This window comes from Amycolatopsis sp. cmx-4-83, assembly GCF_046548815.1.
Lineage (GTDB): Bacteria > Actinomycetota > Actinomycetes > Mycobacteriales > Pseudonocardiaceae > Amycolatopsis > Amycolatopsis pretoriensis_A.
In genome coordinates this window covers 110912-166650 of the sequence record NZ_JAEBEF010000007.1, presented here as the reverse complement: position 1 = coordinate 166650, position 55739 = coordinate 110912, and the positions used below count along the sequence as shown (strand labels likewise).

Genomic DNA, 55739 nt, shown 5'->3' with positions numbered 1-55739 from the left:
GCGACGCCGGTCGCCACCGCCATCGCGGCCTGCTGCACGGTCGCCGCCGCCGCGCCGCCGCCGTAGTGGATGCGGCTGAAGAACTTGAGCTCGGGGATGCCGAGTTCCCGCGCCACCGCGATCTCCGCGTTGCCGTCCATGGTGAACGACACCAGTCCGTCCACATCGGACGGCGAGAGCCCGGCGTCGGCGAGTGCGTGTGAGATGCATTCGGCCGCCAGCCGCAGTTCGCTGCGCCCGGAGTCCTTCGAGAACTCGGTCGCGCCGATCCCGGCGATGGCCGCCTTGCCCGAGAGCGTCACGGGAGGGTCACCTCCACGGTGCCGGCGACGTGCTCGCCGAGTGAGTCCACACCGGACACCGACACGACGACGTCGTTGCCGTCGGCGGACACCACCCGGCCGGTGAAGGTCAAGGTGTCGTAGGCGTAGCAGGGCACCCCGAGCCGGATCTTGACCGAGCGGATGAGCGCCTCCGGCCCGGCCCAGTCCGAGACGAACCGCTGCACCAGGCCGGTGTCGGTGAGGATGTTGAGGAAGATGTCCTTCGAGCCGCGCGCCACCGCCGCGTCCCGGTCGTGGTGCACGTCCTGGAAGTCGCGGGTGGCCAGCGCCGTGCTGACGACGAACGTCGGTGTCGCCTCGATCGTCAGCGGCGGCAGTTCCGTTCCTTCGGCGACGGTCATCGGGCCACCTTCCACGCGGGCAGGGTCAGGTCGTCGTCGACCCGGACGAACGCGGCCACCACCGGCAGTCCGATGTGGACTTCGGCTGGCGCGGCGTCGACCAGCTCCGCCATCACCCGGACCCCTTCTTCCAGTTCCACCAGTGCCACGACGAACGGAAGGTCCTTGCCCGGCACCGGCGGGTGGTGGTGCACGACGTAGGAGAACACCGTCCCGCGGCCGCTCGCGACGACGTAGTCCGGCTTGGCGTCGAGCGCGCCGTCCGGCGGCATCGGGCCCGGCGGGTGCCGCAACGTCTCGCCCCAGCGCTGGATGCGCAGTTCGCCCTGGCGAAGACCGTCCCAGAAGAACTCGGTGTCCTTGCTGATCACCGGCCGCAGCACCGGTGCCGCCGGCGGTCTCGGCGCGGGCGGCCGGAACTTGAGGACGCGGAACATCATCTCCGCGACGGCTTCGCCCTCGACGTACCAGGTCATCCGCGTGGTGACGAACCAGCCTTCGCCGAGCGCGGTCTTCTTCGGCCCGACGACGTCTTCCAGTTTCGTCCGCGCTTCCACCTGCTCGCCCGGCCGCAGGTAGCGGTGGTACGTCTGCTCGGAATTCGTCGCGACGACGGACGTGAACCCGGATTCGTCCAGCAACTCCATCATCAGGCCGAGCGGGTCGTCGCTGCCGCGCGGGACGTTCAGCCCGCCCATCGTCCACACCTGCGCCATCGCGGGCGGCGCGACCAGTCCCTTGTGGACGCTCCGCGCGGCGAACTCCGGATCGGTGTAGACCGGGTTGGCGTCCCCGATCGCCTCGACCCAGTTGTTCACCATGGCCTGGTTGACCGGGTCCCGCGCCAGGCGCGGCGCGCACTCCCCGCGGGCGGCGATTTCCCGGGCGGTTTCTTCGATGGTCATCGCGGCACCCTCGGCAGGCCCAGGCCGATCGACGCGATCAGCTCCCGTTGGATTTCGCTGACCCCGCCGCCGAACGTCAGCACGATGTTGCGCTTGGCGGAGACGTCCAGCCAGCCGGCCAGCTCGGCGGTGTCCGGGTCGGCCGGATCGCCGTGGCGGGCGACGAGTTCTTCGAGGTTCCGGCCGATGCGCTGGATCACCTCGGAGCTGAACACCTTGGTCGCCGACGCGTCGCCGACCACGACCGGCGCGGTCGCCGAGGACACGGCGACCTGCCAGTTCAGCAGTTCGTTCACCCGCGTCACCGCCATCGCTTCGGCCAGCACGGCCCGCACGTCGGCGAGGTCGAGCAGACCGCGGGCGGCGGCCCAGGCGCGCACGCGGTCGTACATCCCGCCGATGCGCCCGGCCGGCCCGAGCATCACGCGCTCGTGGTTGAGCTGCGTGGTGATCAGCCGCCAGCCCTCGTTCTCCTTGCCCACCAGCCGGTTCACCGGCACGCGAACGTCCGAATAGTACGTCGCGTTGACGTGGTGGGCGCCGTCGCAGGTGATGATCGGCGTCCACGAGTAGCCCGGATCTCTGGTGTCCGTGATGAGGATCGAGATGCCCTTGTGGCGGGGCGCGTCGGGCGCGGTCCGGACGGCGAGCCAGACGTAGTCGGCGTCGTGCCCGCCGGTGGTGAAGATCTTCTGGCCGTTGACGACGTACTCGTCGCCGTCGCGCACCGCCGTCGTCCGCAGCGCCGCGAGGTCGGTGCCGGCTTCCGGTTCGGTGTAGCCGATCGCGAAGTGGATCTCCCCGGCGAGGATCTTGGGCAGGAAGAAGGACTTCTGCTCGTCGGTGCCGAACTGCTGCAGCGTCGGCCCGACGGTCTGCAGTGTCACCGACGGCAGCTGGACGTCGGCGCGCGCGGCCTCGTCGACGAACAGGTGCTGCTCGATCTCGCCGAAGCCCTGCCCGCCGTACTCCTTCGGCCAGCCGACGCCGAGCCGGCCGTCGCGGCCCATCCGGCGGACGATCTCGCGGAACACCGGTCCGTGCCGCTCCCGCCGCATTTCCCGGCGTTCTTCCGGGCTGATCAGCCCGGCGAAGTACGCCCGGAGCTCCGCGCGCAGGTCCTTCTGCGCCGCGGTCAGTTCGACGTGCATCCCGCTCACCCCGCCACTCGTTCGCCGAGCCTGCCGAGCCGGTGCGCGGCGCCGCCGAGCGCCCGGCCGAGATCCTTGACCGCCGATGAATACCGGTGCAGCGGGTAGGTTTCGTCGACGCCGACACCGCCGTGCAGGTGGTGGCAGGTCGCGAGGGCCTTCGGGGCCTCCTCGGCGAGCCAGTAGGCGGCGATGTCCAGTTCGGCGTCCGCGTCGAGGCCGGCGGCCAGCCGCCACACCGCGGACGTCACGGCGAGGTGCACGGTCCGCGCGGCGACGTAGACGTCGGCGATCTGGCCCGCCACCGCCTGGAAGGCCGCCAGCGGACGGCCGAACTGGGCGCGTTCGCCGACGTGCTTGACGGTGAGCGCGAGGGCGCCGGCCACCAGCCCGTCGCCGAGCGCGAGCGCGCCGGCCAGCGCGAACCGGTGCAGCGCCGCGACCGCGCCCCGGTCGAAGAGCAGGTCGGCCTCTTCGACGGCGACCTCGTCGAGCCGCAGGGTGCACTCCGGCGTCCCGGCCGAGTTCCGCGTGGGGACGAGCGTGACGCCGTCGGCGCGCGGGTCGACCAGGTAGACGGCGGTGCCGTGCGGAGTGGTCACCGGCGTGAGGATCCGGGTGGCTTCGGCGGCGTACGGGACGGCCGTCTTCACGCCGTCGAGCAGCCACTTCCCGTTGGCCGCGCGCGCGGAGGCGGCGGGGTCGGCGGTCAGTGGCGCGGACGGCTCGTGCAGCGCGGCGGTGAGCAGCCCTTCCCCGGCCGCGACCGGCGGCAGGAACTCCGCGCGCTGGGCGGGCGTCCCGAGCGTCTCGACCGGCAGGACGCCCAGCGCGAGCGCGGCGTACGCGGGCACCGGCGCGGCGGCCCGGCCGACCTCGGTCAGGACCTGCGAGACCTCGGCGACGCCCAGGCCGTCGCCCTCGAGATCGGGGGGCAGCGCGAGCGCCAGCAAGCCCGATCCGGCGAGGGCGCGCCAGGGATCGTCTTCGGCGCCGAGCACTTTCGCGGCCAGCGCGGCGATCTCGCTCTGCGTGTCGTCAAGGGTGAAGTCCACGCCCGACCTCCGGCTCGGCGCAATACTGGAACATGTTCTAGTCTTAACCGGAAAGGACCGGCGCGGCAACCCCCGGAGGTGCAGCGGCATGGCGGCGACGCGGCGGCTGGTCACCGTGCCGCCCACGGCGGGCGTGCCCGACCCGGTTCCCCTCGAGCTGCCCGGCCGTGGGCGGACGGTGGTCACCGACGTCGGCCCGCGGGACGCGCCCGCGCTCGTCTTGCTGCACTCCGTGGCCTGCACCGGCCTGCTGACCTGGTATCCGGCACTGGCCGGGCTGGCGCGCGACCACCGCGTGGTCGTGTTCGACCAGCGGTGGCACGGCCGGGGCATCCGCTCGCCGGAGTTCCGGCTCGCCGACTGCGCCGGGGACGTGACCGCGGTCGCGGACGCGCTCGGCATCGGCCGGTTCGCGCTCGCGGGGTACTCGATGGGCGGACTGGTCGCACAGCTGGTCGCCCGCACCGAGCCAGAACGTGTTACCGGTTTGGTGCTGTGCTCGACCGCGAGCACCTTCCGCCGCGGGCTCCGGCAGCGCGTCGCGCTCGACGTCTTCGGCCGGACGGTGCGGCAGCTGCGCGAGCGCGTGAAGCTGCCGGTCGCGCCCGCCGCCCCGCTGCGGCGCGTCGAGGACCACCGGTGGGGGCTGCGGGAGTTCCGCTCGACCAAGCCGTGGGAGATCGCCGTCGCCGTCGACGAGATCGGCCGGTTCGACTCGACGCCGTGGCTCCACACCTTGCGGCTGCCCACGGCGGTCGTCGTGACCGGCCGGGACCGGTTCATCGCGCCCCACCACCAGCGGTCGCTCGCCCGCCGGATCCCGGGCGCGGCCACCTACGAAGTCGCGGCCGGGCACGCCGCGTGCGTCCTGGCCGCCGACCGGTGGGTGCCCGCCCTGCTCGCCGCCGTCCACTCCCTCTGAGGAAGGAACCACGATGGGACGCTTCAGCCTGCCGGAGCAGAAACCCGACGGCCTGGACTCGCCGGTGACGGCGAAGGTCATGAAGTACGGCGCGAAGGCGCAGGTCGCGGTCTTCAAGCTGACCGGCGGCCGGATCGGCAGCACCTGGCGGGTCGGGGCCGGGTTCCGCAAGCCGGTGCCGACGCTGCTGCTGGAGCACCGCGGCCGCAAGTCCGGGCGCCGGTTCACCACCCCGCTGCTCTACCTGCGGTCCGGCGGGGACGTCGTCATCGTCGCCTCGCAGGGGGGGCTGCCGCGGCACCCGCAGTGGTACTTCAACCTGCGGGCGGCCCCCGAGACGCGCATTCACCTGAAGGGACGCCGGGACGTCCCGGTGACGGCCCGCGTCGCGGCGCCGGCCGAACGCGCCGAGCTGTGGCCGCGCCTGGTCGAGCTCTATGCGGACTTCGCGAAGTACCAGGCGTGGACCGACCGGGAGATCCCGGTCGTGGTGCTCAGCCCGCGGCCTTGAGCAGCTGGTCGAGGGCCTCCGGCAGCGCGTCGGCGAGCGGCCAGAGGTCCTTGACCAGCTCGCGCGCGCCCAGCAGGCCGACGTGCACCTTGCCCGCGTTGGACAGCACGGTGACGTTCAGGCCCGCGCCGTGGAAGACCGGGCCGAGCGGGTAGAGGCCGGTGATCCGCGCGCCGAGGAAGTACAGCGGCATCGGCGGGCCGGGCACGTTGGAGACGACCAGGTTGTGCACCACCGGGTGCTTCTCGGCCAGGCGCAGCGCCGAGTACGCGCGCACGGCGAGGCCGAACGCCGTCGCGGCCGAGAACTGCGCCCAGTCCTGCAGCATGTCGGCGTCGATGTCGTAGTGGTGGTCCTTCGAGAGCCGGTTGGCCTCGGCGAGGAAGAACACCCGCGCGGCCGGGTCGGGCAGGTGCGTCGGGAGCGAGGCGAAGAACGCGGAAACCTTGTTGCTGCCGTGGTCGCGCTCGGTCCGGTCGTGCACCGAGACCGGGACGGTCGCGACCAGCGGGTCGTCCGGCAGCTCACCGCGCGCTTCGAGGAACTCGCGCAGCGCGCCGGCGACGAGCGCGAGCACGACGTCGTTCACCGTGACCCCGAAGGCGTTCTTGACGTTCTTGACGTCGTCGAGGTCCAGCTGGGCGAACGCGACGCTGCGGTGCCCGGTGATCGTGCCGTTCAGCGACGTCCGCGGCGCGGTGAAGGGGATCGGCATCCCCTTGCCCCGCAGGGCTTTCCCGAGCCACCGCGGCACCAGCTCCAGCAGGTCGGGCAGCAGCCGGACCACTTCGGCGGGCCGTCGCACGACGTTCCCGGCGCCCTCGCGGAGCAGGTCCAGCGGCGAGGGCGCGGCCGGGTTGCGCGGCTGCTCGATCGCCGGGGCGGGCGCGTCGGGCTCCAGGCCGGCGAGGTGGGTGATCAGGCTGGCGCCGCTCACGCCGTCGACGCTGGCGTGGTGCATCTTCAGCAGCACGGCGATCTGCCCGTCGGCCAGTCCTTCGATGACGTGGAGCTGCCACAGCGGCTGCGCGCGGTCGAGCTGCTGCCCGGCGATGTGCGCGCACAGCTCGGCCAGCTCGGCGCGGTCGCCGGGGGCCGGGACGCCGATGCGGTGCACGTGGTGGTCGAGGTCGAAGTCGTCGTCCTCGATCCACACGGGATGGCTCAGGTTCCAGAGGGGATTGTGCAGTTTGCGGCGGAACGCCGGGATCAGCGCGACGCGTTCTTCGAGCCGCGCCTTGAGTTTCGCGAAGCTGTAGCCGCCGGGGACGGTCGAGCCGTCGAGGGTGAGCAGCCCGCAGACGTGCAGGACCTGGGACGGCGTCTCGAGGTACAGGAAGCTCGCGTCGAGGCCGCTCAGTCTCTGCATGGCGCCAGGGTAAGCCACTTCCGGTGAGCGGCGCGTCACCCTACTCACCGGTATCATCGCGCTGGTGCAGCCGAACTTCCTGATCCGCCGCGCGGTCCAGCTCGGTCTGACGGCGAACGCGCTCCGCCCCCTGCGGGCCCGCTCGACGACGATCCCGGTGTTCTTCGCCGGGTGGCTGACCGCCGAGCTGGCGCCCCAGCTCCTGGCCCTGACCGCGGCCGACACCGCGCTCCACCTGGCCCGCCACGGCGCCCGCGACCGCTCGACGCAGGCGGGCCTGGCCATGGCCGCCGCGTCCGCCGCCGGCCTGGGCGCGCTGATCCGCACGGGCCACGGCGCCCGCGAAGAGATCGAAGGCGCGTTGACCTCGGCGCTCGGCGAGGACTACGCGGCCGAGCTGGGCCGCTCCGACCTCGGCCTCCCGTGGAGCGAGCTGGCGCTGCCGTTCCGGATGGGCGCCCCGGACGTCCGCGTGGACCGCAACATCGCGTACGCCCCGGGCGGCAAGCGGTTCCTGCTCGACGTGTACCGGCCCGCCGAGCCGGTGTCCGGCGCCCCGGTGCTGCTGCAGGTCCACGGCGGCGCGTGGGTGATCGGCAACAAGGAGGAGCAGGGCCGCCCCCTGATGCGCTACCTGGCCCGCCGCGGCTGGGTGTGCGTGGCGATCAACTACCCGCTCTCCCCCACCCACCGCTGGCCGGCGCACATCGTGGCGGCGAAGCAGTCGCTGGCGTGGATCCGTTCACAGATAGCGTCGTACGGCGGCGACCCCCGTTTCGTCGCGGTGACCGGCGGTTCGGCGGGCGGTCACCTGTCGGCGTTGCTGGCACTGTCGCAGAACGACCCGGCGCTGCAGCCGGAGTTCGAGGACGCGGACACGAGCATCCAGGCCTGCGTCCCGCACTACGGCGTGTACGACTTCGCGGCGACGTCGGGTTCGCGGGCGAGTCAGTACCGGCTGGAGAGCCTGCTCGCGAGGCGCGTGTTCGCCCCCGACCGCGACCCGGTCAACCACCTGGACGACTACATCGCGGCCTCACCGATGGACCGGGTGAGTTCGGAGGCGCCGCCGTTCTTCGTGATCCACGGCCGCGACGATTCGCTGGTCCCGGTCCGCGAGGCCCGCGAGTTCGTCCGGCGGCTGCGGGAGAAGTCCCGGCAGCCGGTGGCGTACGCGGAGCTGGCGGGGGCGCAGCACGCGTTCGACGTGTTCACGTCGGTGCGGAGCGCGCACGTGGTCCGCGGGGTGGCCCGGTTCCTGGACCACACGTACAACACCTGGAAGGCGGCGAACCGGTAAAGTTCCGTCAGCAAAGAGCAGCAGGCGAGGGGTGTCGGCCGATGCGAGGAGAAACAAATTTCGGTCATCTGACTACCATCGATCGAAAGCTCGCCCGTCTTGGCATCTCCGCAGACAACTTTGTCGTCAACGAGCCGAACGCATCGATGGTCAAAGCCCGGCAATTCGTCGAACGAATGACTCAGCTCCTGTGGCAGCGAACCGATCTGGGCGCCGGTGACAGGCCTCTCCATCAGCGCATCACCGTCTTGGAGGACAAAGGCGTGCTCGACAGTGAGATCAGCGCGCTGTGCCACAAGGTGCGCTTGGGAGGAAACAGAGCCGTCCACGAGTTCGATGAGTCCCGCGCCGAGGCCTTCGACCTGGTTCGCGTGTGCCACAAACTCGGCGACTGGCTCGAATCGACGCTGAACGCGGACTATCAGCCGAAACCCTACACACCGCCGTCGCCTCAGGAACTGGGGTACGCCAAGGTCGATAAGGCGGGCGCATATTGCCTGGCCGACCTCACGTTCCCAGCGCGTCGACCCCATTTGGTCTTCTCGTTCGGCGGTAGCTACCCGCCTGCCGGACGGTCATGGCGGTACACCGAGCAGCGACTTCGGGAACTGCAAGACGAAGGCCGCATCGCTGTAAGCCAGTCGGGGCGTCCGGCGCTCAAGCGATACTTTCACGAGACATACCCCAGCTGATTTCGTCAAAGCGGGTCACGAGGGCACTCACCGGAGTCACCGCCACTGCAAGCGATCAGTAGGCCAGGTCCACCGGGCTTGCCGCGGGCGGGCCGTCCAGGCGCCAGTCCGTTCCCGCGCGGGTGAAGCGGTACCAGCGGGCGTCCTGGCCGTAGCGCAGCTGCACCTCCCCCTGCGTGAGGCGGTTGCGCCAGATCTTCGGGCGGCCGGGGAGGCCCGCGTCTCCCAGGATGGCTTGGGCTTCGGCCAGGGGACCCGGGCCGGGTTGCCATGTGTCGCGCAGGGCGGCCAGGCCGCCGCGGCCGGCTTCGCGCCAGGCTTCGGCCCAGCGGGTCAGGTCTCGGGGTGGGACGCCCGCCGCCGCGGCGAGGGTGGTGATTTCCGGGGCGGTGCGGGTGGCCGCGCGGCGGGCCAGATCCTCTTCGAACGTCAGCTCGGCCGCCGTCACGCCGCCGATCAGGAGGTCGCGGGCCAGGGCGGCCGCGTCCGCCGCCAGGGTCGACAGGGCGGCCGCCGTCCAGCCCGTGGCCGGGGGTGGGTCGAGGTCGAGGGTCGCCGGGGGACCCGCCGTGCGGGGCGGTGGGGGTAGGGCCGGGATCGGGCCCGGCCGCCGGGTGTAGGCCGCTCGCGGGGTGAGGCCTTCGTCCGCGGCTTTCGGCAGCTTCGGTTTTTCCGCGCGGGACGGTGACCGGCGGGCGCGCAGCTCGGCCAGGACGTCGGCCCGCGGGCGGCCGCGCAGCAGGAACAGCGTGAAGGGGTCGCGGTCCACCTCGTCGGCGACCAGGTAGTACACCGCGGCGACGTGCTTGCACGGGTTCGCCGAGTCCGGGCACGAGCACCGCGGCCGCAGGTCACCCGGGCCCGGCAGGAGGTCGGCGCCCGCCTCCCGGGCCTGCTCGGCGAGCGCGGCCGGCAGCTCGCCGTCGAGCAGCGCCGCCGCGTGCCCGAGCTGCGTGCCGACGACGCCCAGCAGCGTGTCCCATTCGCGGTCGGTGAAGGTGCGCATGGTGATGGTCACCTTGTAGGGCTGCGGCCGGCTGCCGCGCACCCGCGCCGTCATCACGCCGGCGCCGAAGTGCAGCTCGGTGACCGTGCCCTTGCGCGCGTACGTGCGGCCGCGGGGCAGCCGGTTCGGGTCGAGTTTCGCGCGTTGTTCGAGGGCCTCGACCCAGGCGCGGCCCCACCAGGTGGTGCCGAAGTTCCGCCGGGGTGGCATCACCCGCTCCCGAGCCGGACCAGGTCGGCGAGGGCGTCGTCGGACAGTTCGGTGATCCAGTCCTCCCCCGCGCCGACGATCGACTCGGCCAGCCCGCGCTTCTTTTCGAGCACCTCCGCGATCCGCTCCTCGAGGGTGCCTTCGGCGATCAGCCGGTGCACCTGGACGGGCCGGTCCTGCCCGATGCGGTAGGCGCGGTCGGTGGCCTGGTCCTCGACGGCGGGGTTCCACCAGCGGTCGTAGTGGATGACGTGGGTGGCGCGGGTCAGGTTGAGCCCGACCCCGCCCGCCTTCAGCGAAAGCAGGAACACGGGGATCTCGCCGGCCTGGAACCGGTCGACCATGTCCTCCCGCTTCGACGGCGAGCTGTCCCCCGAGAGGACTTCGGTGGGCAGGCCGCGCTCCTTGAGGCGGCGCTCCAGCAGGCGGCAGAGTTGGACGTACTGGCTGAACACCAGGACGCTCTCGCCCTCGTCGAGGATCACGTCCAGGAGTTCTTCGAAGGCGGCGAGTTTGCCGGAGCGGCCGGTGAGCGCGCCGTGCGGTTCCTTGAGGAACTGCGCCGGGTGGTTGCAGATCTGCTTGAGCTCGGTGAGCAGCTGCAGCACCTGCCCGCGCCGCTTGATGCCCTGCGTCTCGCGGATTTCGGCGAGGTTCTCGCGCACGACGGCCTCGTACAGGGTGGTCTGCTCGGCGCTGAGCGGCACGAACCGATCGGTCTCGGTCTTGCGCGGCAGCTCCGGCGCGATGTCCGGATCGGACTTGCGCCGGCGGAGCAGGAACGGCCGCACGGTGGCGGCGAGCCGTTCGGTGACTTCCTTGTCGCGGTCGCGTTCGATCGGCCGTGCGACGGTGCGGCGGAAGCGGTCGAGCGGACCGAGCAGGCCGGGGGTGGTCCAGTCCACAATGGACCAGAGTTCGGTGAGGCGGTTTTCGACCGGGGTGCCGGTGAGGGCGACTTTGGCTCGAGCGGGGATCTTGCGGAGTTCCTTGGCCGTGGCGGACAGCGGATTTTTGACGTGCTGCGCCTCGTCCGCGGCGACCAGGCCCCAGTCCACTTCGGACAGCGTTTCGCGGTCGCGGCGGAGGACACCGTAGGTGGCGAGGACGACTTCGTCGGGGGCGAGGTCGTCGAGGTGGCGGCTGCCACCGTGGAACCGGCGGACGGGGATTTCGGTGGCGAAGCGGGCGAACTCGCGCTCCCAGTTGCCGAGGAGCGAGGTGGGACAGAGGACGAGAGTGGGCCCGCCGGTGAGCGGGGTCTCGGCGCCGGCGGGCCCGGGCTCGGCACCGGCAGCCGGGGCGACGGCGGCGGGCACTGACGGGGCATCCGCGCCGTCGGACCGGGGCTCGGTAGCGGCAGGCGGGGCATCGGCGTGGGCAGACCGAGGCATGGCGGCAGCAGGCGGGGCATCGACGCCGGTAGGCCGAGGCATGGCGGCAGCGGGTGGGGCATCGACGCCGGCAGACCGGGGCGCGGACCGTGGGAGGTCTGCGCCGGGCGGCGGGGCATCGACTGCGCCGCTGGGTGAGGTCGGCAGCGGCCCGGCGGCAGCGAGCGAGGCCTCGGCGCCGGCGGGTCGAAGCTCGGCCGGGGTCGGCGGGGGCTGGGGGCTGAGCAGGCGGGCTGGTGCGAGTCGCTCGGGCCGGCCAGGGACAGGCTGGGCCAGGGCTCGGCGGTGCAGGTGGAGAGCGATCAGCTGGATCGTCTTCCCCAGCCCCATGTCATCCGCCAGGCAAGCGCCCAGGCCCAGGCCGGTCATCGTCGCCAGCCAGGCCAGGCCCGCCTGCTGGTACGGCCGTAGCGTCGCCTGCAGCCCCGGCGGTGTCACGACCTCCGACGCCGCCCGGTCGCGGAGGCGAGACGCCAGATCGCCCAGCACCGGTGGGGCCGCGAACTCGACGCGCTCGCCGTCCAGTTCCAGCTCGCCCGTCAGGGCCGCCGCCAGGGCTTCGCCCGCCTCCAGTTTGCGGGTGCGGCCGCGGACGCGGGCCAGGAGCTGGGGGTCCACCCGGACCCACTGGCCGCGCAGGCGGACCAGGGGGCGCTTCGCCTCGGCCAGTGCCGCGACCTCCGCCTCCGTCAGCTGCTCGCCGCCCAGGCTGAGCTGCCAGCGGAACTCCAGGAGGCTGCGCAGGGCGAACTCCGGTCCCGCGACGCTCGCCGGGGCCTGGGTCGCGCTCGCCTTCGCCTTCACCTCGCCCGCGAACAGGCCCTTCGACCAGAGCACCTCGATGCCCGCTCCGCCCAGGTCGCGGGCGCCGTCGGCGAGCAGGTCGACGACCTCGTCGTCGGACAGGACCAGCGACGCCGGCGCGGGCTCGGCCAGCACCCGGCCCAGTGGCGCCCACGCTCGCGCGCCGCGGCGCAGGCCCAGCAGGAGCTGGGTCTCGACCTGGTCGCCGAGGCGGTTCAGGACCGCGTCCGGGGCGTCCCACAGCGTCGATGCCTCCACCACCAGGCTCGGCTCGGCCAGGCTGCGGACCGCCAGCACCCCCGCGAACGTGTCGTCGCCGGAGTCCTCGACGCGCAGCAGCACCTGCACGCCCCGCGGCTCGCGCGCCTCCAGCTCGGCCAGCCAGGCGGCGCCGTCCGGGCCGAGCAGGGCCGGTTCGCGGGCCGCGAACGCCGGGTCGCCGGCGCCGACCGGGGCCGCCGGGCTGCGGACCAGCAGGTCGGCCGTCGCGTCCCAAAGCGCGCGGACCAGGGAATCCGGGGAGTGCAGGCGGATGCGTTTCAGCCCGGTCAACGGCAGCGCGTACGCCTCCGGTGGCAACGCGCCGGCGAGCCCGCGCAGCAGTTCCTCGTCCGCCGCGTCGAGCGGGCCGATCCGCCAGGCCGCCGCGCCGGCCGGGGACACGGCCGGGCGCAGCCGCCCCCTCGCCACGAGGTTCACCCCGGCGTTGACCGCGGCCGACCACGCCGCGACGGCCGGGCTCGCCGCCTCCCCCACGGCCAGCAGCCGCGGCAGCGCGCGTTCGAGGGGCACCAGCTCCGCGTCGACCTTCGTCCGCGCGAACTTGGCGCCCCGGGGCAGGACGAGCTCGATCGTGGTCCCGCCGGCCACGTCGCCGCCCCACAAGGCCAGCACGCCTTCCCGCGGGGGATCCGCGGGGAGGTAGGTGGCCTGGGTGTCTGCGCTGAACTCCACGACGGCAACGCTAGAACACGCCACCGACAGTTTCGGCCCGGGCGGCACGAACGGTCCTTTCGCGCCGCCGGCGAAGATCAGCGCGGCAGGCCGAGAAGCCGTTCGGCCGTCAGCGAAAGCAGCACCTGGGTGGTCCCGCCCGCGATCGACAGGCACCGCGTCAGCAGGAACTCGCGCTGCGCCGCCCCGTCCGCGAGCAGCGCAGCGCTGCCGGCCAGCTCGACGGCGAACCCGGCGACGTCCTGCCGGTGCCGCACCCCGAGCAGCTTCCGCACGCTCGACTCGGCCCCGGGATCCTGCCCTCCGAGCCGCCGCAACGCCGCCCGCAGGTCCAGCACCGACCCCGCGACCCCGTCCGCCACCAGGGAACCGAGCCGGTCGAGCGCGACATCGCCGAGCGCGGAAGGATCCACTGTGGACACCAGCGTCTGCACGCTCTCGCCGACCGCGGACCCACTCCCGATGGCCACCCGCTCGTTCGCCAGCGTCGTGCGCGCGAGCCGCCAGCCGCCACCCGGCGTGCCGACCACGTCGGCGTCCGGCACGAACACGTCGTCCAGGAACACCTCGTTGAACACGGCGTCGCCGGTGATCTCCCGCAACGGCCGCGTGGTGATGCCCTCGGCGCGCATGTCGACCAGGAAGTACGTGATGCCCTTGTGCTTGGGCACGGCCGGGTCGGTGCGGGCCAGGCAAATCCCCCAGTCCGCTTCGTGCGCCAAGGACGTCCACACCTTCTGGCCGGACAGCCGCCAGCCGCCGTCGACGCGCCGGGCCGCCGTCCGCAACGCGGCCAGGTCGGAACCCGCGCCGGGCTCGCTGAACAGCTGGCACCACGTGAGTTCACCCCGGAGGGTGGGCCGGGCGAACCGCTCGCGCTGCTCGTCGCTGCCGTGTTCGAGGATCGTCGGCACCGCCCACGCACCGATCACCAGATCCGGGCGGCGCACCCCGGCTTCGATGAGCGCGGCGTCGATCCGCAGCTGCTCCGCGGCGTCGGCGCCCCGGCCGTACGGCGGGGGCCAGTGCGGCGTCAGCAACCCGGCGTCGGCCAGCGCGGCCCGCCGCTCGCCGTCGGGCAGCCCCGCGATCCGCGTCACCTCTTCGCGCAGCGCGGGATCGTCGCCGACGTCGACGTTCAGGGTGCGTTCGGACCCCTCGAGCGCCAGCGACGCCGCCCGCCGCCGCCACGTCCCGGTGCCGCCGAGCCACTGCCGCAGCGCGACCGCGCGGCGCAGGTACAGGTGCGCGTCGTGCTCCCAGGTGAACCCGATGCCGCCGAGGACCTGGACGCAGTCCTGGGCGTTGGCGACGGCCGCGTCGAGGGCGACGACGGCCGCGCTCGCGATCGACAGCGGGTGCTGCCCGGACGCCGCGTCCCAGGCCAGCGCTTCGGCCGCTTCGGCCCGGCAGAGCATCTCGGCGCACAGGTGCTTGATCGCCTGGAACGCGCCGATCGGCTTGCCGAACTGCTCGCGCACCTTGGCGTACTCGACGGCGACGGTCAGGCACCGCCGCGCCACGCCCGCCGCCTCGGCCGCGGCCAGCGTCGCCGCGAGGGGCGCGACCGGCGGCAGGGTGAGCACGTCGGCGCGGACACCGGAGAAGCGGACACGCGCCAGCGGACGCGAGAAGTCGAACGCGTCCAGGGGCTCGACCGTGACGCCCGGGGTGTCCGGCGCGAGGAGCACGTGCCCGCCGCCGGCCGGCACCAGCAGCCACGTCCCGGCGTCGACGCCGGGCACCGGGCCGGTGACGCCGTCGTCGAGCGAAGGCGCGTCCAGCAGCACGGCGAGGGTCGCCTCGCCCTCGGCCAGCGCGGGGAGGAGTTCCTTCGCGGCGGGGATCCCGGCGAGCAGGAGGCCGCCGAGCGCGGTGCCGAGCAGCGGCCCCGGCACGAGTTCCCCGGCCGCGGCGGCGAGGCCGGCGGCGAGATCGGCGATACTGCCGTCGGCACCGCCCGCTTCACCGGGCAGTGCGACGCCGAGCAGGCCGAGCTCGGCGAACCCACCAGGAATCCCGATTTCCGCCGCGCGCACCGCCTCTCGCGGGTGGTGCGCCGCGGACCAGGCGTGGATCGCCTCGGCCAGCGCGGCCTGTTCGTCGGTGAGCGCGACCGGCATCGGGCCTCCTCGCGGGACGGGACACTACTCGCGAGTGTAGAACGTGTTACAGTTTTTCGGCCAGTGGGTCGATTGTTGAACGTTTCGCCAGGACAGGTACTCTACGTCATGAACTGGAACAAGTTCCGAAGGACGGGGGGACTCCGATGCCCGGCAAGACCAAGGCGCGCGGCAACGGCCTGAGCGCGATCGGCGCCGACGAACTCGGTTCGGCCGCCCAGCGCGACCGCCGGCGCCGGATCATCGACGCGACCCTCGCCCTGGCCTCGAAGGGCGGCTACGACGCCGTCCAGATGCGGGCCGTGGCCGAGAAGGCCGACGTCGCGCTCGGCACGCTGTACCGGTACTTCCCGTCGAAGATCCACCTGCTCGTTTCCGGGCTGGCGCGTGAATTCGAGCGCGCGCAGGAGAAGCTCGAGCGCCAGGCCATCCCCGGCGAGACGCCCGCCGAGCGGCTGATGTTCGTGCTCGGCCGCAACACCCGCCTGATGCAGCGCGACCCGCACCTGACCGAAGCCATGGTGCGGGCCTTCATGTTCGCCGACACGTCCGCGGCCGCCGAGGTCGAGCAGGTCGGGATGCTGATGGAGAACATGTTCGCCAAGGCGATGGGCATCGACGAGCCCACCGAGGCCGACCGGGACATCTTCCACGTCGTCGCCGACGTCTGGATGGCGAACCTGGTGGCCTGGGTGACCCGCCGTGCCTCCGCGGCCGACGTCGCCAACCGCCTCGAACTGTCGGTCCACCTGCTGCTGGACAAGTAGCCGCCGGTCAGCGGTGCGCGGCGGCCACCTCCGCCAGCTCGTCGAGGGCCTTGAGCGTCTCCGCTTCCGGCAGCGTGTCCAGCAGGAACGTGTACCGCTCGACACCGGCCTCGCGGAAGCCGTCGATCACCTTCGGGATCGTCGGGCCGCCGAAGACCGCGAACTGGACGTCTTCGCGCCCCTGCTCGGCCAGCCAGCGGCGGACGCGCTGGGCCTCCTGGTACTTCGTGTAGCCCCGGAGCAGCCAGCCGTCTCCGTACTTGGCGAGCCGGTTGAGCGCGGCTTCGCTCTCGCCGCCGATGTAGATCGGGACGTGCGGCTTCTGCACCGGCTTCGGCCAGCTGAAGATCGGGTCGAGGTCGATGTGCTCGCCGTGGAACTCGGCCTCGTCCTTCGTCCAGATCTCCTTGAGCGCGGCCAGCTGCTCGTCGATCAGCGCGCCGCGCATCTTCGGGTCGGTGCCGTGGTTGCGCATCTCCTCGCGGTTCCAGCCGACGCCGACGCCGAACAGCGCGCGCCCGTCGGAGAGCAGGTCCAGGGACGCGACCTCCTTGGCCGTGTGGATGAGGTCGCGCTGGATCAGCAGGGCGATCCCGGTGCCGAGCAGCAGTTCCGACGTCGCGGTGGCCGCGGCGGTGAGCGCCAGGAACGGGTCGAGCGTGCGGTAGTACACGCGCGGCAGGTCTCCCCCGCCCGGGTAAGGGGTTTCCCGGCTCACCGGGATGTGCGAGTGCTCGGCCAGGAACAGCGAGTCGAAGCCGCGTTCCTCCAGTGCCGCACCCAGTACGTCCGGGCGGATGCCCTCGTCGGTCACGAACGTCGAGATCCCGAATTTCATGCTCCAGGAGTACCACCGTCTTGACAGCGGGTGCACGATGAAGTCATCTCATCATACGTTGAATAAGGGGGCGGTCATGGACGTACAGGGCCTCGACTTCGAGGAGCTCTACCAGGGCACCACGCCGATCGGCCGGAAGATGCCGTGGGACCTGGGCGCGCCGCAGCCCGCGGTGGTCGCGCTGGCCGACGCCGGCGAGTTCGGCGGCGACGTGCTCGACATCGGCTGCGGGCTCGGCGACAACTCCGCGTTCCTCGCCTCGCGCGGCCTGCGCGTGACCGGGCTGGACGGCGCCCCGTCGGCGATCGCCCAGGCCAGTGCGCGCGCCGCCGAGAAGGGCCTCGACATCGAGTTCGCCGTCGCCGACGCGACGAAGCTCGAAGGGTACGAAGGCCGGTTCGACACGGTCCTCGACAGCGCGCTCTACCATTGCCTGAGCGAGGAAGAGCGGCACAGCTACCTAGCGGCGTTGACCCGCGCGGCGCGGCCGGGCGCGCGGCTGCACCTGTTCGCCTTCTCGACGGAGCTCCCGGACGCGTTCCCGGCGCCGTACCTGATCAGCGAGGCCAACCTGCGGGAGACGGTCGGCGAAAACTGGACGATCGAGGTCCTCGAGCCGACGCTCTACACGACGTCGATGACGCCGGCGGAGCTGCGGCAGAGCGTCCGGGGGGTCCTGGACGCGGACCCGGCCGGGCTGCAGGCGATGAAGACCGACGCGGACGGGCGCGTGCTGGTCCCGGTCTGGCGGCTGAAGGCGGTACGTTCGGCCGGGTGATCGTCGAGTCGGCGCTCGTCCCCCGCACCGCCACCGAACCCTGCGCGGACCGGCTGATCGTCGGTGAGCACGCGGCCGGGGTCGCCGATGGGGCGACGAAGAAGCCGTGGGACACCGGCCCGGACGGCGCCGAGCTCGCCTAAGCCGTCGCGGGGCACTTGGCCGGGCTCACGGCCGGGTGCACGGCTCGTGAGGCGGTCGACAGCGCGACGGCGCTCGTGCGGGGTTGGGCGGGCGGCGCGGGACTGGGGTCCGCGGTGACGTTCTGCGTGCTCTTCCGGCCCCGGCGCGAGATCTGGCGCGTCGGGGAAGCCCGGATCCTGCTCGACGGCGTCCCGGTGCCGCCACGGCCGTCGGGCGAGCGGGTGGTGGCCGAGGCCCGCGCCCTCGTGGTGCGGCGGTATCTGGCGGAGGGGGTCCCGGCGGCGGAGTTGCTGGCGGAGGACCCGGGGCGGGCGGCGGTGCAGGAGCTGTTGCGCGCGCTCGTCGGGCTGCGCAACCGGCCTCACGGCGGCGGGGCGGTGGACGGGCGGGACGTGCCCGACCTGTTCGTCGAGGTGATCCCGGTGCCGGCCGCGGTGCAGGAGGTCGTGCTCGCCACGGACGGGTACCCGGAGCCGGCGGCGACGCTGGCCGAGGCCGAGCGGCTGCTCGCCGAACGGCTGGCGCGGGACCCGTTGATGATCGAGGATCCCCCGGAGACGAAGGGGCTGCGGCCCGGAGCCGACTCGTTCGACGACCGGGCGTACCTGCGGCTCAGCTCAGCTTGAGCCACGCCGCCGCGCCCACCGGATCCCGGTCGAGCCACTGCCGGATCAGCCGGATGTTCACGTGCAGCGGGAAGGACAGCTGACCGCGGTAGCGGCGTTCGATCTCGTCGAGGGCCACGAGCAGTCCCGGAACGCCGTCGTACGGGTCGAAGTCGACGGTCCGGTGGTCGAAGGAGAAGAGCTTGTCCTTGCGGGCGATCCGGGTAGTCACGCGGCCCAGGGAGGCGATCCCGGCTTCACGAACGCGAGCAGATCGGAGCTCCGCGGCCGGGAGCGGCGCCGGAGCGGGCGCCTGCCCCGGCGGGCTTCGAGATCGCGCCAATCGGCTGAGCCGGTCGACCGCCGACGTGGTTGGAGCAGTTGCCCCACTCGAGTTCGGGCAACTCCCCGGAACTCACGGGTGGCGAGCCAACCGGACCTTGTCCTCGTCGAAGGCGAGCGTCGACACCTGAAGCGCACGGACTTCTTCGTGCTTGCCCGTCGGCCGCCACATTTCGGGCTTCGGGTCGAAGGCGATCCGCGCGTCCGCCGCGAGTTCCGCGTCCAGCTCCGGCTCGCGAACGGCTTCACAACCGTTCGCGGCGATCTTCGCCCAGCGGTCGTAAGGTCCCTCGTACGGCATCAGCACGGGCCTTGACCTCTTTGAAGTGGTCGAAGACTTCATGGCGATGTCCACCAGCTCGTTGCCCGCCAGCGGCCGGCGGCTGAAGACGATCCACGCGCGCCAGAGACGGCCTGGCTCAGACGTTCCGCCGGTACTGGCCACCGACCTCGAAGAACGCCTCCGTGATCTGGCCCAGTGAACACACCCGCGCCGCGTCCATCAGCACCCCGAACAGGTTCCCGCCCCGAGTCGCCGCTTCGCGCAACGCCTTCAGGGCCTGCTGGGCCTCCTCGTGGTGGCGGTGCTGGAAGTCCGCCAGGCGCTCCAGCTGGGACTTCTTCTCGTCCTCCGTCGCGCGGGCCAGTTCGACCTCGATGTCGTCCTCGCCCGCGTTCGGGTTGCGGAAAGTGTTGACGCCGATGATCGGCAGGGAGCCGTCGTGCTTCTTGCGCTCGTACAGGATGGACTCGTCCTGGATCCGGCCGCGCTGGTAGCCCGTCTCCATCGCGCCCAGGACGCCGCCGCGCTCGGAGATGCGGTCGAACTCCGCCAGGACCGCTTCCTCGACCAGGTCCGTCAGCTCGTCGATGACGAACGAGCCCTGCAGCGGGTTCTCGTTCTTCGACAGGCCCCACTCCTTGTTGATGATCATCTGGATGGCCATCGCGCGGCGCACCGACGACTCCGACGGCGTCGTGATCGCCTCGTCGAACGCGTTGGTGTGCAACGAGTTCGCGTTGTCGTACAGCGCGCACAGCGCCTGCAGCGTGGTGCGGATGTCGTTGAAGCTCATCTCCTGCGCGTGCAGCGAGCGCCCGGACGTCTGCACGTGGTACTTGAGCTTCTGCGACCGCTCGTTCGCGCCGTAGCGGTCGCGCATCGCCACCGCCCAGATCCGGCGGGCCACCCGGCCGAGGACCGAGTACTCCGCGTCCATGCCGTTGGAGAAGAAGAACGACAGGTTCGGCGCGAAACAGTCCACGTCCATGCCGCGGGCCAGGTACGACTCGACGTAGGTGAAGCCGTTGGCCAGCGTGAAGGCCAGCTGCGAGATCGGGTTCGCACCGGCCTCGGCGATGTGGTAGCCGGAGATCGACACCGAGTAGAAGTTGCGCAGGTGGTGCTCGATGAACCACTCCTGGATGTCGGCCATCATCCGGAGGCTGAACTCGGTGGAGAAGATGCAGGTGTTCTGGCCCTGGTCTTCCTTGAGGATGTCGGCCTGCACCGTGCCGCGCACGTTCTGCAACGTCCACGAACGCAGCTCGGCGGCCTCGGCGTCGGACGGCTCGCGGCCGTGCTCGACGCGGAACGCGTCGAGCTTCTGGTCGATCGCGGTGTTGAGGAAGAAGGCCAGGATCGTCGGCGCCGGGCCGTTGATCGTCATCGACACCGACGTGTTCGGCGCGGTCAGGTCGAAGCCGTCGTAAAGGGCCTTCATGTCCTCGACCGTCGCGATGGACACGCCCGACGTGCCGACCTTGCCGTAGATGTCGGGGCGCGTGTCGGGGTCGTGGCCGTACAGGGTCACGGAGTCGAACGCCGTCGAGAGCCGCTTCGCCTCGGAGTCGGCCGAGAGCAGCTTGAACCGGCGGTTGGTGCGGAACGCGTCGCCTTCGCCGGCGAACATCCGCGCCGGGTCCTCGCCCTCGCGCTTGAACGGGAAAACGCCCGCGGTGTACGGGAAGTATCCGGGCAGGTGCTCGCGGCGCAGGAACGACAGCAGCTCGCCGTCCTCGCCGTACCGCGGCAGGGCGACGCGCGGGATCCGGTTGCCCGACAGCGTGTCGCGCCACAGCTGCGTGCGCAGCTCCTTGTCGCGGATCTTCACGACCAACTCGTCCTGGCGGTACTCCTCGGCCAGCTCGTGGAAGCGCGCCAGGAGCTTTGCCGACTCGCCGTCCACATCGGACTCGGCCGCGGCGAGCAGCCCGTCGAGCGCGTCGGTCGCGGCGTCCACCTTGGACAGTTCCTCGCGCGTCAACGCCAGCGCGTTGCGCTTGCGGACCGCGGCGACCTGCTGCTCGGTCTTCGCGTGGTAGCCGCGCACGGAGTCGGCGATCTCGGCCAGGTACCGCGCACGGTTGCCGGGGATGATCGTCGAGGCGTCCGTGGACACCTTGCCTTCCACGCGGGGCAGCGTGCCCGAAGAAACGGTCAGCCCGCGCTCGGCCAGCATGCCGCGCAGGTGCTGGTACAGCGCGGTGACGCCGTCGTCGTTGAACTTCGCCGCGCTCGTGCCGTACACCGGCATGTCTTCGGGGCCTTCCGAGAAGGCCTCGCGGTTGCGCACCAGCTGGCGCGCGACGTCGCGGCGGGCGTCCTCGGCGCCGCGGCGCTCGAACTTGTTGATCGCGACGACGTCGGCGAAGTCGAGCATGTCGATCTTCTCCAGCTGCGACGCGGCGCCGAACTCAGGCGTCATCACGTACAGCGACTCGTCCACGAAGTCGACGATCCCGGCGTCGCCCTGGCCGATGCCCGGCGTCTCGACGATCACCAGGTCGTAGCCGGCGGCCTTGCAGGCCAGGATCGACTCGCGCAGCCCGGCCGGGATCTCCCCCGACGTCGTGCGCGTGGCCAGCGAGCGGAAGAACACCGGCGCTGTGCCAGTGCCTCCAGGGCCGGCGGGCCCGTTGTCGAGGCAGTTCATCCGGATGCGGTCGCCGAGCAGCGCGCCGCCGCCCTTGCGCCGCGACGGGTCGACCGCGAGCACCGCGATCCGCAGCTTGTCCTCCTGGTCGAGGCGGAAGCGGCGGACCAGCTCGTCGGTGAGCGACGACTTGCCGGAGCCACCGGTGCCGGTGATGCCGAGCACCGGGACCGTCCGCCCGGACGCGGCTTCGGTGATGCCGTCGAGCAGCTCGCCGGGCAGCCGTCCGGCCGCCAGCTGGGTGATGACCCGCGAGAGCGCGGGGACGTCCCCGGAGAGCACCTTGTCCAGCGCCGGGCCCTCGGCCGCGAGGTCGGTGTCGCAGGCCTCGATCATCGAGTTGATCATGCCCGGCAGGCCCATCTCGTAGCCGTCTTCGGGCGAGAAGATGCGGGCGACGCCGCGCGAGTGCAGCAGGTCGATCTCCTCGCGCACGATCACCCCGCCCCCGCCGCCGAAGACCTTGATGTGGCCGGCGCCGCGCTCGCGCAGCAGCTCGACCAGGTACGAGAAGTATTCGACGTGCCCGCCCTGGTAGGCGGAGATGGCGACGCCCTGGACGTCCTCGGCGATGGCGGCGGTGGCCACCTCGTCGACCGAGCGGTTGTGGCCGAGGTGCACGACCTCCGCGCCCTGCGACTGCAGGATCCGCCGCATGATGTTGATCGACGCGTCGTGGCCGTCGAAGAGGCTCGACGCCGTGACGAACCGGACGGGGTGCGCGGGGCGGTACAGCTCACTGCTCATCCCCTAAAAATACTTTGACTTCCTACTGTTGGAAACCCGAGGACCAGTGACACGGCTCTCAGCACCGCTCGCCGCAACCTTGACAGTGCGCTGCTGGGGTCTATGTTCAACGTAGTCGTTAATTAACAAGGTGCTGAAATGACCATGCCCACGGACCACCTGAGCCGCACGTTCGCGGCCCTCGCCGACCCGACCCGGCGCGCCATCCTCGCCCGGCTTTCGGCGGGCGAGGCGACGGTGAACGAGCTCGCCGAGCCGTTCCCGATGAGCCTGCCCGCCGTCTCGCGGCACCTCAAGGTGCTGGAGCAGGCCGGGCTCATCACCCGCGGCCGCACGCGCCAGTGGCGGCCCTGCCGGCTGGCGGCGAAGCCCCTGGAAGACGTCGCCGACTGGGTGGCGGCCTACCGCCCGTTCTGGGACGACGGGTTCGACCGCCTCGACGAGCACCTGCGCTCGCTGCGGAGCGGCGGCGAGCATGCCTGAGCTGACCATCACCCGCGTCTTCGACGCACCCCGCGAGCTCGTCTTCGCCGCCTGGACCGACCCCGACCAGCTGGCGAGCTGGCTCGGCCCGCACGGCTACACCGGCTGCGCCGTCACGCTCGCGACGCGGCCGGGCGGCGCCTGGCGGGCGTGCATCCGCTCCCCCGAAGGCGACGAGCACTGGATGCACGGCACCTACCGCGAGATCATCGCCCCCGAGCGGCTCGTGTTCACCTTCACCTGGGACACCGAGGGCGACCTGCGCGCCGAGACCCTCGTGACGATCGACTTCGCCGATCTGGACGGCAAGACGGAGATGACCTTCGTCCAAGCCGGCTTCCCCGCCGCCGCCGACCGCGACGACCACCACGGCGGCTGGACCTCCAGCTTCGACGACCTGGCCGGCTTCATCCACCACCGAGGAGAGGAAGACCGATGACCGCCACCCAGCACGCCCTGCCCGAGATCGTCTCGCCGGAGGAGTGGCAGGCCGCGCGCGACGCACTGCTCGTCAAGGAGAAGGAGCACATGAAGGCGGCGGACCACCTCGCCGCCGAACGCCGCCGGCTGCCGATGGTGCCGTTCACGAAGCCGTACGTCTTCGAATCGACGGAGGGCAAGAAGAGCCTGCTGGACCTGTTCGACGGACGGCCCCAGCTGATCGTCTACCACTTCATGCTGCACCCGGGCGACGAAGCGGGCTGCCCCGGCTGCTCCCTGCTCGTCGACAACATGCCGCACCTGGCCCACCTGCACGACCGCGACGTCACGCTCCAGGTCGTCGCGCCGGCGACGCTCGCCGAGATCGAGAGCTACAAGGGCCGGATGGGCTGGGACGTGCCGTGGGTGTCCGCGCACGGCAGCGACTTCACCGAGGACTGCGGCGTCGGTATGGGCTTCGGGATCAGCGTGTTCCTGCGCACCGGCGACGACGTGTACCGGACGTACTTCACCAGCAACCGCGGCGGCGAGATGTTCCTCGCCTCGCACCGCTACCTCGACGTCACGCCGCTGGGGCGCCAGGAGGCGTGGGAAGAGGAGAGCCGGGGCGACGACGGTCCTGGGGCCTGGTGGCGCCGGCACGACGAATACTGACGCCTGCCCGCGGGCGGGCGACGCCGGCCGACGATCCACCGGGTGTGCGCGGCGCCGGGCCCGGGGTGTTCCCCGGGCCCGTGTGGCGTCAGCGGGCGTTGGCCGCCCGCAACGCGATCCACTGCCGCATGGCGTACTCGACCAGCGTGATGAGCGTCTGCTTGGTCGACTCGCGGTCCCGCGCGTCGCAGCGGACGATCGGGATGTTCGGGTCGATCGACAGCGCCTCGCGGACGTCGTTGATGTCGTGCTCCAGCACGCCGTCGAACGTGTTGACGCCGACGATGTACGGCAGTCCCCGGTCCTCGAAGAAGTCGATCGGGGCGAACGAGTCCGCGAGCCGGCGCGTGTCGGCGAGCACCACCGCGCCGATCGCACCGCGGACGAGGTCGTCCCACATGAACCAGAACCGCTGCTGGCCGGGAGTGCCGAACAGGTAGAGGATCAGGTCCGCGTCCAGGGAGACGCGCCCGAAGTCCATCGCCACCGTCGTCGTCGACTTGCCCGGCGTGTGGTCGAGGTTGTCGACGCCGACGCTGGCGTCGGTCATCATCGCCTCGGTGGTCAGCGGCACGATCTCCGACACCGACCCGACGAAGGTCGTCTTCCCCGCTCCGAACCCGCCAGCCACCACGATCTTGGCGGATGTCATGGTCGGGGGCGCGGTGTCCCGCGGTGCCTTATAGCCGACGGAGTCCACTCAAAACCCTTTCCATCAACACCAGATGTGCCTCGGCGCCGTCATTGCCCGTAATCGTCTTGTGCACCGTGACCAGCCCCGCGTCGGCCGCGTCGCTGATCAGCACCCGGGCCACACCCAGTGGCACCCGCAAGGCCGACACGATCTCGGCGACCGAACGGGGGGTCCGGCACTCTTCCATGATCGAGATGCACTCGATCTGCTCCGCGGCCACTTCGGGGAAGCCACCGGTGGCAGCGTAGTCCTTCGCGGAGATCAGTGTCTCCAGCTCCAGGGCGTAGTTTGCCCGAGTGCGGCCGCCGGTCAGCGCGTAGGGCCGGACGATGGCCGTCAGCTCCTCCGGCGCGGGCGGCTGCTCGAACACCGCGGGCATCACGAATTCGCCGCTGGGTGGCCCCGGATCGAACAAACCACCAGGTCGCGGGCTGTCCCCGTCGGTACTGCCGGGTGGAGAGACTAAAGAGGTCACGCGATCTCCTGGGTCGGCCGACGGCGCGGGCGCCGGCGGTTCCGCGGCCGCGTGCGCACCGGCGGCCGGGGGTGGCGGGGACTCCTTGCTCTTCTTGCGCTTCCGGCGGGCACGGCCGGAATCCAGGGTGAACCCGTTGAGGACGTCGGCGAACGTGCCGTCGTCCCCACGCCCGGCGGGCTGCTGGCCCTCGGGTGGTTCGCCGTTGAATCCGGACCCCGTGCTCATCGCGCCATCATCCCACCGGTTCGCCGATCAGCGACCCACCGGAGCCCTGAAGCTGGGCGCGCAGCTCCGGCGTGAGGATCTGGCCGACCCGGTCCACGAGCATCGTCATCTCGTAAGCGACCTGGCCGATGTCGCAGTTGGGGGCGGCGAGGATGGCGAGGCAGGACCCGTCGCTGATCGACATCAGCACCATGATCCCGAGTTCCATCTCGACGACGGTCTCGTTGACCGCGCCGGCCTCGAAGCAGCGGGCGGCGCCCTGGGTGAGGCTGACCAGACCCGAAGCGACCGCGGCGAGCTGGTCGGCCCGGTCGAGCGGGAGCCGGTTCGACGCGGTCAGCAGCAAGCCGTCCGCCGAGACGACCACGGCGTGGGCCACGCCGGGCACCCGCTCCGCGAAGTCGTTCACCAGCCAGCCGAACTGGTTCTGCGTCGGCTGGGCGCTACTCGGCGAGTTCATTCACCCTCCAGTGTCTCGTGGTTGGTCTCGGCCGCCTGTGCGGTGCGGTGGCGTCCACGCTCGATGCCCTGCTGGAAGCTCCGCAGGCGGCCGCGCACGTCGTGCGCGTCCCGTTGTGGTCGGGGAGCCGTGGCTCCGGTGGGCGGTCCGGCGCTGCCCGGAAGCAGCTGCTCCCCGCGACGGCGCCGGGGCAATCCTGCCGAAGTGAATGTGGCGGGTGCCGACTGGGACACCGCTTGCACCGCCCGCCACCCGTCATCGGTCCCGAAGTTCCACTCGGTGGTGACCTCGACGGCGGAGGTTTCCTCGCGCGGGACGGGGGCTTCGGGGGTCTCCGGGGTTTCCGCCCCGGCGCCGCGGCGGGAGGGCAGCGACGACGGCGGGGCGCTGGGGCGGCCGGTGGCGGCGAGGACTTCCGGCTCGTCGGACGGCGGTTGCGCCGGGGGGTGGAGGTCGGTGGCCGGTGGGGGCGCGGTCTGGCCGCGCTGGGGCAGGCCGTTCGGAGCGCCGGGCGGGGTCGGCTGGGGCGCGCCGTTCGGCTGGGCGCCTGCCTGGCCGGGCTGCAGCAGGCCGTTCGGCTGAGCACCCGCCTGGCCCCGCTGAGGCAGCCCGTTCGGCTGGGCACCGGCTTGGCCCGATCGGGGCAGGCCGTTCGGCCGCCCCGGCGGAAGCAGACCGTTCGGCAGGGCACCCGCCCGACCCGGCTGGGGCAGCCCGTTCGGCTCAGCGCCTGCCTGACCCGGCTGAAGCAGACCGTTCGGCAGGGCACCCGCCTGACCCGGCTGAAGCAGGCCGTTCGGCTGAGCGCCGGCTGGGCCGGGCCCGGGCTGGCCGCTCTGGTCCGCCGGCGACTGGCGGCGGGGTTGGGGCAGGCCGTTCGGCTGGGAGCCGGCGGGCTGCTTGTCGGTGCCGGTGGGCGGGTGCGCGGCGGAAGCGCTCTGATGGGCCGCCGTCTCCGGCTGCGGGCCGGTCGGCTGGTCCGCGCTTGCCTGCGTGGCCGAAGCGCCCACCGCCGGCTCGTCGGTGCCCGGCTGGTGCGCAGGCGAAAGACCCGCTGCCTGCTGAGGTACCGGATCGCCCGCTCCCGGCTGGAAGGCCGAGGCGCCCCCGCCCGGCTGGGGTGCCGGAGTAGTCGTGCCCGGCTGGGCGGCCGTGGCCGGTGTCGCGCCCTCGGTGCCGGCTGCTGGGGGCTTCGACTGGCGGGCCTGCTGGCGGCCGCGGGTCACGCCCTGCTGGAAGCTGCTCAGGCGGCCTCGGACGTCCGCCGGGTCGCGGACCGGGAGTTCCGGGCGGGACGGCGCCGGGGTGGGGGCGGCCGGGGGCGGGACCGCGCTGCCCGGCATCAGCTGCTCACCTCGGCGGCGGCGCGGGAGGCCCGCCTCCGTGAACGCCGTCGGGGCGGCCTGGGACCGGGCCTGGACCGTGCGGAAGTTCTCGTCGCTCGCGAAGTCCCAGCTGCGTCGCTCCTGCGGTTCCGCTTCCGCCGCGGCCGGTTCCTCGGCCGAAGGAGCCGAGGCGGGGGCCGAAGGAGCAGGAGTGACCGGGGTCGCCGGAGCGGCGGCCGGCTTGTCCTCGCGGAACCACGCCGACAGCATCTCGTCGAAGATCGGGGTCGTCTCCGACCGGTCCGGGGCCGGCTCGGGGGCCGGGGCGGCCGGCGGGGTTGCCGTTGCCTGCCGCCACCAGTCGCTCAGCGTCGTCTCGTTGGCGGAGAACAGGTCCTTGCCCGCCGGCAGCTCGTCCGGCTTCGGCTGCTTCGGCGGCTGCGGGGGCACCGGCAGGACCGCCGGCAACGTCGGGCGCGGCGGCGACGGCGGGGTGTCGTCGTCCTTCGGGAGGGGTGCGAACAGCGCCGTCCCGGAGATCTCCAGGTCCGAGGGCGGGCGCGGGTCCGAGAGGCCCGCGAGGTCGCTCGCCGACGGCCAGCGCTCCTCCCCCATCGCCGGCTGCTGCGGGACGACCGGGCGCGGGCGGGAGTGGCCGTTGACCTGGCGGCGCGGCAGGCGGTTGCCCGCCGCGGGGCTGGCCGGGTGCTGCTGGAGGGCGCCGATCGGGCCGGTCGCCGGGCCGTCGGTCACCGGCATCACCAGGTCCGCCGGGACGACGACCGTGGCGCGGACGCCGACGATGTCCTTGCCGCCGTGCAACGAGACCGCGATGCGGTGCCTGCTGGCCAGGCGGCCGACGACGAACAAGCCCATCCGGCGCGAGGTGGCCAGGTCGACCGAGCCCGCCTCGGTCAGCCGGGTGTTCGCCTCGGCGACCTCGGCCTCGTTCATGCCGATGCCCTTGTCGAGGATGTCGATGTTGAGCGAGCCGTCCTCGCCCAGCCGCGACGCCACTGTCACCGACGTCTCCGGCGCGGAGAACGCCGTGGCGTTGTCCAGCAGCTCGGCGACCAGGCGCATCAGGTCGCTCGCCGCGTAGCCGACGATCCGCGCCGGGGGCGGCGGCTGGACCTGGACCCGCTGGTACTGCTCGATCTCCGACACCGCGGCGCGCAGCATGTCCGTCGTGCCGACCGGCTTCCCCGACCGGCGGCCCGGCTCGGCGCCCGAGAGCACCATCAGGTTCTCGTTGTTGCGCCGCATCCGGGTGGCGAGGTGGTCGAGCTGGAACAGCGTCGCCAGCTGGTCGGCGTCCTCCTCGTCCCGCTCGAGCTGCTCGATCAGCTGCAGCTGCCGCTGGACCAGGCTCTGGCTGCGCCGCGAAAGGTTGACGAAGACGCTGCCGTAGCCGGTGCGCATCGCGGCCTGCTCGGTCGCCAGCCGCAGCGCCTGGTGGTGCACCTTGTCGAACGCGCGCGCCACCTCGCCGACCTCGTCGTCGGTCTGCACCGGGACCGGCCGGACGTCGGTGCCCTGCGCGCGGCCCTCCTGGATGTTGCGGACGGCCTCCGGCAGCGCGTTCTCGGCGACGTCGAGGGCGCTGCGGCGCAGCACCTTCAGCGAGCGCAGCAGCTGGCGGGTGATGAGGAAGACGACCGCGACGGCGAGCACCATCGCGCCGAACAGCAGCACGGCGAGCAGGCCCGCACCGCTGCTGGACTCGTCGACCAGCTCCGCCGACGTCGCCGACGCCGCCCCGCCGAGCCGGTCGGCGACCTGCCCGATCTGCGTGCGCATCGCGCCGGACGCGGCGTTCCAGTCCTGGGGCGACAGCGTCCGGAAGGCGTCGTCGACCGCGCCGCTCGGCGCGTTCAGCACCGACTCGACCATCCGGGCGCGGCTCTGCGCCTGCGAGCCTTCGGCGATGGCCGCGAAGTCGCGCTGCAGCGTGTCGCCCGCCGCGGAGCGGAAGTCGACGAGCCGGTCGCCGAGGCGCAGCTCGGCGGCGCGGAGGGTGGCGAGCTCGCTCGGCGAAAGCCCGGCGCGCGCGATGCCGAAGGACACCAGCGCCTGGCTGACCGACACCTGCTCGCCCGCGACGAGGAGTTCGTGCAGCCCGGCGGGGGTGCCGCCGAGCGTGCCGTCGCCGGCGCCCGCGGTGGCCGCGGTGTCGAGGGCGACGAGCGGCTTCGCGAGGTCGGAGAACGCCGTGATGGCCTGGCCGGGGTCGAGCTGGCCGCCGTCGACCTGGCGGCGCAGGAAGTCGAGGTTGCCCAGCTGCGAAGTGGCGGCGCCGGCGGCACCCGCGACGCCCGGTTCGATGGCGGCCGCGCGGGACTGGGCGGCGGTGAACGGGCCGACCGCCGCGTCGGTGCCCTTGCGGGCCGCCGCGAGTTCGGGGGTGCCGCCGACGGTGCCGTCGGTCAGCATCGCCGCGGTGACCGTGCGCTCCTGCTGCAGGGCGCCGGTGAGCGCGCGGACCTGGCCGCCGAGCGCGACGAGCCGGTCGAGCCGCTGGTATTCGTCCGAGCGGCCGACCTGGGCCGCGATCGTCGTGATGCCGAGCACCAGCGCGATGACGATGGGCACGACGGTGACGGCCGAGAGCTTGACGGGAAGGCTCCAGTCGCGCCAGTGCACGAGCGCGTGCCACAGGGCCTTCCCCTTCGACCGCCGGGGCGCTCGGCCGAGCAGCTCCCCCACGGGCACCTGACCTTCTCCTGCAACGGTCACGTGAGTGACTCCCTGTCCGGCGTCATGGATCCGCGTCGGCGGCGCGGCGTGCCGGCTCGCGGCGGGCGCCCGGACGGCCGCGCCGTCCGCACCCTGCCACTTCGCCGTCGCCCTCGCTCGCCCCCGGCAGCCCCGCCGTCCGCGCGCCCGTTTCCGGGCAGGCACCGCCCCGACGTCCCGTGCAAGGGACTGTGCACGTGCACGTCGCAAGTTGCGTTCTGCACGGTTGTCGAGATCAACTTAATCGGTGCCAATCGATCGCTGCGGTCAGCTGGGCCAAAGAATCGTACCCCCGCGGTCGGGCCGGTCAATTTTGTCGTCCGCTCGGGCGCTGACCTGCGAAAAGCGGAGCACCGGCCGAGAACCCCGCCGATCCCGCTCCCAAAGGGGGAATTCCGGTTACCGGACACGCCTCACCCAGGCATCCGGTCGTCACCCGATTAGCCCAGACAGGGGAGCAGCATACCTCGGACGATCTACACTCTGTACCCCCAACGGGTGGGTCAAGTCTCAAGATGTGCCCGATCTTGTGGCGTTGCGGCCTGCCGTGACCCGACCTGGTGATTTCTGACGAGAACCCGCGCCTACCAGTGGATCTTCGTCGCCACGCCCTCCGCGGGAGGACCCTCTTCGGCGCCATCGGACCTTACTTCGCCTACCCGGAGTGATCGAAGGTCACCCGAGCCCCGCCCGGTTACTTCGTTCGCCGCAGCGTAGGCCGAACGCGACAACGTCGCGTCACAATTCTTCTCATCATTACGAGTGATCTGCCCGTGATCTCGCCACCGAAAGCGCATTCGACGGATTCGACGGGAAACCGAATACCCGGTGCTGCCGGACCCGGAACCGCCCGGCCGCCTTCGGACTCCGCCGGACGGCGTAGTTACGATGTTCGCCTCGCAGACCGCAAGGGCGGCCGGCGCCCCGCCGCGGGGCACCGCGTCCCGCCGCCACGCCAGGCTCTCTGCCGGAGGCACCCATGTACGACGTCGCGCGACCAGCGACGGGCAACGCCCTCGAGGAGACCGGCCGGATGCCGGCCCTCTTCAGCGGGGAGCGCCCGCCGGGCGCCCCGCAGCGGCGGCCCGCCGCTCCCACCGGCCCCGACTACACCGGGATCCAGGCCAGCCGCGAGTTCGTCGCGCTGCGCCGCCGGTTCCGCGGGTTCGTCTTCCCGATGAGCCTCGCCTTCTTCGCCTGGTACATGACGTACGTGCTGCTGGCCGCCTACGCGCACGACTTCATGAGCCGCAAGGTGTTCGGCCAGGTCAACGTCGGCATCGTGCTCGGCATCGGCCAGTTCGCCAGCACCGCGCTGGTCACCTGGCTCTACCTCCGCTACGCGCGCCGCCACGTCGACCCCCGCGTGGCCGAGCTGCGCGCCCGCGCGGGCGTGCCGGAAGGGCCGCGCCGGTGACCGCCCTCGCCGCGGGCGGGGTGCCCGCCAGCAACCCGATCGTCAACACGGCCGTGTTCGCCCTGTTCGTCGCCATCACGCTGTACGTCGTCTACCGCGCCAGCAGCCGGAACTCCTCCACGGCGGACTACTACGCCGCGGGCAGCGCGTTCACCGGCCGCCAGAACGGCATCGCCCTCTCCGGCGACTTCCTGTCGGCGGCGTCCTTCCTCGGGATCGCCGGCGCCATCGCGATCCACGGCTACGACGGCTTCCTCTATTCGATCGGCTTCCTCGTCGCCTGGCTGGTCGACCTGCTGCTGATCGCCGAGCTGCTGCGCAACACCGGCCGCTTCACGATGGGCGACGTGCTCAGCTTCCGGATGAAGCAGCGCCCGGTCCGCGCGGCGGCCGCGACGTCGACGCTGGTCATCTCGTTCTTCTACATGCTGGCGCAGATGGCGGGCGCCGGCGGCCTGGTGGCGCTGCTGCTGAACGTGCACTCCAAGCTCGGCCAGGCGCTGGTGATCGGCGTCGTCGGACTGGTCATGGTGCTGTACGTGCTGGTCGGCGGCATGAAGGGCACCACGTGGGTGCAGATCATCAAGGCGACCATCCTGCTGCTGTGCGGCGCGCTGCTCACGGTGTTCCTGTTCGGCAAGTTCGGCTTCTCGTTCTCGAACCTGCTCTCCTCGGCGGCCGAAAACAGCCCGCTCGGCGACAAGCTCCTCGAGCCGGGCGGCTCGTACGGCAAGAACGGCACCACCAAGCTGGACTTCGTCTCGCTCGCGCTGGCGCTGGTCCTCGGCGCGGCGGCGCTGCCGCACGTGCTGATGCGCTTCTACACGGTGCCGAACTCCCGTGAGGCGCGGCGAAGCGTCGTCTGGGCGACGGCGTGCATGTTCCTCTTCTACCTGTGCACGCTGGTGATCGGCTTCGGCGCGGCCGCGCTGGTCGGCGCGGACGAGATCAAGGCCGCGCCCGGCGGCGAGAACTCGGCGGCGCCGCTGCTGGCCCTGCACGTCGGCGGGACGCTGCTGCTGGGCATCATCGCCGCGGTCGCGTTCGCGACGATCCTCGCGGTCGTGGCCGGGCTGACGATCACCGCGTCGGCCTCGTTCGCCCACGACGTCTACGCGAACATCTTCAAGCGGGGCAAGGCGGAGCCGGCCGACGAGGTCCGGGTGGCGCGGCTGACCGCGATCGTCGTCGGGGTGTTCGCGATCGTCGGCGGCGTCCTGGCGAACGGGCAGAACATCGCGTTCCTGGTGGCGCTGGCGTTCGCGGTGGCGGCGTCGGCGAACCTCTCGACGCTGCTCTTCTCCTTGTTCTGGAAGCGGTTCAACACGACCGGCACGCTCTGGGGCATCTACGGCGGCCTGATCGCGTGCCTGCTGCTGGTGCTCTTTTCGCCGGTCGTCTCGGGCTCGCCGGACTCGATCTTCAAGGGCATCGACTTCGCCTGGTTCCCGCTGAAGAACCCGGGCCTGGTCTCGATCCCGTTCTCGTTCCTGTGCGGGTTCGTCGGCACGCTGGTCGGCAAGCCGAAGGCGGACGCCGAGAAGCAGGCCGAGATGGAAGTCCGTTCCCTCACCGGCATCGGCAGCTGAGCCCCGCCTGGGCGGCCTGCGTCAGACGCGCAGGCCGTCCAGGATCACGGCCAGCACCCGCCTGCCGTCCTCCGGGCTGCAGTTGCGCACCGCCATCCCGGCGCCGTGCCCCAGCCGCAGCACGTCGACGCCCTCGATGTCCGCGCGGATCAGCCCCGCGTCCTGAGCGGCGTCCACCAGCACCCCGGTCGCTTCCCGCAGCCGCTTCTGGCAGTACTGGAACGTCTCGGAGCCCGAGTCGATCGACTCCTTGAGGAACGTGGCCAGCTTGTGCCGCTCGACGACCCAGGTGACCTGGTCGGTCAGCCACGCTTCCAGCGCCTCCCACGGCGGCAGCTCGTCGTGCAGCGCGAACGCGCGGTCGGCGAGCACTTCGATCTCGTCGCGGTAGACCGCTTCGAACAGCTTCTCGCGGGTCGGGAAGTGCCGGTAGAGCGTCCCGGCCCCGACTCCCGCCTTCTTGGCGACGTCGTCCAGCGGCACGTCGGGCCCCTGCGCGGTGAAGAGCTCCTTCGCCGTCGCGACGATGCGCTCGTAGTTGCGCCGTGCGTCCGCCCGCATCGGACGGACCGCGTCACCACCCGGCATCCCGGCCTCCTCACCACGTAACCGGAGAGATTCTCCGAATTCACTTGCGCATCCGGAGATACTCTCCATATTATCGCGTCGTGTCCAAGTGGAGAAACTCTCCGCTTGCCTTCCTGCTCCTTTGGGGGAGTATCCCTTGTCGCAGCAAACGCTCCACCGCGCGCCCGTCCCGGCGCCGGCCCACCGCAGCGGGCTGGTCCTCGCGATCATCCTGACCTGCCAGCTCATGCTCATCCTCGACGCGACCGTGATGAACGTCGCACTCCCGCGCATCCAGGCCGACCTGGGGTTCTCCCCCACCGGCCTGTCCTGGGTGATGACCGCCTACAGCCTCGTCTTCGGCGGCCTGCTGCTGCTCGGCGGCCGGGCGGGCGACCTGTTCGGGCGGCGCCGGATGTTCGTCGCGGGCACCGCGCTGTTCACCCTCGCCTCGCTGGCCGGCGGCCTCGCCGACTCGGCCGCGCTGCTCATCGCCGCCCGCGTCCTGCAGGGCGTCGGCGCCGCCATGGCCGGGCCGAGCACCCTGGCCCTGGTCACCACGACGTTCACCGAGGCCAAGGCCCGCGTCCGGGCGCTCGCGCTGTTCTCCGCGATGTCCAGCGGCGGCTTCGCGATCGGCCTGATCGTCGGCGGCCTGCTCACCGAATGGATCTCGTGGCGCGCCGCGCTGTTCATCAACGTCCCGTTCGGGCTGGCGATCGTGCTCCTCGCCCCGAGGTTCGTCCCCGAGCCGCCCCGCCGGCGGGCCCACCTGGACCTGCCCGGCGCGATCACCGGCACCTTCGGCGTCGGCGCGCTCGTGTTCGCCTTCACCCACGCCGCGTCCGACGGCTGGGGCAGCCCGGTGACGCTCGGCTCGCTCGCCGGCGGCCTGGCGCTGCTGACGGCGTTCGTCGTGATCGAAGCCCGGACCGCGTTGCCGCTGGTCCCGCTGCGCCTGTTCGCCGACCGCAACCGCAGCGCGGCCTACGTCAACTTCTTCCTCGGCCCGATGGCGATGATGTCGATGTTCTTCTTCCTGACGCAGTTCATGCAGGACATCCGGCACTACGCCGCGCTGGCCACCGGGTTCGCGTTCCTGCCGATGGCGGCGCTGATCTTCACCATGAGCCGGCTCGTGCCGCGGCTGCTCCCCCGCTACGGGCCGAAGCCGCTCGCGATCAGCGGTTCGCTGATGATGGTCGCGGGCGTCGGCTGGCTCGCCACGCTCACCACGAGCAGCGCGTACTTCCCCGCGTTGCTGGGTCCGCTGCTGCTCATGGGGCTCGGCGCCGGGCTGGCGTTCGCGCCGCTCAACGTGATCGTGATGGCCACGGTGCCCAGCGAGGACGCGGGCGCGGCGGGCGGCGTGCTGCAGACGATGCAGCAGGTCGGCAGCACGCTCGGCCTGGCCGTGCTGATCACCGTGTTCGGCTCGGTGACCCGCTCGGCGGGCTCGGCGGGCGCCCAGCTGACGGTCGACGGGATGACCGCCGCGTTCGGGACGGCCGCGGTGTTCGCGGCCTGCACGTTCCTGGTGGCGCTGACGTTCCGCCGCCCGGCCGCGGCTACAGCTTCTGCCCGGCCTTGACCTTGTGCGTCACCCGGCGCTCGACGAGGAACGAGACGAACGGGACGCAGCCGGCCAGCAGCACCAGCACGGTGCCCTTGATCGACCAGCGGGCCTTGATCGCCAGGTCGATGGTCAGCACCAGGTAGATCATGTAGAGGACGCCGTGGATGGGCGAGTACACCGCGGACGGCGTCGGGTTGTCGAAGCCGTAGCGCAGCACCATCACGAAGCAGAGGCCGAGCAGCCCGACGCCGGTGACGTAGGCGGCGGTCCGGAACCGGACCAGGGGGCCGGCGAGCGGCACCGCTGTCCGGGCGCCTTCGGTGCTGGTGGTCATCGGGTCGTCCTCACTCTGCGGCCTGCTGGTCGCGGGCGTTCAGCTCGCGCAGGTAACGGTTGTACGCGGCCAGCTCCTCGTCCTCGTCCGAGACGTGGGTGTCCGGACGGGGGCGGGGGGCGGGCACTTCGGCGACGGGCGCCGGCTTCTCGTCCGCGGTGCCGTCGGCTTCGGCCTTCAGGCGCAGCTGGCGGATCCGCCAGAACATGAAGGCCGGGAAGAGCCCGAACAGCGGCCACTGCAGGACGTAGCCGAGGTTCTGGAAGGTGCCGTTCGCCGAGGTGAAGCGGTCCCACTGCCACCAGGCGAGCCCACAGCAGACGAGCAGGCTCACCAGGCACGTCGCGGCGATCGCGATCCGGCGCCCCCAGGGGGACGCGGCCGACGGGCGGGGATCTGGCACGGGTCCGACGCTAGCACTGGGCGGCTGAGAGAAGCCCGGCCCCCGCCCTGTCCCTGGGGGGCGTCCCCTGGTCCAGTCTATCGGCGGCCACCGACGATCCCGGCCTCAGCGGCCGGCGGGGGCAGCGGTCAGGGCGTCCCGGCCACCACGGTGCGCCGCTGGGTGCTGGCGGTCATCGCCTTGCTCACCGCGCGCCGCGCGGCTGGACCGGGTCCTGCGCCGGCTGGTAACCCGGCCTGGCGTGGTGGTGCTGGTGGACAGCACCCTGATCCGGACCCGTCGCCGCACAGGGCGAGCCAGCTGGGCCGACTACGGCGGTAAACACAGCATGGGCTGGTCGCGCTCGGGATGACCGATGAGGACGGCCGGTCGACGCGGGTATCGGCGGCGCTGCCCGGCAGACCGCTGACACCACGGCCGCTCGCCGGTTGCGGATCCGCGAACGGCTGCACGCCCATGGCCTGACCCGGCAGGTGACCAAGGGTTTCTCCGGCTGGCACGAAGACGTCCGCGACACCGGTGTCGGTGATCGGTGTGGTGGGCGGCGTGAGCCGATCGTGCTCACGCGCTACGAGCTGAGGCTCGCCGGCCGTTGACCCAGGACAGCAGCGGGCTCGAACCACGATGAACCAGCCCCTTGCTCGCGGACCGGCTGAGCACCCAGCACCCACCGGGCCAGCAGCCACGCTGGTCAGCCCTGCTTGCGAACCGACTGGGCGCCCTTCGCGTAGCCGTCGGCCAGGCCGAACACCTTCTGCGCGTACTCCGTCGAGTTGTTGTACGACAGGATCCCGGCCCACCAGCCGCTCGGGCTTGCCATGTCGCGGCCGCCCGCGCACAGGTAGCGGGCCGATGCCAGGGCCGCGTCGTCGATCTGCTGGGGGTCGCCGAGGCCGTCGCCGTTGCCGTCGGAGGCCCACTTGCGCCAGGTGCTCGGGATGAACTGCATCGGGCCGACCGCGCGGTCGACCCCGGCGTCGCCGTCGTAGCGGCCGCCGTCGGTGTCGCCGATCGCCTGGACGCCCGAAGAGCCGTCGAGCGGGACGCCGATGATCGGCTTGGACGGGCGGCCGTCCGCGCCGAGGACAGCGCCCGCGTACTGGCCGTGGTTCGACTCGATGCGGCCGATGCCGGCCAGCGTCGCCCACGAGATCTTGCACTTCGGCTGGTCCGCGCGCATCGCCAGCTCGGCGTTGCCGTACGCGGACAGCGCCCGCGCCGGGACGCCGGTCACGGCCGCGACCTGGCTCGCCCACTGCGACAGCGTGGCCGGGCCGGTGCTGCGGGCCTGCTGGGGAGAAGTCTGCTGCTCGGCCCCGCCCGCGACGGCGCCACCGGCCGGGGCGACCGACCCCGGGCGGACGTCGGCCGCCTTGACCTGCAACGCGGGGATTTCGGTGGTGAGGGGGCTCGCCTCGGGCGTCGAGGCGCGGGTGACGAGCCAGATCCCGCCGCCGGCCACGGCCAGCACGGCGAGGACCACGATCAGCCGGGTGAGCACGGCCACACCGGACGAGCGCGGTGCCGGTGCGGCGGGGGCGGCTTCCTCGACGCTCGCGTCGATCGGGTCGTCCTCGGTGTTTCCGGTACTGGTGCGCACGTAACTCCGGTCCTCCAGCGTGGTGTCGACGAAGTGTCAACGAGCCCGCGCAGGTTAGCGTTACGCGGGTCGTCCCGATCGTCTCACCACACCGGATCACCCGGCCGAGTGAAAAGCGTCCCGTCAGGCGGACTTCTGCTGCCGCGCGAGGCGCGCGACGCACCAGGCCGGGGCGCTGCCGCGGCGGAGGTGCTGCAGGACGGTCATCGGCCCGAGCCGGCGGCTCAGGTCGGACGGCGCGAGACCGGCCGCCCGGTAGTCGAGGGCCCGCTGGTCGAGCGGGCTGATGCCGGCGTCCCACCACTCTTCGGCCTCGGCGACGCCGCCGACCATCTGCCACCAGCCCGCGGCGGCGGTGAGGAGCTCTTCCGGCACGTCCGGCAGCCGGCTGCGCATCGCGGCGAGGTAGCCGGGGTCGGCCGACTCGACGGGGACGAACCGGGACTGCCCGGTCCGGGCGCGCTGGCCGGGGATGCCCGGAGCCTGCGGCGGCGCGTCGGCCAGCCACGCGTTCGCGATGCGGTCGACCTCCTGCTCTTCGGGGGTCTGCTCGCGCTCGGCGGCCCATTGCCGGATCAGCGCGTCCACTCCGGGATCTCCGGTCATCCCTGCCTCCTTGTAGGTCCCCGACGGACAGGGCCTGACGCCTGTCCCACGCGGTGGTGCCGCACGCACCAACCTGCACCTTGCTGAGTGGAAACTGCCTGCGTACCGGGGGTCTCCGGGGGGGAGGGCGAACCACCCGATCACGCAATGTGAGCACCGTAGGGCCGGGGTGGTCCCCTTCGCCAGACCCCGGCTGCCACGAATTCGCCGACCTGCGCGTTTTCAGCCGCAATCCACCCGGATGGTCGAGTGCTGGGGTCCGAAATCCGGGATTGGTGACGTTGCGTGATTTACCGTCCGTTAACACGCACGGTAGCCACCGGCGCCGCCCGCGGCGGTGCCGGTGCGCGGGTGTCGAAGTCAGGAGAAGAGCGTCCGGAAGAACGTCACGATCGCTTCGGCGCCGTCCTTGAGCCAGCCGAGCACGCGGTGCACGAAATCGGCGGACTGGGTGGGTTGGGTGATCAGGAAGAACAGCACGATCGCCACCACCCCGACGATCAGGACCTTCTTCATGCCGCCCGACATGCGCTTCCTCCCGGCTCGCCGATCCCCGTCCCGGGAGTGGCCACCCCAATACTCTAGGGAAGGCGTGCCCGGAAGACACGCCGGTCAACCCTCGAGGAGCGCCGATGCCCCGGAACGTGCTGGTCGAGCACGACGGACCCGTCACCACGATCACGATCGACCGGCCCGCCGCGCGCAACGCCGTCGACGGGCCCACCGCGGCCGAGCTGGCCGACGCCTTCCGCGCGTTCGACGCCGACCCGGCCGCCGCCGTCGCGGTGCTGACCGGCGCCGGTGGCGCGTTCTGCGCGGGCGCCGACCTCAAGGCGATCGGCACCGACCGGGTGAACCGCACCCACCCGGACGGGGACGGCCCGATGGGCCCGACCCGGCTGGCGCTCGGCAAGCCGGTGCTCGCGGCGGTGCACGGCCCGGCCGTCGCGGGCGGGCTGGAACTGGCGCTGTGGTGCGACCTGCGGGTCGCGGACGCGACGGCGGTGTTCGGCGTGTACTGCCGCCGCTGGGGCGTCCCGCTGATCGACGGCGGCACGGTGCGCCTGCCGCGGCTGATCGGCCAGTCGCGGGCGATGGACTTGATCCTGACCGGACGGGCGGTGGAGGCGGAGGAGGCGTTCTCGATCGGCTTGGCCAACCGCTTGGTGCCGGCGGGCGAGGCGGTCACGGCGGCGCAGGAGCTGGCCCGCCAGCTGGCGGCGTTCCCGCAGGCGTGCCTGCGCGGCGACCGGCTTTCGGCGCTGGCGCAGTGGGGACGCTCCGAAGAGGACGCGCTGACGGCGGAGTTCGCGGCGGCGATGGGCACGGGCGTACTGGCGGCGGAGGCAGTGGAGGGCGCGGCGCGGTTCGCGGGCGGCGAAGGACGGCACGGCAGCTTCGGCTGACCCGCATCGGCTCCCGCACCGGCCGCGGTCCGCGACAGCGGCGCAGGGCTTCGGCGGCCCCGCGCCGAGGGGGGCGGTGTCCGGACCGCAGCGCAGCCGCCCTGCACCGAGCACCGGTTCGCGGCAGCGGCGACGGGGCAGGGGCTTCGGCGGCGCCGGGACCGCGGGCGCAGCGGCTCCCCACACCGAACGCGGCCTGCGGCATCCGCGCGGGCTTCGGCGGACCCGCGCTGGGGGGCGATGGCCGGACCGCAGCGCAGCAGCGGCTCCCCACACCGAACGCGGCCTGCGGCATCCGCGCGGGCTTCGGCGGACCCGCGCCGGTGGGGCGATGGCCGGACCGCAGCGCAGCCGCCCTGCACCGAGCACCGGTCCGCGGCACTGACGCAGGGGCCTCCGCCAACCCGCTGCCTGCGAGGGCCGTGGCATGCCCGCGGGTGCAGCGGCTCCCGCACCGAACACGGCGCCGGCGCTTTGGCTGACCCGCGCCATGCGAGGGCGGTGGCCGGACCGCCGCATATCGGGCTCCCGCGCCGAACGCCGGTCCCCAGCACCTGCGCAGGAGCGTTGGCTGACCCGCGCTTGATGAGGTGGTAGCCGGACCGCTGCGCATCGGCGCCCACACCGAACGCGGCATCCGCGCGGGCTTCGGCCAACCCGCGCCGGGTGGGGCAGTGGCGGACTGCAACAGCAGCGGCCTGCACCGAACGGCCAACACCGGCGAGGGGCCTCGGCCAACCCGCTCCTGGCGGAGGCGGTGGCCGGACCGCCGCCCATCGGGCTCCCGCGCCGAACACAGTCCGCGGCACCGGCGACGGCACCCCTGACCCGCGCTGGGCAGGCAGCCCGCACCGAAAACGGCCCGGGCACCGGCTGCCCTGCGCCGGGGGTGGCCGGGCCCGCACGCATCGCGCACCGAGCGCGACGCCGACCCGCGCCAAGCCTTCCGTCGGCGCGAGGAAAGTTCCTTCCAGCGCAGCAGAGCGGACGGAAACTCACCGTGTGCGACGGCGCGTCACCTGAGGGGCTGGATCACGCGTCGGGGGCGCGGTTCCGGTCGAGCGGCCGATAAGGTCGGCGGATGGACGGCGATGTCTCCAGAGTCGTGCTCCGGCCGGTGGCCGAGGCCGATCTCGAGTTGCTCGATCGGCTGACCAACGATCCCGTCGCCGCGGGTGAGCACCAGTGGTTCGGGTGGCACGATCCCGGTTACCTGCGCCGCCGGTGGCACGAGAGCGGGATGCTCACCGCCGACAGCGGCATGCTCGTGCCCGCTCTCGGTGGCCGTGTGCTCGGCGTCGTCTCGTGGCACCGGACCCGGACCGGGCCGGCGGCCTACTGCTGGAACGTCGGCCTCGTGCTGGCGCCCGAAGCGCGGGGCCACGGCTACGGCACCGAGGCGCAGCGGCTGCTCGCCGAATACCTCTTCGCGCACACGCAGCTGAACCGCGTCGAAGCGACGACCGAGGTCGGCAACCGCGCCGAACAGCGCTCGCTCGAGAAAGCCGGCTTCACCCGCGAAGGTGTCCTTCGCGGCTACGACTTCCGGAACGGCGAGTGGCGCGACCACGTCATCTACTCGGTCGTGCGCTCCGACCTCACGCGGAACTAGGCGATCGCGCCCGCCGCGCGCAGGGCGTCGAGGTCTGTGACGCCCAGTTCGGCCAGCACGGCTTCGGTGTCGGATCCCTTGGCGCGCGGGGCTTCCGGCGTTTCCGGCGGCGTCCGGTCGAACCGCGGTGCCGGGGCCGGCTGGACCATGCCGCCGATGTCGACGAATGTGCCGCGCGCCGCGTTGTGCGGGTGCGACGCGGCTTCTCCCGGCGCCAGGACCGGCGTCAGGCACGCGTCGGTGCCCTCGGCGCGCGCGACGAGGTCGTCGCGGGTGTACTTGCCGATCGCCGTCGCGAGGATCTCGCGCAGCTTGGGCCACTGCGTCTTGTCCACGTGCAGCGGCAGCGACTCCGGGTCCAGCTCGAGGACCTTGACCAGGTCGCCCCAGAACCGCATCTCGATCGCGCCGACGGCGACGTACTTGCCGTCCGCGGTCTCGTAGGTGTCGTAGAACGGGGCACCGCCGTCGAGCATGTTGTCGCCGCGGCCGCCGCCCCACAGGCCGGCCGCGGCCATGCCGTGCAGGCTCGTGGTGAGCAGCGCGGCGCCGTCGACCATCGACGCGTCGACGACCTGCCCGCGCCCGGACGTGGTCCGCTCGTACAGCGCCGCGAGGATGCCCATCGCCAGCAGCAGGCCACCGCCGCCGAAGTCGCCGACGAGGTTGAGCGGGGGCACCGGCCGCTCGCCCGCGCGCCCGATCGGTTCGAGCGCGCCGGCGATGCCGATGTAGTTGATGTCGTGCCCGGCCGCCGTGGCCAGCGGCCCGTCCTGGCCCCAGCCGGTCATCCGGCCGTAGACGAGCCGCGGGTTGCGCGCGTGCACCGCCTCCGGGCCGAGCCCGATCCGCTCGGCGACGCCGGGGCGGAAGGGCTCGATGAGGACGTCGGCGGTGTCGCACAGCTTCAGCACCAGCTCGACGCCTTCGGGCGTCTTGGTGTTGATGCCGACCGACCGGCGGCCGCGGGCGAGCGGGTCGGTCGGGATGCCGAGCACGTCCTCCCCCGGCTTCGCGCGGTCGACGCGGACGACGTCGGCGCCGAGGTCGGACAGGATCATCGTGGCGAAGGGCCCGGGCGCGAGACCCGCGAGCTCCACCACCTTCAGGCCGCTGAGCGGACCTGCTTTCATGACTGAGGTCCCTTCAGAGCGTGCGGGAGATGATTTCCTTCATGATCTCGCTGGTGCCGCCGAAGATCCGCGAGATGCGGACGTCGGCCCAGGCACGCGCGATCGGGTATTCGGTCATGTAGCCGTAGCCGCCGAAGAGCTGCACGCAGTCGTCGATGACCTTGTTGACCCGCTCGGTCGTCCACAGCTTCGCCATCGCCGCGCCCTGGACGTCGAGCTCGCCCTTGAGGTGCCGTTCGATGCACTGGTCCAGGAACGCGCGCGAGACGGCGGCTTCCGTGGCCGCCTCGGCGAGGGTGAACTTCGTGTTCTGGAAGTTGAAGATCGGCCGGCCGAACGCCGTGCGCTCCTTGGTGTACTCGAGCGTGAGGTCGACCGCGGCCTCCAGCCCGGCCACCGCGGTGACGGCGATGATCAGCCGTTCCTGGGGCAGCTGCAGCATCAGCTGGAAGAAACCCTGGCCTTCGGCGTCGCCGAGCAGGTTGGCGGCGGGCACGCGGACGTCGTCGAAGAACAGCTCGGCGGTGTCCTGTCCCTTGAGCCCGACCTTGTCGAGGACGCGGCCGCGGCGGAAGCCCGGCGTGTCGGTCTCGACCACGACCAGCGAGACGCCCTGGGCGCCCGCGTCCGGGTCGGTCTTCACCGCGACGACGACGAGGTCGGCGTGGAAACCGTTGGTGATGAACGTCTTGGCGCCGTTGATGACGTAGTGGTCGCCGTCGCGGACCGCGCGGGTCTTGATGCCCTGCAGGTCGGAGCCGGTGCCCGGTTCGGTCATCGCGATCGCGCCGACCATCTCGCCGCTGGCCATCTTCGGCAGCCACTCGCGCTTCTTCTCTTCGGAGGCGTACGCGCTCAGGTAGTGCGCGACGATTCCGTTGTGGACGGTCACGCCCCACGCGCTGTCACCCGAGCGGGCCTGCTCCTCGTAGAGGACGGCCTCGTGCGCGAAGGTGCCGCCGCCCCCGCCGTACTCCTCGGGGATCGACAGGCAGAGCAGCCCGACCTCGCCGGCCTTGTTCCACAGCTCACGGTCGACCTTCTTCTCGGCCGCCCAGCGCTCCTGGTGCGGCACGAGCTCCTTCTGCATGAACGACCGCGACAGTTCGCGGAGGTCTTCGAGCTCGGTCGTGCTCCAGGAGCTCTTCGGCAGTTGCAGCGGCACGGGACACCCTCCTGCTGGAAAACATGACGATCAGCATGTAAGTTCTCTGCGGAATGTACATCCGTACCGGCCTGTAGGTAAAGCAGGGAGGCCGAAGTGACCTCGACGGCGCACCGGACCCAGGCGCAGCGACGTGAGCAGACCCGCACGGCGCTGCTCGACGCCACCATCGACTGCCTGGTCGACGTCGGCTACGCCCGCACGTCGGTGCAGGAGATCTGCGCCCGCGCGGGGGTGTCGAAGGGCGCGGTGCAGCACCACTTCACCGCGAAGGCCGAGCTGATGGCGGCCGCGGTCGAGCACCTCACGACGAAGCTGCGCCGCCGGCTCGCGGCCTCGCTGGACGAGCTGCCCAGCGGCGGGACCGGTGTCGCCGCGGCGATCGACCTGCTGTGGACCGGCTACTCGGGCACGCTCTCGACCGCCGTCACCGAGCTGTGGGTCGCCGCCCGCACCGACCCCGAGCTGCGCGCGGCCATCCGCCCGGTCGACCGCGCGCTCGGGCGCGCCACGCTGGAGCACGTCACGCAGGTCGCCGGCGAACTCCCGCCCGAGCGCGCCGAAATGCTGTTCTGGCTCACCGTGAACCTCACCCGCGGGCTGGCGCTGGACGCCGAGCTCGGCGGCGACCCGGACCGGCGGCGGCAGCTGCTCGAGGAGTGGAAGCGCATCGCCGTCCTGCTCTACCAGGACGCCGCCACTGCTCCGAGCTGACGAACCCCTTATCCGCGGCCGTCGAATCGTGGTCCAATCCCCCGGACAGAGGGGAGTCACCATGACCGCCGCTCCGCACCCTTATCCCTACGGCCCGCCGCCCGCGCGGCCGCCCGCCGATCCCGGCGGCTTCTTCCGCTTGCTCGCCGGGATGTTCGGCGCCGTGGCCGCGGCGCTCGTGGTGGCCGGGTCGTTCCTGCCGCAGACGTCGTTCGAGCAGGTCGTCGACGGCAAGGCCGAGACCAGCCAGACGATCAGCGCCTGGTCGCGGTCGTTCTCGGTCGAGCCCGGCGAGGAAGCGAAGAAGTTCTACGAGAACACCCACGTCGCGCGCTACGGGATCCCCCTCACCGCCGGCGCGGTCGTGCTGCTGGCCGGGGCCGGACTGGCCTTCGCGGGCCGGCGGCGCTCGGCGGGCCCGGGCGTCCGCGACCTCGGGCGGACGGCGCTGGTGGCCGGCGGCGCCGGGGTGGCCGGTGCGGTGTGGATGCTCGGCATGGACGTCTCGGCGACGTTGAGCTACGAGTCCGGCGAGGGCACCATCCAGTCGCACTACGCGACCGGGACGGGGTTCTGGGTGCTGCTCGGCGGTGGCGCGGTCGCGGTGGTGGCACTGGTGTTCGCGGTGCTGGCCGGCCGGCGCGCCCCCGCCACGGCCGGTCCCGGTGGGCCGCCGGGGCCCTACCAGCAGCAGTCGCGGCCGTACCCGGTGCCGCCGCAGCAGCAGTACGGTGCGCCGCAGTTCCCGAGGCAGGCTTACGGCGGCCAGGGGTACGGCGCGCCCCAGTCCCAGCCCTTCCCCGCACAGCCTCAGGCCGGGCCGTACGGCGCACCGCTGTCCCAGCCGTTCCCGGCGCAGCAGCCGCCCACCCCGGCGCACGGCACACCGCAGCCCTTCGGCGCCCAGCCCTACGGCGGCGCACCCGCGCAGCCGGCTTCCGACCGGGCCGAGGACGAGCCGGTGTCCGGCGACCTGTCGTCGCGGCTCGACGACGCCCACGGCGGCGCGACCCAGGCCCACCCGCCGCCGAAGCAGGAGCCGACTGAGCCGACCTACCAGCTGCCGCCGTTGAACCCGCCCAATACGTGAAAGATATTCACATCAGACTGGACATCTGACGTACCGACGGTATGGTGTACTCGTCGGTAACCCCTGCGCGGCGTCGTGCGGACTCCGGACGCCGCGGAACGGAGACGTCATGACCAGCACGACCCCCGCGAACGCCGTCGAAGACACGCCTTTGCCGCCGACCGTCGGCGGCGTCGCCGGGGCGCCCGGCTCGGCGCGGGCGGCCCAGCTCGTCGCCCGCGTGGCCGGTGGCGCGGACTCGGCGCCGATCCGGATGCGCGCGCCCTTCACCGGGCAGCCGATCGCGACGCTGCCCCAGGCCACCGACGCCGACGTCCGCTCGGTGTTCGCCGGCGCGCGCACGGCCCAGCGGGCCTGGGCGGACCGCTCCCCCGCCGAGCGCGCCCGCGTGCTCACCCGCCTGCACGACCTCGTGCTCGACCGCCAGGACGAGGTGCTCGACCTGGTCCAGGTCGAAGCGGGCAAGGCCCGGCTCGACGCGTTCGACGAGGTCAGCGCGACCGCGCTGGTGGCGGCCTACTACGGCAAGCACGCGGCGAAGTTCCTCGCCCCGCGGCGCGTCGCCGGCGTCGTCCCCGGCCTGACCCGCGCCGGCGAGATCCGGCACCCCAAGGGCGTCGTCGGGATCATCTCGCCGTGGAACTACCCCCTGGCGCTGACCGCGATGGACGTCCTGCCGGCGCTGGCCGCGGGCAACGCCGTCGTGCAGAAGCCGGACAACCAGACCGCGCTTTCGGCGCTGTGGCTGCACGAGCTCGCCGAAGAGGCCGGGCTGCCCGCCGGGACCTGGCAGATCGTGCTCGGCCGCGGCTCGAAGATCGGCACCGCGCTGGTCGAGGAGTCGGACTACCTGTGCTTCACCGGTTCCACGCCGACCGGCAAGGAACTGGCCGGGCAGGTGGCGAAGCGGCTGACGTCGTACTCGCTGGAGCTCGGCGGCAAGAACCCGATGATCGTGCTGCCCGACGCCGACGTCACCAAGGCCGCGACCGGCGCGGTGACCGCGTGCTTTTCCTCGGCGGGCCAGCTGTGCGTGTCGGTCGAGCGGATCTACGTCCACGAGGACATCCGCGAGGAGTTCACCCGCGCGTTCGTGGCGAAGACCGCGGCGCTGCGGCTCGGCGGCGCGCTCGACTACCAGGCCCAGATGGGGTCGCTGACGTCGGAAGACCAGCTCGCGACGGTGTCGGCGCACGTCGAAGACGCCCGCGAGAAGGGTGCTTCGGTGCTCACCGGCGGGCGTCCCCGCCCCGACCTCGGCCCGCTGTTCTACGAGCCGACGGTGCTGTCCGGCGTCACCGCGGGCATGCTGCCGTTCGCGGACGAGACCTTCGGGCCGGTCGTCTCGATCTACGGCTACACCGACGTCACCGAGGCCATCGACCGGGCCAACGACACGCCGTTCGGGCTCAACGCCAGCGTCTGGTCCCGCAACGGCCGCGCGGGCTGGGAGGTCGGCGCGCGCCTCAAGGCCGGCACGGTCAACGTCAACGAGGGCTACGCGGCGACGTTCGGCAGCGTCGGCGTGCCGATGGGCGGTATGAAGGACTCCGGCGTCGGCCGCCGCAACGGCGCCGAAGGCCTGCTGAAGTACACCGAATCCCAGTCGATCGCACTGCAGCGCGGGCTCGCGCTGCGGCCGCCGCGCGCGGTGCCCGGTTCGCTGTGGTCGCGCGGGATGACGTTCGGCCTCAAGGCCCTGCGCCGCCTCCCCCGCTGACCCCTGCCGCAGGTGCTCGTGAGTGTTCAGGGCGGTTCTAACCGCCCTGAACACTCACGAGCGGCCCTACGCGTGTTCGGCGGCCGGGGCGGTCAGCAGGCCACGGTCGTAGGCGATCGCCACGGCCTCCGCGCGCCGGCTCGCGCCCAGCTTCGCCATCACCCGGGACAGGTGCACGCTCACCGTCTTCTCGCTGATGTAGAGCTCCTCCCCCACCTGCCGGTTGGTCCGGCCCAGCGCCACGCGCTCCAGGACGTCGCGCTCGCGGTCGGTCAGCGGGTCGGTGACCGACCGCGCCGGGGCCGCGGGTTCGACGCCGGCCAGCTCGACGCGGGCGCGGTGCGCCAGGTCCCGGACGGCGTCGCGCAACGGGATCGCGCCCAGCCGGTTCGCCACCGCGTGGGCCGCTTCGAGCGCGGCACCGGCGTCGGCGTCACCGGCCAGCAAGGCCTCGGCTTCGTGCCAGCGGCAGACCGCCTGCTCGTAGACGGCGCCGTAGCCGAACGCCTCGGCCGCGACCGTCCACTTCGCCGCGTCGCCCCGGCCGGTCAGGCAGGACGCCGCCGCTTCCAGGCGGGCCAGCCAGGCCCGGCCCTCCGGCCCGAGCTCGCCCGAGCGCGGCTGCCCGACGACCGAGCACATCCGCCCGTGCGCCAGCATCCGCTCGCCCGCCGCCACCGCCGCGTCCACCGCCGCCGAGTCGCCGCGGACCCGGGCGTCGGCGGCCAGCGCGGCCGCGGCCGAGACGCCGAGCGCGGCCACCCGGATGCCGGCCAGCAGCCCGGGTTCGATCCGCTCCAGCCAGCCGATGAGGTCTTCGGTCCGGCGCACCGCCTCGGCGTGCTCGCCCCGCCAGTACGCCAGCTCGACGCCGGAACCGCCCACCGCCAGCGGGATCTGCATGTCCGCCGTCCAGTGCTGCCGCAACCCGGCGACGAGCTTCGCCGCTTCGTCGAACCGGCCGCGGCCGACGAGGAACAGCGACCAGATGGCCAGGATCCGCGCGGCGACCGCGCTGGACACCCCGCGCCCGGCCCGCCCGGCGCTCTCGTCCGGCCAGTCGCCCATCAGGTAGCGCAGCATCAGCTGCCGCGCCCGCAGCTCCAGCCCGTAGACGCTCCAGCTCAGCCCGGCTTCTTCGGCGCGGGCGACACCGCGGGCGGCGTGCGCCAGCGCTTCGGCGAACTCGCCCTGGTCGTCGTGGCTCAGCGCCAGGAAGTAGGTCGCGCGGATCTCGGTGTTGAGCGCCCCGGCGTCCCGCGCCTTGCGTTCGGCCTGCCGCAACCGCTCGCGCGCCTCGGCGGCGTCGCCCGCGGAGTCGGCCAGCGTGCCCAGGGTGACCAGCGCCGACGCCTCCGCGCCCGCCGCGCCGGCCGCCTGCGCGTCGGCGACCGCGGACAGCGCGCTGTCCAGCGCCTCCTCGGGCTTGTCGAGGATCCGCAGGAACCCGGCCCGGCTGGCCAGCACCCACGCCCTCGTGCCGCTCGGCCCGCCGTCCTTGACCAGGTCCCACGCCCGGTCGATGGCCGCCGTCGCCTCGTCGAGCGTGCCCTCCAGGGCCAGCAGGGACTCGGCCAGCCGCCGCCACGTCTTCGCCGCGCGATCCACCGGTGTGTCCGGGGTCAGGGCCCGGGTCGCCGAACGCGCGAAAGCCGCCGCCCGGTCGGGCTCGCCGGAGGTGCCCGCGAAGTACGAGGCCTCGTGCAGCAGCCGCAGCTCGTCGTAGCCCTCGGGCCGGTCCGCGGCCGCGACGGCGTCCCAGATGGACAGTGCCTGTTCGACGTGCTGCAGTGCCGACCCGGGCGCGCCCAGCTTCTCGGCCTCGTCCATCGCGCGCAGCAACGCCGGCAGCGCGGTGACCAGGTCGCTGCTCTGCAACGAGTGGTAGGCCAGCTTCGCGTCGTGCCCGCGGCCCTGCGGCCGGGCCTGGATCCGCGCGGCGTACGCGGCGTGCGTGCGCGACCGCTCCCCCGGCAGCAGATCGCCATACACCGCTTCCTGCAGCAACGCGTGCCGGAACGTGTAGGAGCCATCCGAGAGCACCACGAGCACGTGGTGCTGGACGGCTTCGCGCAGCGCCTCGTCGAGCTCCAGCTCCCCCAGCGCGGAGACCTCGGCGAGCGCGCCGTGCATCACCGGCTCGTTGGCCACCGAGATCACGCGGACCACCCGGCGGGTGTCCGGTGAGAGCCGCTCGAGCCGGGACAGCAGCACTTCGGCCAGCCCGGCGGGCAGGTCGTTGCACTCGGTCTTGGTGGCGAGCAGTTCCTCGGCGAAGAACGGGTTGCCCTCGGAGCGGCTGACGATGTCGGCCACGACGCCGGCCGCCAGCGGCTCGTCGGCCAGCGCCTCGACGAACTTACGGGCGTCGGCGGCGCCGAAGGGGTGCAGGTCGACGCGCTCGACGGTGGCGAGGCGGACCAGTTCGGAAAGGAGGCCGCGCAGCGGGTGGCGCCGGTGGACATCTTCTTCGCGGTAGCTGCCCACGACCAGCAGCCGCTGCGCGCGCAGCCGGCTCAGCAGGAAGGACAGCAGGTTGCGGGTCGAGGCGTCGGCCCAGTGGAGATCCTCCAGCAGGATCACCACCGGGCGCGACTCCGCGACCTCGGTCAGCACCCCCAGTACCGCGTCGAACAACTGCAGCTGACCGAGATCCTGCTCGGGCCGGGGACGCACCATGGTCTCCCGGTCGTTCGAGGTCATCGGCGGGTGCTCCGCCGCCCGCGGCTCCTCGAAACCCTGCCCCTGCGGCAGCAGCCGCCCGAGCGCGGGCCGGGCCCGCACCGCGGCCGCGACCACCGCGTCCGTCGCCACGCCGAGGGGGGCGAGCGCCTCGGCGAACGGAAGATAAGGAAGACCGCCTTCGCGGACGTCGATGCAGCGGCCGGTGAGCACCAGCGCTCCGCAGCCGTCGACGTGCTCGCCGAGCGCGGTCAGCAGCCGGGTCTTGCCGACCCCGGCGTCCCCCGAGAGCAGCACCGCGCCGGCTTCGCCACGTTCAGCCCTGGCGAAGGCGGCGCGGAGCCGCCGCATCTCGTGGGTACGGGCGACGAGCGGGATTCCGGAGCCGAGTCGGGGCACGAGGAGCATTGTTGCCTACCCCACCGACAATCTCGCGGGGGTTTGGGTGGCGAAGCCCCCAACCTGGGGCGAAGCCCCGGATGTCACCGACAGTTTCCGACCGCTTATCGCCATCGACACCATCTCGCCGCCCCCTTACCGGGCGGTCTCGCCGACGCCCGCGATCTCCCGCGTGGCTTCGCGGCGCTCCTGCGCCGGTACGTCGACGTCGGTGCGCCCGGCCCGGAAGTGGCGGGCGGCGCGGCGGGCGCGGATCGCCCAGGCGCTGCGCCCGGCCTTCCGCAGTTCCTCGGCCCGGTAGGCCGCTTCGGCCCGGACCGCGTCGAGCATGAGATCGCTGTGCATCGTGTTCCCCTTGGTTCCCGAGTTCACCGGTTGGTAGGACTCAGGTTCGTCCTGAGGGGGCGGCCCAGGCATCGGGTGATCACGCAGCTCTGGTCGGCAAAAGACCCCTTACTCCCGGTCGAGCCCAGCTCGGCGGGGGTAAGGGGTCTTCGTGGACTGCCTCAGTCGTGCGTGTGGCCGCCGGTCCGCACCGCGGCCAGCAGCCCCCGCCAGCCCGACGCGGGCAGGCGGAAAGCACCACCTTCGGGGTCCTTCGAGTCGCGCACCGCGGCGCCGCCGTCGACGAATGCGACCTCGACGCAGTCGTTGCCGCCCCCGCTGTGGCTGCTCTTGCGCCACCGCGCCCCGGACAGATCTGCTTCCATGGTCCCCACTCCTTACTGTGTCCTCGGTTCCAGATGGTGCACCGGAGCCGGAACGGCAGCCTGTTCGGCGAACCGTCCGGCGGCCTCGGCGATCAGATCCACCGAGTCGTCCGGCTTCAGTGCGGCCGCGCGCAGATGGTCGAACATCAGCCCGTAGCGCCGGACGTCTGTGGGTTCCTCCAGGTAGAGGCCGCTGGACGTGCTGTCGTCGACGTAGACGACGTCCGGGTCGGCCTGTTCGGGGAAGCCCATGATGAGGAAGGGGCCCTCCATACCGGGGTGCGCGCCGGCGCCGAACGGCACGACCTGGACGGTCACGTTCGGTTTCTCGGCGAGCGCGACCATGCGGTAGAGCTGCTCGGCCATCACCTCGGGGCCGTCAACCACCCGGCGCAGCACGGCCTCGTCCATCACCGCCCAGTACTCCGGCGGCGGGGTTTCCGAAAGCAGTTCCTGGCGCGCCATCCGGGCGGCGACGCGGCGGCGGATCTCGGCGTCCTCGGCGTCCGGCCGCAGCGCGCGGATCACGGCGCGGGCGTAGCGCTCGGTCTGCAGCAGCCCGGGCACCAGCAGGGCCTGGAACGCGCGCAACGAACTCGCATCGGCTTCGAGCCCGACGAAGGTGCCGGTGAAGACCTCGTTGTAGGCGTGCCACCAGCCGCGCTTGCGGGCCTCCCTGGCCAGCTGGACGAGCGCTTCCTGCTCGTCGCCGGTGATGCCGTAGAGGGCCAGCATGTCCCGCGCGTCACGCGGGGTGACGCCCACGTGGCCGGTCTCGATGCGACTGATCTTGGAGGCGGAGCATTCGAGCTTTTCGCCGACCTCGTCGATGGTCAGGTCCGCGGCTTCCCGCAGCCGGCGAAGCTCGCCCGCGAGCCTCCGGCGGCGAACCGTGGGGCTCTGTCCCCTTGCCATCGCGCACCTCCGGATGTCGACGGCGTCGTAGCCGTTCGGTCGCTGCCAGTATCCAACCACGGCGGTCGTGCAATAACACCGGCACTATTCCCGCCCGGCCGTCCGGGGCGGAAATCTGCAATTTGCAGAATGCTCTTGTATGCTCACGGCCTGCACTGCCCAGGACGCGAGCGGGGCCCGGCGGCTCCCGCCCCAGTTCCCGCCCGGCCCTGTTGAGCAGCGTAGACGATGGATCCGCGGCTCGCCGCGTGATCATCGGGAGAAGAGGTCCGGGGCTGTCCCCCGATCGGCCCCGGCCCTCTCCCCCCGGTCGGCTGCCTTTTGCGGCGGGGGAAATTCCGCCAATTTGTCGCCCGTAGGGGTGATTTCCGGGCCGCGTTCAGAGGACGCGCAGAAGTCCTTCTTGGACGACCGTCGCGAGGAGCGTGCCGTCCTCGGCGAAGAACCGGCCCGTGGCCAGGCCGCGGGCACCGGACGCCGTCGGCGAAGCGCTGTCGTAGAGGAACCACTCGTCGGCGCGGAACGGCCGGTGGAACCACAGTGCGTGGTCGAGGCTCGCGCCGAGCACCTTGTCGGTGTCCCAGTAGACGCCGTGGCGCGCGAGCACCGAGTCGAGCAGCGTCATGTCCGAGGCGTAGGTCAGCACGCAGACGTGCAGCAGCTGGTCCTCGGGCAGCTTCCCGTCGGCGCGCATCCACACCTGGTTGCGCGCGGGCCGCTCGCCGGTCTCGCGGGTGACCCACGGCGGCTCGTTGACGTAGCGGACGTCGATCGGTCGCGGCCGGCTGTGCGCGCCGATCGCGTAGCCCTCGGCGCGTTCCATGAGCGTCGGCAGCGTCTCGGGCGCGGGGATGCCCTCGGGCATCGTCTCGGCGTGCTCGATGCCCGGCTCGTCCTTCTGGAACGACGCCGAGAGCGAAAAGATCGCCTTGCCGTGCTGGACCGCGACGACCCGGCGGGTGGTGAACGAGCGGCCGTCCCGGATCCGGTCGACCTCGTAGACGATCGGCACGCTCGGGTCGCCGCCGCGGATGAAGTACGCGTGCAGCGAGTGCACCCGGCGTTCCTCGGGGACCGTGCGCCCGGCCGCGACGAGCGCTTGGCCGGCCACCTGCCCGCCGAACACGCGCACCGGCGAGTGGGCAGGCGAGACGCCGCGGAAGATGTTCTCTTCGATCTTTTCCAGGTCGAGCAGGGCGACCAGGCGATCGAGCACGGGCTGGCCGCCACCGGGCTGTTCGAGTTCGGTGGCGGCCGTCCTGGCCATTTCAGTCATGGCTGGAGCCTATGTGCTGCGGGGGCAGGACGTCCCTTATGCGTGGTCGTCTTCACCGAGGCGGTGCACGTGGATGAGGTTCGTCGAGCCCACGGTGCCCGGGGGCGAACCGGCCACGATGACGACCAGGTCGCCCTTCTGGTACTTGCCCATCTCGAGCATGGCGTGGTCGACCTGCTGGATCATCTGGTCGGTCGAGTCGACCCGCGGCACGATGTGGGTGTTGGTGCCCCACGTCATCGACAGCTGGCTGCGGACGCAGTCCTCCGGTGTGAAGGCCAGCAGCGGCAGCCGCGTGTGCAGCCGGGCCAGGCGGCGCACGGTGTCGCCGGACTGCGTGAAGGCGACCAGCGCCTTCGCGTTGAGCCGCTCGCCGATGTCGCGGGCGGCGTAGGAGATCACGCCGCGCTTGGTGCGCGGGACGTGGGTCAGCGGCGGCACGATCGGCGAGTCGGTCTCGACCGCCTCGACGATCCGGGCCATGGTCTGCACGGTCTCGATCGGGTACCGGCCGACGCTGGTCTCGCCGGACAGCATCACCGCGTCGGTGCCGTCGAGCACCGCGTTCGCGACGTCGGAGGCCTCGGCGCGGGTCGGCCGGGAGTTGTTGATCATCGACTCGAGCATCTGCGTCGCGACGATGACCGGCTTCGCGTTCTCGCGGCAGATCTGGATGGCGCGCTTCTGCACCAGCGGGACCTGCTCCAGCGGCAGCTCGACGCCGAGGTCGCCGCGCGCGACCATCACCGCGTCGAAGGCCAGCACGATGGCTTCGAGGTTGTAGACGGCTTCGGGCTTCTCGATCTTGGCGACGACCGGCAGGCGCCCCTTGCCGACGCGGTCCATCACCTGGTGGACCAGGTCGATGTCGGCCGGCGAGCGGACGAAGGACAGGGCGACGAAGTCCACGCCCAGCTCGAGGGCGAACTCGAGGTCTTCGATGTCCTTCTCGGACAGCGCCGGCACGGAGACGTCCATGCCGGGCAGCGAGACGCCCTTGTTGTTGCTGACGGGACCGCCTTCGGTCACCTCGCAGACCACGTCCTGGCCCTCGACGCCCTTGACCACCAGGCCGACCTTGCCGTCGTCGACGAGCAGGCGGTCACCGGGCTTGGCGTCCCGGGCGAGGCCCTTGTAGGTGGTCGAGACCCGGTCGTGGGTGCCGGCGACGTCTTCGACGGTGATCCGGACGATGTCGCCGTTGTGCCACTCGACCGGCCCGCCCGCGAACGTGCCGAGCCGGATCTTCGGGCCCTGCAGGTCGGCGAGGACACCGACCGCCCGGCCGCTCTCGGCGGCGGCGGTGCGGATGAGGTCGTAGACCTCCTTGTGGTCGCCGTGGCTGCCGTGGCTGAAGTTCATCCTGGCCACGTCCATGCCAGCGTCGACGAGGGCCCGCATCTTCTCCGGCGTAGCGGTGGCGGGGCCCATGGTACAAACGATCTTCGCGCGTCGGCTCACGTTCGCACAGCGTAGTCCCTCTTCGGGCGTTCGTCTGTACCGATCCCGAAAAGTTCAGAGAAACTGTTCAGAAACCCGCCCCGTCCAGCTGGTCAACGGCGGGGTTGCTCGCTGGGGCCGACCCGGTCACGGGCCCACTCGTTGAACTCGCGCACCTGCCGCCACGCCTTTTTCACCCGATCGAGCGCCCCTCGTTCGTGCAGGACGTCGTCGGGCTCCCAGCCTCGGACGGCGTAGACCGAGCGGTAGCGCAGCAGGTCGAGGCGGGGGTGCTCGGCGTCGAAGCCCCGGGGCTTGGACTTGAGCCGGTCGCCGCGGACCTCCCAGCCGGTGCGTTCGAGCTTCTTGAGGATCTTCCCGAGCGCTTCGCCGTGCAGCTCGGTGTCGACGGCCTTCCGGAACCGGGCGATCTGGTCGGTGGCCAGGTGGAAGCAGCCACCGCCGACGCGCAGGCCCTCGGGGCCGACCTCGACGTAGTAGGCGCCGCCGCCGCGGCCCTGCTCGATCACGCCGCCGCAGTGGGTCTTGTACGGCGTCTTGTCCTTGGCGAAGCGGACATCGCGGTAGGGGCGGAACACCTTGGGCTCGCCGAAGCCGTCCGAGAACTCGGGCGCGAGCTCCGCCAGCAGCGCCTCCATCGGCGCGCGGACGTCGGACTTGTACGTCTCGACGTGGTCGTCCCAGTAGGGCTTCGAGTTGTCCTCGACGAGGCCGTCGAAGAAGTCGACGGCGTACTCGCCGAATCCGCTGAACTTCACGGGGAGGAACGATAAACGGGGACACCGACGGTTTCCGCGCCGGTGTCCCCGGGGTCGGAACCCGGTGCGGCCGGCGCACCGCGCGCGACCGGCCGCACCGGGAGCCCTACTTGGCGACGGCCGTGATCAGCTCGCCGTTGGTCGTGTCGCCCGACAGTTCCCAGAACATCGCGCCGCCGAGGCCCTGCGTCTTGGCGTAGGAGACCTTGCCGGCGATGGTCGACGGGGTGTCGTAGCTCCACCAGTTGCTGCCGCACTTGGCGTACGCGGTGCCGGCGACCGTGCCGGTCGACGGGCAGGACGTCTTGAGCACCTTGTAGTCCTCGATGCCCTGCTCGTACTTGCCGGGCGCCGGGCCGGTCGCGGTGCCGCCCGGTGCGCTCTGCGTGACACCGGTCCAGCCGCGGCCGTAGAAGCCGATGCCCAGCAGCAGCTTGCCCGACGGGACGCCCTTGCTCTTCAGCTTCTGGATCGCCGCGTCGGAGTAGAAGCCGGCGGTCGGGATGCCGCTGTAGCCGGTCAACGGCGAGTGCGGGGCCGTCGGGCCCTGCGCGGCCCAGGCGCCGAAGTAGTCGTAGGTCATCACGTTGTACCAGTCGACGTACTGGGCGGCGCCGCCGTAGTCGGCCGCGTCGATCTTGCCGCCGCTGGTGCCGTCGGCGGTGATCGCCGAGGTGACGAGCTTCGAGCCGAACTTGGCCCGCAGCGCGCCCATCAGGTTCTTGTACGCCGCCGCGCCGCTGGTGTCGCAGCTCAGGCCGCAGGAGTTCGGGTACTCCCAGTCGATGTCGATGCCGTCGAAGACCCCGGCCCAGCGCGGGTCGTTGACGAGGTTGTAGCAGGAGTTCGCGAACGCCGCCGGGTTCTGCGCC

53 protein-coding genes (2 of these 53 running past the window's edge) are annotated in these 55739 nt (G+C 72.2%); 20 read left to right on the top strand and 33 right to left on the bottom strand.

Translation table 11 applies throughout. The features are described from left to right. The 5 genes in view from ACLJQM_RS22390 to ACLJQM_RS22370 are tightly spaced (at most 5 nt apart) and all read right to left on the bottom strand, a layout consistent with a single transcriptional unit that may run on beyond the window. Nucleotides 1-302, bottom strand: the beginning of a protein-coding gene (locus ACLJQM_RS22390) for a lipid-transfer protein (protein ID WP_410632659.1). Its footprint begins 868 nt before the window's first position; only the first 302 of its 1170 coding nucleotides appear in the window; the start codon lies at nt 300-302; its stop codon lies beyond the left edge, outside the window. Continuing rightward, a complete protein-coding gene (locus ACLJQM_RS22385) occupies nt 299-685 on the bottom strand; it encodes a MaoC family dehydratase (RefSeq protein WP_410632658.1) in 387 nt (128 codons plus the stop codon). The genes ACLJQM_RS22390 and ACLJQM_RS22385 overlap by 4 nt, the downstream gene beginning before the upstream one ends. Further along, a complete protein-coding gene (locus ACLJQM_RS22380; protein ID WP_410632657.1) occupies nt 682-1590 on the bottom strand; it encodes a bifunctional MaoC family dehydratase N-terminal/OB-fold nucleic acid binding domain-containing protein in 909 nt (302 codons plus the stop codon). Before ACLJQM_RS22380 ends, ACLJQM_RS22385 begins: the two co-directional genes overlap by 4 nt. Then, nucleotides 1587-2741 (bottom strand): acyl-CoA dehydrogenase family protein, encoded by a 1155-nt coding sequence (locus ACLJQM_RS22375; protein WP_410632656.1) that lies wholly within the window; start codon nt 2739-2741, stop codon nt 1587-1589. Before ACLJQM_RS22375 ends, ACLJQM_RS22380 begins: the two co-directional genes overlap by 4 nt. A gap of 5 nt (nt 2742-2746) precedes the next feature. Continuing rightward, on the bottom strand, nt 2747-3796 hold the full coding sequence (locus ACLJQM_RS22370) for an acyl-CoA dehydrogenase family protein (protein ID WP_410632655.1): 1050 nt from the start codon (nt 3794-3796) through the stop codon (nt 2747-2749). An 88-nt stretch (nt 3797-3884) separates the two neighbouring features. Here ACLJQM_RS22370 and ACLJQM_RS22365 point away from each other — a divergent pair, with 88 nt between their 5' ends. Both ACLJQM_RS22365 and ACLJQM_RS22360 read left to right on the top strand, forming a co-directional pair. Further along, the gene (locus ACLJQM_RS22365; RefSeq protein WP_360766884.1) at nt 3885-4718 is read left to right on the top strand and encodes an alpha/beta fold hydrolase; all 834 of its coding nucleotides are present in this window, start codon (nt 3885-3887) and stop codon (nt 4716-4718) included. 13 nt (nt 4719-4731) lie between these two features. After that, a complete protein-coding gene (locus ACLJQM_RS22360) occupies nt 4732-5229 on the top strand; it encodes a nitroreductase family deazaflavin-dependent oxidoreductase (protein WP_360766882.1) in 498 nt (165 codons plus the stop codon). Here ACLJQM_RS22360 and ACLJQM_RS22355 read toward each other — a convergent pair. Further along, nucleotides 5213-6598, bottom strand: a complete 1386-nt coding sequence (locus ACLJQM_RS22355; protein ID WP_410632654.1) for a WS/DGAT/MGAT family O-acyltransferase — start codon at nt 6596-6598, stop codon at nt 5213-5215. The two genes, ACLJQM_RS22360 and ACLJQM_RS22355, sit on opposite strands and share 17 nt — an antisense overlap. A 64-nt stretch (nt 6599-6662) precedes the next feature. Here ACLJQM_RS22355 and ACLJQM_RS22350 point away from each other — a divergent pair, with 64 nt between their 5' ends. Further along, nucleotides 6663-7898: an alpha/beta hydrolase gene (locus tag ACLJQM_RS22350; protein WP_410632653.1), complete on the top strand. Its 1236-nt coding sequence runs from the start codon at nt 6663-6665 to the stop codon at nt 7896-7898. 41 nt (nt 7899-7939) lie between these two features. Continuing rightward, a complete protein-coding gene (locus ACLJQM_RS22345; protein ID WP_410632652.1) occupies nt 7940-8590 on the top strand; it encodes a DUF4145 domain-containing protein in 651 nt (216 codons plus the stop codon). A 55-nt stretch (nt 8591-8645) separates the two neighbouring features. Here the strand turns inward: ACLJQM_RS22345 and ACLJQM_RS22340 are convergent, their stop codons facing one another. The 3 genes from ACLJQM_RS22340 to ACLJQM_RS22330 all read right to left on the bottom strand — a co-directional run bounded on the left by ACLJQM_RS22340 (nt 8646) and on the right by ACLJQM_RS22330 (nt 15081). Further along, a complete protein-coding gene (locus ACLJQM_RS22340) occupies nt 8646-9806 on the bottom strand; it encodes an SWIM zinc finger family protein (protein ID WP_410632651.1) in 1161 nt (386 codons plus the stop codon). Next, a complete protein-coding gene (locus ACLJQM_RS22335; protein ID WP_410632650.1) occupies nt 9806-12958 on the bottom strand; it encodes an SNF2-related protein in 3153 nt (1050 codons plus the stop codon). Before ACLJQM_RS22335 ends, ACLJQM_RS22340 begins: the two co-directional genes overlap by 1 nt. A 77-nt stretch (nt 12959-13035) precedes the next feature. After that, on the bottom strand, nt 13036-15081 hold the full coding sequence (locus ACLJQM_RS22330) for an acyl-CoA dehydrogenase family protein (RefSeq protein WP_410632649.1): 2046 nt from the start codon (nt 15079-15081) through the stop codon (nt 13036-13038). Between the two features lie 146 nt (nt 15082-15227). Between ACLJQM_RS22330 and kstR the strand changes: the two genes are divergently transcribed. Next, nucleotides 15228-15848, top strand: coding sequence for a cholesterol catabolism transcriptional regulator KstR (kstR, locus tag ACLJQM_RS22325; RefSeq protein ID WP_247012022.1), 621 nt, complete (start codon nt 15228-15230; stop codon nt 15846-15848). A 7-nt stretch (nt 15849-15855) separates the two neighbouring features. Here the strand turns inward: kstR and ACLJQM_RS22320 are convergent, their stop codons facing one another. Further along, nucleotides 15856-16686, bottom strand: coding sequence for an LLM class F420-dependent oxidoreductase (locus ACLJQM_RS22320; RefSeq protein WP_410632647.1), 831 nt, complete (start codon nt 16684-16686; stop codon nt 15856-15858). A 76-nt stretch (nt 16687-16762) separates the two neighbouring features. Between ACLJQM_RS22320 and ACLJQM_RS22315 the strand changes: the two genes are divergently transcribed. From ACLJQM_RS22315 to ACLJQM_RS22305, 3 genes are read left to right on the top strand one after another with little or no spacing between them, the layout of a single operon-like run. Beyond that, the gene (locus tag ACLJQM_RS22315; RefSeq protein WP_410632646.1) at nt 16763-17464 is read left to right on the top strand and encodes a class I SAM-dependent methyltransferase; all 702 of its coding nucleotides are present in this window, start codon (nt 16763-16765) and stop codon (nt 17462-17464) included. Further along, complete coding sequence (locus tag ACLJQM_RS22310) at nt 17461-17607, top strand: hypothetical protein (RefSeq protein WP_410632645.1); 147 nt, start codon at nt 17461-17463, stop codon at nt 17605-17607. The genes ACLJQM_RS22315 and ACLJQM_RS22310 overlap by 4 nt, the downstream gene beginning before the upstream one ends. Nucleotides 17608-17622: 15 nt before the next feature. Next, nucleotides 17623-18234 (top strand): hypothetical protein, encoded by a 612-nt coding sequence (locus ACLJQM_RS22305; RefSeq protein WP_410632644.1) that lies wholly within the window; start codon nt 17623-17625, stop codon nt 18232-18234. Here the strand turns inward: ACLJQM_RS22305 and ACLJQM_RS22300 are convergent. The 3 genes from ACLJQM_RS22300 to icmF form a co-directional block, all read right to left on the bottom strand. Next, nucleotides 18221-18445, bottom strand: a complete 225-nt coding sequence (locus tag ACLJQM_RS22300; protein WP_410632643.1) for a hypothetical protein — start codon at nt 18443-18445, stop codon at nt 18221-18223. The genes ACLJQM_RS22305 and ACLJQM_RS22300 overlap by 14 nt on opposite strands. A 183-nt stretch (nt 18446-18628) precedes the next feature. Beyond that, complete coding sequence (locus ACLJQM_RS22295) at nt 18629-18856, bottom strand: hypothetical protein (RefSeq protein ID WP_410632642.1); 228 nt, start codon at nt 18854-18856, stop codon at nt 18629-18631. Nucleotides 18857-18974: 118 nt separating this feature from the next. After that, nucleotides 18975-22238, bottom strand: a complete 3264-nt coding sequence (icmF, locus tag ACLJQM_RS22290; RefSeq protein ID WP_410632641.1) for a fused isobutyryl-CoA mutase/GTPase IcmF — start codon at nt 22236-22238, stop codon at nt 18975-18977. 144 nt (nt 22239-22382) lie between these two features. Here icmF and ACLJQM_RS22285 point away from each other — a divergent pair, with 144 nt between their 5' ends. Genes ACLJQM_RS22285 through ACLJQM_RS22275 form a run of 3 tightly spaced genes read left to right on the top strand, consistent with a single transcriptional unit; the run spans nt 22383 to nt 23816 of the window. After that, nucleotides 22383-22721, top strand: coding sequence for an ArsR/SmtB family transcription factor (locus ACLJQM_RS22285; protein WP_360767444.1), 339 nt, complete (start codon nt 22383-22385; stop codon nt 22719-22721). Beyond that, nucleotides 22714-23160: an SRPBCC family protein gene (locus ACLJQM_RS22280; protein ID WP_410632640.1), complete on the top strand. Its 447-nt coding sequence runs from the start codon at nt 22714-22716 to the stop codon at nt 23158-23160. The genes ACLJQM_RS22285 and ACLJQM_RS22280 overlap by 8 nt, the downstream gene beginning before the upstream one ends. Further along, nucleotides 23157-23816, top strand: a complete 660-nt coding sequence (locus ACLJQM_RS22275) for a DUF899 domain-containing protein (RefSeq protein ID WP_410632639.1) — start codon at nt 23157-23159, stop codon at nt 23814-23816. The genes ACLJQM_RS22280 and ACLJQM_RS22275 overlap by 4 nt, the downstream gene beginning before the upstream one ends. 88 nt (nt 23817-23904) lie before the next feature. On the opposite strand, the gene ACLJQM_RS22270 is transcribed toward ACLJQM_RS22275, so the two are convergent. Genes ACLJQM_RS22270 through ACLJQM_RS22255 form a run of 4 tightly spaced genes read right to left on the bottom strand, consistent with a single transcriptional unit; the run spans nt 23905 to nt 29710 of the window. Next, entirely contained in the window at nt 23905-24468 is a 564-nt protein-coding gene (locus tag ACLJQM_RS22270) for a GTP-binding protein (protein WP_086861521.1), read from the bottom strand. Between the two features lie 28 nt (nt 24469-24496). Then, a complete protein-coding gene (locus tag ACLJQM_RS22265) occupies nt 24497-25213 on the bottom strand; it encodes a DUF742 domain-containing protein (RefSeq protein WP_360766842.1) in 717 nt (238 codons plus the stop codon). A gap of 7 nt (nt 25214-25220) precedes the next feature. Further along, the gene (locus ACLJQM_RS22260) at nt 25221-25673 is read right to left on the bottom strand and encodes a roadblock/LC7 domain-containing protein (RefSeq protein ID WP_247012042.1); all 453 of its coding nucleotides are present in this window, start codon (nt 25671-25673) and stop codon (nt 25221-25223) included. Further along, entirely contained in the window at nt 25670-29710 is a 4041-nt protein-coding gene (locus tag ACLJQM_RS22255; protein ID WP_410632886.1) for a nitrate- and nitrite sensing domain-containing protein, read from the bottom strand. Before ACLJQM_RS22255 ends, ACLJQM_RS22260 begins: the two co-directional genes overlap by 4 nt. A 1003-nt stretch (nt 29711-30713) precedes the next feature. Between ACLJQM_RS22255 and ACLJQM_RS22250 the strand changes: the two genes are divergently transcribed. After that, a complete protein-coding gene (locus ACLJQM_RS22250) occupies nt 30714-31151 on the top strand; it encodes a DUF485 domain-containing protein (RefSeq protein WP_360766839.1) in 438 nt (145 codons plus the stop codon). Continuing rightward, nucleotides 31148-32740: a cation acetate symporter gene (locus ACLJQM_RS22245; RefSeq protein WP_360766836.1), complete on the top strand. Its 1593-nt coding sequence runs from the start codon at nt 31148-31150 to the stop codon at nt 32738-32740. Before ACLJQM_RS22250 ends, ACLJQM_RS22245 begins: the two co-directional genes overlap by 4 nt. A gap of 21 nt (nt 32741-32761) precedes the next feature. Here the strand turns inward: ACLJQM_RS22245 and ACLJQM_RS22240 are convergent, their stop codons facing one another. After that, the gene (locus ACLJQM_RS22240) at nt 32762-33328 is read right to left on the bottom strand and encodes a TetR/AcrR family transcriptional regulator (protein WP_360766833.1); all 567 of its coding nucleotides are present in this window, start codon (nt 33326-33328) and stop codon (nt 32762-32764) included. Nucleotides 33329-33464: 136 nt separating this feature from the next. Between ACLJQM_RS22240 and ACLJQM_RS22235 the strand changes: the two genes are divergently transcribed. Beyond that, nucleotides 33465-34898, top strand: coding sequence for an MFS transporter (locus ACLJQM_RS22235; RefSeq protein ID WP_410632638.1), 1434 nt, complete (start codon nt 33465-33467; stop codon nt 34896-34898). Here ACLJQM_RS22235 and ACLJQM_RS22230 read toward each other — a convergent pair. After that, nucleotides 34876-35217, bottom strand: coding sequence for a DUF3817 domain-containing protein (locus ACLJQM_RS22230; protein ID WP_086857625.1), 342 nt, complete (start codon nt 35215-35217; stop codon nt 34876-34878). The two genes, ACLJQM_RS22235 and ACLJQM_RS22230, sit on opposite strands and share 23 nt — an antisense overlap. 10 nt (nt 35218-35227) lie before the next feature. Continuing rightward, entirely contained in the window at nt 35228-35620 is a 393-nt protein-coding gene (locus ACLJQM_RS22225; RefSeq protein ID WP_410632637.1) for a hypothetical protein, read from the bottom strand. Between the two features lie 428 nt (nt 35621-36048). Between ACLJQM_RS22225 and ACLJQM_RS22220 the strand changes: the two genes are divergently transcribed. Further along, nucleotides 36049-36216: a hypothetical protein gene (locus ACLJQM_RS22220; protein WP_410632636.1), complete on the top strand. Its 168-nt coding sequence runs from the start codon at nt 36049-36051 to the stop codon at nt 36214-36216. A gap of 95 nt (nt 36217-36311) precedes the next feature. Here the strand turns inward: ACLJQM_RS22220 and ACLJQM_RS22215 are convergent, their stop codons facing one another. The 3 genes from ACLJQM_RS22215 to ACLJQM_RS22205 all read right to left on the bottom strand — a co-directional run bounded on the left by ACLJQM_RS22215 (nt 36312) and on the right by ACLJQM_RS22205 (nt 38354). Continuing rightward, the gene (locus ACLJQM_RS22215) at nt 36312-37220 is read right to left on the bottom strand and encodes a lytic transglycosylase domain-containing protein (RefSeq protein WP_410632635.1); all 909 of its coding nucleotides are present in this window, start codon (nt 37218-37220) and stop codon (nt 36312-36314) included. Nucleotides 37221-37343: 123 nt separating this feature from the next. Continuing rightward, on the bottom strand, nt 37344-37826 hold the full coding sequence (locus ACLJQM_RS22210; RefSeq protein ID WP_247012056.1) for a helix-turn-helix transcriptional regulator: 483 nt from the start codon (nt 37824-37826) through the stop codon (nt 37344-37346). A 360-nt stretch (nt 37827-38186) separates the two neighbouring features. Further along, a complete protein-coding gene (locus ACLJQM_RS22205; RefSeq protein ID WP_166641399.1) occupies nt 38187-38354 on the bottom strand; it encodes a hypothetical protein in 168 nt (55 codons plus the stop codon). Between the two features lie 104 nt (nt 38355-38458). Here ACLJQM_RS22205 and ACLJQM_RS22200 point away from each other — a divergent pair, with 104 nt between their 5' ends. Together ACLJQM_RS22200 and ACLJQM_RS22195 are read left to right on the top strand one after the other, a co-directional pair. Further along, entirely contained in the window at nt 38459-39232 is a 774-nt protein-coding gene (locus ACLJQM_RS22200) for a crotonase/enoyl-CoA hydratase family protein (protein ID WP_410632634.1), read from the top strand. A 1081-nt stretch (nt 39233-40313) separates the two neighbouring features. Next, entirely contained in the window at nt 40314-40844 is a 531-nt protein-coding gene (locus tag ACLJQM_RS22195) for a GNAT family N-acetyltransferase (protein WP_410632633.1), read from the top strand. On the opposite strand, the gene ACLJQM_RS22190 is transcribed toward ACLJQM_RS22195, so the two are convergent. Both ACLJQM_RS22190 and ACLJQM_RS22185 read right to left on the bottom strand, forming a co-directional pair. Beyond that, on the bottom strand, nt 40841-41977 hold the full coding sequence (locus ACLJQM_RS22190; protein WP_360766817.1) for a CaiB/BaiF CoA transferase family protein: 1137 nt from the start codon (nt 41975-41977) through the stop codon (nt 40841-40843). The genes ACLJQM_RS22195 and ACLJQM_RS22190 overlap by 4 nt on opposite strands. Nucleotides 41978-41990: 13 nt before the next feature. Continuing rightward, a complete protein-coding gene (locus ACLJQM_RS22185) occupies nt 41991-43142 on the bottom strand; it encodes an acyl-CoA dehydrogenase family protein (protein ID WP_410632632.1) in 1152 nt (383 codons plus the stop codon). 96 nt (nt 43143-43238) lie between these two features. On the opposite strand from ACLJQM_RS22185, the gene ACLJQM_RS22180 reads away from it, so the two are divergent. The 3 genes from ACLJQM_RS22180 to ACLJQM_RS22170 all read left to right on the top strand — a co-directional run bounded on the left by ACLJQM_RS22180 (nt 43239) and on the right by ACLJQM_RS22170 (nt 46666). Next, nucleotides 43239-43856, top strand: coding sequence for a TetR/AcrR family transcriptional regulator (locus ACLJQM_RS22180; RefSeq protein WP_247012065.1), 618 nt, complete (start codon nt 43239-43241; stop codon nt 43854-43856). 61 nt (nt 43857-43917) lie between these two features. Beyond that, nucleotides 43918-44946 carry a hypothetical protein gene (locus ACLJQM_RS22175; RefSeq protein WP_410632631.1) on the top strand — a complete coding sequence of 343 codons (1029 nt, stop codon included), beginning with the start codon at nt 43918-43920 and terminating at the stop codon, nt 44944-44946. A gap of 109 nt (nt 44947-45055) precedes the next feature. Next, nucleotides 45056-46666: a succinic semialdehyde dehydrogenase gene (locus ACLJQM_RS22170; RefSeq protein ID WP_410632630.1), complete on the top strand. Its 1611-nt coding sequence runs from the start codon at nt 45056-45058 to the stop codon at nt 46664-46666. A 66-nt stretch (nt 46667-46732) separates the two neighbouring features. On the opposite strand, the gene ACLJQM_RS22165 is transcribed toward ACLJQM_RS22170, so the two are convergent. The 8 genes from ACLJQM_RS22165 to ACLJQM_RS22130 all read right to left on the bottom strand — a co-directional run. Then, on the bottom strand, nt 46733-49756 hold the full coding sequence (locus ACLJQM_RS22165; protein ID WP_360766807.1) for a helix-turn-helix transcriptional regulator: 3024 nt from the start codon (nt 49754-49756) through the stop codon (nt 46733-46735). Between the two features lie 126 nt (nt 49757-49882). After that, nucleotides 49883-50092 (bottom strand): hypothetical protein, encoded by a 210-nt coding sequence (locus tag ACLJQM_RS22160; RefSeq protein ID WP_410632629.1) that lies wholly within the window; start codon nt 50090-50092, stop codon nt 49883-49885. Between the two features lie 161 nt (nt 50093-50253). After that, entirely contained in the window at nt 50254-50457 is a 204-nt protein-coding gene (locus ACLJQM_RS22155; protein ID WP_247012075.1) for a DUF397 domain-containing protein, read from the bottom strand. Between the two features lie 12 nt (nt 50458-50469). Next, nucleotides 50470-51372, bottom strand: a complete 903-nt coding sequence (locus tag ACLJQM_RS22150; protein ID WP_247012077.1) for a helix-turn-helix domain-containing protein — start codon at nt 51370-51372, stop codon at nt 50470-50472. Between the two features lie 379 nt (nt 51373-51751). Further along, nucleotides 51752-52648 (bottom strand): acyl-CoA thioesterase II, encoded by an 897-nt coding sequence (gene tesB / locus ACLJQM_RS22145; protein WP_247012079.1) that lies wholly within the window; start codon nt 52646-52648, stop codon nt 51752-51754. 36 nt (nt 52649-52684) lie between these two features. Beyond that, a complete protein-coding gene (gene pyk / locus ACLJQM_RS22140; RefSeq protein ID WP_247012081.1) occupies nt 52685-54109 on the bottom strand; it encodes a pyruvate kinase in 1425 nt (474 codons plus the stop codon). Nucleotides 54110-54201: 92 nt separating this feature from the next. Then, nucleotides 54202-54867 (bottom strand): DUF2461 domain-containing protein, encoded by a 666-nt coding sequence (locus tag ACLJQM_RS22135; RefSeq protein WP_360766800.1) that lies wholly within the window; start codon nt 54865-54867, stop codon nt 54202-54204. Nucleotides 54868-54973: 106 nt separating this feature from the next. Beyond that, on the bottom strand, nt 54974-55739 hold the 3' portion of the coding sequence (locus ACLJQM_RS22130; protein WP_410632628.1) for a glycoside hydrolase family 18 protein. The gene runs 458 nt beyond the window's last position; only the last 766 of its 1224 coding nucleotides appear in the window; its start codon lies beyond the right edge, outside the window — the gene reads right to left on this strand; the stop codon is at nt 54974-54976.

Coding starts and splice junctions, on each gene's coding strand:
- ACLJQM_RS22385 (WP_410632658.1), bottom strand. CDS start 685: ATGACCGTCGCCGAAGGAACGGAACTGCCGCCGCTGACGATCGAGGCG.
- ACLJQM_RS22380 (WP_410632657.1), bottom strand. CDS start 1,590: ATGACCATCGAAGAAACCGCCCGGGAAATCGCCGCCCGCGGGGAGTGC.
- ACLJQM_RS22375 (WP_410632656.1), bottom strand. CDS start 2,741: ATGCACGTCGAACTGACCGCGGCGCAGAAGGACCTGCGCGCGGAGCTC.
- ACLJQM_RS22365 (WP_360766884.1), top strand. CDS start 3,885: ATGGCGGCGACGCGGCGGCTGGTCACCGTGCCGCCCACGGCGGGCGTG.
- ACLJQM_RS22360 (WP_360766882.1), top strand. CDS start 4,732: ATGGGACGCTTCAGCCTGCCGGAGCAGAAACCCGACGGCCTGGACTCG.
- ACLJQM_RS22355 (WP_410632654.1), bottom strand. CDS start 6,598: ATGCAGAGACTGAGCGGCCTCGACGCGAGCTTCCTGTACCTCGAGACG.
- ACLJQM_RS22345 (WP_410632652.1), top strand. CDS start 7,940: ATGCGAGGAGAAACAAATTTCGGTCATCTGACTACCATCGATCGAAAG.
- ACLJQM_RS22340 (WP_410632651.1), bottom strand. CDS start 9,806: ATGCCACCCCGGCGGAACTTCGGCACCACCTGGTGGGGCCGCGCCTGG.
- ACLJQM_RS22330 (WP_410632649.1), bottom strand. CDS start 15,081: ATGCCGGTCGCGCTCACCGACGAACAGGCCGCGCTGGCCGAGGCGATC.
- kstR (WP_247012022.1), top strand. CDS start 15,228: ATGCCCGGCAAGACCAAGGCGCGCGGCAACGGCCTGAGCGCGATCGGC.
- ACLJQM_RS22320 (WP_410632647.1), bottom strand. CDS start 16,686: ATGAAATTCGGGATCTCGACGTTCGTGACCGACGAGGGCATCCGCCCG.
- ACLJQM_RS22315 (WP_410632646.1), top strand. CDS start 16,763: ATGGACGTACAGGGCCTCGACTTCGAGGAGCTCTACCAGGGCACCACG.
- ACLJQM_RS22295 (WP_410632642.1), bottom strand. CDS start 18,856: ATGCCGTACGAGGGACCTTACGACCGCTGGGCGAAGATCGCCGCGAAC.
- icmF (WP_410632641.1), bottom strand. CDS start 22,238: ATGAGCAGTGAGCTGTACCGCCCCGCGCACCCCGTCCGGTTCGTCACG.
- ACLJQM_RS22285 (WP_360767444.1), top strand. CDS start 22,383: ATGCCCACGGACCACCTGAGCCGCACGTTCGCGGCCCTCGCCGACCCG.
- ACLJQM_RS22280 (WP_410632640.1), top strand. CDS start 22,714: ATGCCTGAGCTGACCATCACCCGCGTCTTCGACGCACCCCGCGAGCTC.
- ACLJQM_RS22275 (WP_410632639.1), top strand. CDS start 23,157: ATGACCGCCACCCAGCACGCCCTGCCCGAGATCGTCTCGCCGGAGGAG.
- ACLJQM_RS22270 (WP_086861521.1), bottom strand. CDS start 24,468: ATGACATCCGCCAAGATCGTGGTGGCTGGCGGGTTCGGAGCGGGGAAG.
- ACLJQM_RS22265 (WP_360766842.1), bottom strand. CDS start 25,213: ATGAGCACGGGGTCCGGATTCAACGGCGAACCACCCGAGGGCCAGCAG.
- ACLJQM_RS22260 (WP_247012042.1), bottom strand. CDS start 25,673: ATGAACTCGCCGAGTAGCGCCCAGCCGACGCAGAACCAGTTCGGCTGG.
- ACLJQM_RS22250 (WP_360766839.1), top strand. CDS start 30,714: ATGTACGACGTCGCGCGACCAGCGACGGGCAACGCCCTCGAGGAGACC.
- ACLJQM_RS22240 (WP_360766833.1), bottom strand. CDS start 33,328: ATGCCGGGTGGTGACGCGGTCCGTCCGATGCGGGCGGACGCACGGCGC.
- ACLJQM_RS22230 (WP_086857625.1), bottom strand. CDS start 35,217: ATGACCACCAGCACCGAAGGCGCCCGGACAGCGGTGCCGCTCGCCGGC.
- ACLJQM_RS22210 (WP_247012056.1), bottom strand. CDS start 37,826: ATGACCGGAGATCCCGGAGTGGACGCGCTGATCCGGCAATGGGCCGCC.
- ACLJQM_RS22205 (WP_166641399.1), bottom strand. CDS start 38,354: ATGTCGGGCGGCATGAAGAAGGTCCTGATCGTCGGGGTGGTGGCGATC.
- ACLJQM_RS22200 (WP_410632634.1), top strand. CDS start 38,459: ATGCCCCGGAACGTGCTGGTCGAGCACGACGGACCCGTCACCACGATC.
- ACLJQM_RS22195 (WP_410632633.1), top strand. CDS start 40,314: ATGGACGGCGATGTCTCCAGAGTCGTGCTCCGGCCGGTGGCCGAGGCC.
- ACLJQM_RS22190 (WP_360766817.1), bottom strand. CDS start 41,977: ATGAAAGCAGGTCCGCTCAGCGGCCTGAAGGTGGTGGAGCTCGCGGGT.
- ACLJQM_RS22175 (WP_410632631.1), top strand. CDS start 43,918: ATGACCGCCGCTCCGCACCCTTATCCCTACGGCCCGCCGCCCGCGCGG.
- ACLJQM_RS22170 (WP_410632630.1), top strand. CDS start 45,056: ATGACCAGCACGACCCCCGCGAACGCCGTCGAAGACACGCCTTTGCCG.
- ACLJQM_RS22165 (WP_360766807.1), bottom strand. CDS start 49,756: ATGCTCCTCGTGCCCCGACTCGGCTCCGGAATCCCGCTCGTCGCCCGT.
- ACLJQM_RS22160 (WP_410632629.1), bottom strand. CDS start 50,092: ATGCACAGCGATCTCATGCTCGACGCGGTCCGGGCCGAAGCGGCCTAC.
- ACLJQM_RS22155 (WP_247012075.1), bottom strand. CDS start 50,457: ATGGAAGCAGATCTGTCCGGGGCGCGGTGGCGCAAGAGCAGCCACAGC.
- ACLJQM_RS22150 (WP_247012077.1), bottom strand. CDS start 51,372: ATGGCAAGGGGACAGAGCCCCACGGTTCGCCGCCGGAGGCTCGCGGGC.
- tesB (WP_247012079.1), bottom strand. CDS start 52,648: ATGACTGAAATGGCCAGGACGGCCGCCACCGAACTCGAACAGCCCGGT.